The 56,541-nt window shown below is 61.9% G+C and carries 49 protein-coding genes and 7 tRNA genes (1 of these 56 only partly in view); 36 read left to right on the top strand and 20 right to left on the bottom strand.

The features are described from left to right. Window positions 1–13: 13 nt before the first annotated feature. Window positions 14–1,312, bottom strand: a complete 1,299-nt coding sequence (locus GGI48_RS04995) for an MFS transporter (RefSeq protein WP_179597303.1) — start codon at window positions 1,310–1,312, stop codon at window positions 14–16. 362 nt (window positions 1,313–1,674) lie between these two features. Between GGI48_RS04995 and GGI48_RS04990 the strand changes: the two genes are divergently transcribed. Together GGI48_RS04990 and sthA are read left to right on the top strand one after the other, a co-directional pair. After that, the gene (locus GGI48_RS04990) at window positions 1,675–2,619 is read left to right on the top strand and encodes an FAD:protein FMN transferase (RefSeq protein ID WP_179597301.1); all 945 of its coding nucleotides are present in this window, start codon (window positions 1,675–1,677) and stop codon (window positions 2,617–2,619) included. 201 nt (window positions 2,620–2,820) lie between these two features. After that, window positions 2,821–4,215, top strand: coding sequence for a Si-specific NAD(P)(+) transhydrogenase (gene sthA, locus GGI48_RS04985; RefSeq protein WP_016967736.1), 1,395 nt, complete (start codon window positions 2,821–2,823; stop codon window positions 4,213–4,215). Between the two features lie 42 nt (window positions 4,216–4,257). On the opposite strand, the gene GGI48_RS04980 is transcribed toward sthA, so the two are convergent. Further along, the gene (locus GGI48_RS04980; RefSeq protein ID WP_016967735.1) at window positions 4,258–4,980 is read right to left on the bottom strand and encodes a glycerophosphodiester phosphodiesterase; all 723 of its coding nucleotides are present in this window, start codon (window positions 4,978–4,980) and stop codon (window positions 4,258–4,260) included. 50 nt (window positions 4,981–5,030) lie between these two features. Next, window positions 5,031–5,618, bottom strand: coding sequence for a PilZ domain-containing protein (locus GGI48_RS04975; protein WP_016967734.1), 588 nt, complete (start codon window positions 5,616–5,618; stop codon window positions 5,031–5,033). A gap of 94 nt (window positions 5,619–5,712) precedes the next feature. On the opposite strand from GGI48_RS04975, the gene GGI48_RS04970 reads away from it, so the two are divergent. The 3 genes from GGI48_RS04970 to GGI48_RS04960 all read left to right on the top strand — a co-directional run bounded on the left by GGI48_RS04970 (window position 5,713) and on the right by GGI48_RS04960 (window position 8,970). Next, window positions 5,713–6,963, top strand: a complete 1,251-nt coding sequence (locus tag GGI48_RS04970; protein ID WP_047303007.1) for a lipoprotein-releasing ABC transporter permease subunit — start codon at window positions 5,713–5,715, stop codon at window positions 6,961–6,963. 7 nt (window positions 6,964–6,970) lie between these two features. After that, a complete protein-coding gene (gene lolD / locus GGI48_RS04965) occupies window positions 6,971–7,654 on the top strand; it encodes a lipoprotein-releasing ABC transporter ATP-binding protein LolD (protein WP_015634822.1) in 684 nt (227 codons plus the stop codon). A gap of 71 nt (window positions 7,655–7,725) precedes the next feature. Then, window positions 7,726–8,970, top strand: a complete 1,245-nt coding sequence (locus tag GGI48_RS04960; RefSeq protein ID WP_179597299.1) for a lipoprotein-releasing ABC transporter permease subunit — start codon at window positions 7,726–7,728, stop codon at window positions 8,968–8,970. Window positions 8,971–9,040: 70 nt separating this feature from the next. Here the strand turns inward: GGI48_RS04960 and GGI48_RS04955 are convergent, their stop codons facing one another. Beyond that, on the bottom strand, window positions 9,041–10,402 hold the full coding sequence (locus GGI48_RS04955; protein ID WP_179597297.1) for a heavy metal sensor histidine kinase: 1,362 nt from the start codon (window positions 10,400–10,402) through the stop codon (window positions 9,041–9,043). Further along, window positions 10,402–11,082: a heavy metal response regulator transcription factor gene (locus GGI48_RS04950; protein ID WP_103739349.1), complete on the bottom strand. Its 681-nt coding sequence runs from the start codon at window positions 11,080–11,082 to the stop codon at window positions 10,402–10,404. Before GGI48_RS04950 ends, GGI48_RS04955 begins: the two co-directional genes overlap by 1 nt. Before the next feature lie 157 nt (window positions 11,083–11,239). Between GGI48_RS04950 and GGI48_RS04945 the strand changes: the two genes are divergently transcribed. Continuing rightward, the gene (locus GGI48_RS04945) at window positions 11,240–11,791 is read left to right on the top strand and encodes a plastocyanin/azurin family copper-binding protein (protein WP_179597295.1); all 552 of its coding nucleotides are present in this window, start codon (window positions 11,240–11,242) and stop codon (window positions 11,789–11,791) included. Between the two features lie 67 nt (window positions 11,792–11,858). Continuing rightward, a complete protein-coding gene (gene queF / locus GGI48_RS04940) occupies window positions 11,859–12,689 on the top strand; it encodes an NADPH-dependent 7-cyano-7-deazaguanine reductase QueF (RefSeq protein ID WP_179597293.1) in 831 nt (276 codons plus the stop codon). Between the two features lie 60 nt (window positions 12,690–12,749). Here queF and GGI48_RS04935 read toward each other — a convergent pair whose 3' ends face one another. Together GGI48_RS04935 and GGI48_RS04930 are read right to left on the bottom strand one after the other, a co-directional pair. Continuing rightward, entirely contained in the window at window positions 12,750–13,013 is a 264-nt protein-coding gene (locus GGI48_RS04935; RefSeq protein WP_016968042.1) for a DUF4404 family protein, read from the bottom strand. 122 nt (window positions 13,014–13,135) lie between these two features. Beyond that, window positions 13,136–13,756 (bottom strand): phosphatase, encoded by a 621-nt coding sequence (locus tag GGI48_RS04930; RefSeq protein ID WP_103739351.1) that lies wholly within the window; start codon window positions 13,754–13,756, stop codon window positions 13,136–13,138. Window positions 13,757–13,960: 204 nt separating this feature from the next. On the opposite strand from GGI48_RS04930, the gene GGI48_RS04925 reads away from it, so the two are divergent. After that, window positions 13,961–14,647 (top strand): VacJ family lipoprotein, encoded by a 687-nt coding sequence (locus tag GGI48_RS04925; protein WP_179597291.1) that lies wholly within the window; start codon window positions 13,961–13,963, stop codon window positions 14,645–14,647. Window positions 14,648–14,713: 66 nt separating this feature from the next. Here GGI48_RS04925 and GGI48_RS04920 read toward each other — a convergent pair whose 3' ends face one another. After that, entirely contained in the window at window positions 14,714–15,013 is a 300-nt protein-coding gene (locus GGI48_RS04920) for a PilZ domain-containing protein (protein ID WP_016968047.1), read from the bottom strand. A gap of 276 nt (window positions 15,014–15,289) precedes the next feature. On the opposite strand from GGI48_RS04920, the gene rssB reads away from it, so the two are divergent. Together rssB and rssC are read left to right on the top strand one after the other, a co-directional pair. Further along, window positions 15,290–16,471 (top strand): two-component system response regulator RssB, encoded by a 1,182-nt coding sequence (rssB, locus tag GGI48_RS04915; protein WP_042942123.1) that lies wholly within the window; start codon window positions 15,290–15,292, stop codon window positions 16,469–16,471. Beyond that, a complete protein-coding gene (rssC, locus tag GGI48_RS04910; protein ID WP_016968051.1) occupies window positions 16,471–16,953 on the top strand; it encodes an anti-sigma factor antagonist RssC in 483 nt (160 codons plus the stop codon). Before rssB ends, rssC begins: the two co-directional genes overlap by 1 nt. Before the next feature lie 74 nt (window positions 16,954–17,027). Here the strand turns inward: rssC and tal are convergent, their stop codons facing one another. After that, a complete protein-coding gene (gene tal / locus GGI48_RS04905) occupies window positions 17,028–17,954 on the bottom strand; it encodes a transaldolase (protein WP_016968053.1) in 927 nt (308 codons plus the stop codon). A gap of 178 nt (window positions 17,955–18,132) precedes the next feature. Next, the gene (gene dusA, locus GGI48_RS04900) at window positions 18,133–19,143 is read right to left on the bottom strand and encodes a tRNA dihydrouridine(20/20a) synthase DusA (protein ID WP_179597289.1); all 1,011 of its coding nucleotides are present in this window, start codon (window positions 19,141–19,143) and stop codon (window positions 18,133–18,135) included. Window positions 19,144–20,044: 901 nt separating this feature from the next. On the opposite strand from dusA, the gene GGI48_RS04895 reads away from it, so the two are divergent. After that, on the top strand, window positions 20,045–21,616 hold the full coding sequence (locus tag GGI48_RS04895; RefSeq protein ID WP_179597287.1) for a GGDEF domain-containing protein: 1,572 nt from the start codon (window positions 20,045–20,047) through the stop codon (window positions 21,614–21,616). 52 nt (window positions 21,617–21,668) lie between these two features. On the opposite strand, the gene GGI48_RS04890 is transcribed toward GGI48_RS04895, so the two are convergent. After that, the gene (locus GGI48_RS04890) at window positions 21,669–22,142 is read right to left on the bottom strand and encodes a GNAT family N-acetyltransferase (RefSeq protein ID WP_179597286.1); all 474 of its coding nucleotides are present in this window, start codon (window positions 22,140–22,142) and stop codon (window positions 21,669–21,671) included. Window positions 22,143–22,592: 450 nt separating this feature from the next. Between GGI48_RS04890 and GGI48_RS04885 the strand changes: the two genes are divergently transcribed. The 3 genes from GGI48_RS04885 (at window position 22,593) to GGI48_RS04875 (ending at window position 26,207) form a co-directional block, all read left to right on the top strand. Beyond that, window positions 22,593–23,417, top strand: a complete 825-nt coding sequence (locus GGI48_RS04885; protein ID WP_179597284.1) for an arylamine N-acetyltransferase — start codon at window positions 22,593–22,595, stop codon at window positions 23,415–23,417. Window positions 23,418–23,534: 117 nt separating this feature from the next. Beyond that, on the top strand, window positions 23,535–24,356 hold the full coding sequence (locus tag GGI48_RS04880) for a hypothetical protein (protein ID WP_179597282.1): 822 nt from the start codon (window positions 23,535–23,537) through the stop codon (window positions 24,354–24,356). A 309-nt stretch (window positions 24,357–24,665) separates the two neighbouring features. Beyond that, on the top strand, window positions 24,666–26,207 hold the full coding sequence (locus GGI48_RS04875; RefSeq protein WP_179597280.1) for a nucleobase:cation symporter-2 family protein: 1,542 nt from the start codon (window positions 24,666–24,668) through the stop codon (window positions 26,205–26,207). Between the two features lie 62 nt (window positions 26,208–26,269). Here the strand turns inward: GGI48_RS04875 and GGI48_RS04870 are convergent, their stop codons facing one another. From GGI48_RS04870 to GGI48_RS04860, 3 genes are all read right to left on the bottom strand, one after another. Beyond that, entirely contained in the window at window positions 26,270–26,851 is a 582-nt protein-coding gene (locus GGI48_RS04870; RefSeq protein ID WP_179597278.1) for an SH3 domain-containing protein, read from the bottom strand. Between the two features lie 99 nt (window positions 26,852–26,950). Beyond that, window positions 26,951–28,108: an MFS transporter gene (locus GGI48_RS04865; protein WP_179597276.1), complete on the bottom strand. Its 1,158-nt coding sequence runs from the start codon at window positions 28,106–28,108 to the stop codon at window positions 26,951–26,953. 604 nt (window positions 28,109–28,712) lie between these two features. After that, window positions 28,713–28,788: transfer RNA gene (locus tag GGI48_RS04860), tRNA-Asn, on the bottom strand. A 271-nt stretch (window positions 28,789–29,059) separates the two neighbouring features. Here GGI48_RS04860 and GGI48_RS04855 point away from each other — a divergent pair. Then, on the top strand, window positions 29,060–29,293 hold the full coding sequence (locus GGI48_RS04855) for a hypothetical protein (RefSeq protein ID WP_047303100.1): 234 nt from the start codon (window positions 29,060–29,062) through the stop codon (window positions 29,291–29,293). A 6-nt stretch (window positions 29,294–29,299) separates the two neighbouring features. Here GGI48_RS04855 and GGI48_RS04850 read toward each other — a convergent pair whose 3' ends face one another. Continuing rightward, complete coding sequence (locus tag GGI48_RS04850) at window positions 29,300–29,497, bottom strand: hypothetical protein (RefSeq protein WP_016965551.1); 198 nt, start codon at window positions 29,495–29,497, stop codon at window positions 29,300–29,302. Window positions 29,498–29,626: 129 nt separating this feature from the next. Continuing rightward, complete coding sequence (locus tag GGI48_RS04845) at window positions 29,627–30,823, bottom strand: amino acid aminotransferase (protein WP_179597274.1); 1,197 nt, start codon at window positions 30,821–30,823, stop codon at window positions 29,627–29,629. A 337-nt stretch (window positions 30,824–31,160) separates the two neighbouring features. On the opposite strand from GGI48_RS04845, the gene uvrB reads away from it, so the two are divergent. Beyond that, window positions 31,161–33,176: an excinuclease ABC subunit UvrB gene (uvrB, locus tag GGI48_RS04840; RefSeq protein WP_016965550.1), complete on the top strand. Its 2,016-nt coding sequence runs from the start codon at window positions 31,161–31,163 to the stop codon at window positions 33,174–33,176. Between the two features lie 112 nt (window positions 33,177–33,288). Here the strand turns inward: uvrB and GGI48_RS04835 are convergent, their stop codons facing one another. Next, window positions 33,289–34,779: an MDR family MFS transporter gene (locus GGI48_RS04835; RefSeq protein WP_179601926.1), complete on the bottom strand. Its 1,491-nt coding sequence runs from the start codon at window positions 34,777–34,779 to the stop codon at window positions 33,289–33,291. A 49-nt stretch (window positions 34,780–34,828) separates the two neighbouring features. Further along, complete coding sequence (locus tag GGI48_RS04830; RefSeq protein WP_179597272.1) at window positions 34,829–35,875, bottom strand: HlyD family secretion protein; 1,047 nt, start codon at window positions 35,873–35,875, stop codon at window positions 34,829–34,831. A gap of 232 nt (window positions 35,876–36,107) precedes the next feature. Here GGI48_RS04830 and gltX point away from each other — a divergent pair, with 232 nt between their 5' ends. The 12 genes from gltX to GGI48_RS04770 all read left to right on the top strand — a co-directional run bounded on the left by gltX (window position 36,108) and on the right by GGI48_RS04770 (window position 42,405). Next, on the top strand, window positions 36,108–37,589 hold the full coding sequence (gltX, locus tag GGI48_RS04825) for a glutamate--tRNA ligase (RefSeq protein WP_179597270.1): 1,482 nt from the start codon (window positions 36,108–36,110) through the stop codon (window positions 37,587–37,589). A 277-nt stretch (window positions 37,590–37,866) separates the two neighbouring features. Then, a tRNA-Ala gene (locus GGI48_RS04820) sits at window positions 37,867–37,942 on the top strand. 78 nt (window positions 37,943–38,020) lie between these two features. Continuing rightward, window positions 38,021–38,096: transfer RNA gene (locus GGI48_RS04815), tRNA-Glu, on the top strand. A gap of 52 nt (window positions 38,097–38,148) precedes the next feature. After that, window positions 38,149–38,224, top strand: a tRNA-Ala gene (locus tag GGI48_RS04810). A gap of 79 nt (window positions 38,225–38,303) precedes the next feature. Then, window positions 38,304–38,379, top strand: a tRNA-Glu gene (locus tag GGI48_RS04805). A 52-nt stretch (window positions 38,380–38,431) separates the two neighbouring features. Beyond that, a tRNA-Ala gene (locus tag GGI48_RS04800) sits at window positions 38,432–38,507 on the top strand. 77 nt (window positions 38,508–38,584) lie between these two features. Beyond that, window positions 38,585–38,660, top strand: a tRNA-Glu gene (locus GGI48_RS04795). Between the two features lie 183 nt (window positions 38,661–38,843). Continuing rightward, window positions 38,844–39,383, top strand: a complete 540-nt coding sequence (locus GGI48_RS04790) for a TetR/AcrR family transcriptional regulator (RefSeq protein ID WP_179597268.1) — start codon at window positions 38,844–38,846, stop codon at window positions 39,381–39,383. A 29-nt stretch (window positions 39,384–39,412) separates the two neighbouring features. Further along, complete coding sequence (locus tag GGI48_RS04785) at window positions 39,413–40,246, top strand: alpha/beta fold hydrolase (protein ID WP_016967971.1); 834 nt, start codon at window positions 39,413–39,415, stop codon at window positions 40,244–40,246. Window positions 40,247–40,293: 47 nt separating this feature from the next. Next, entirely contained in the window at window positions 40,294–40,728 is a 435-nt protein-coding gene (locus tag GGI48_RS04780) for an acyl-CoA thioesterase (RefSeq protein WP_016967972.1), read from the top strand. 156 nt (window positions 40,729–40,884) lie between these two features. Continuing rightward, on the top strand, window positions 40,885–41,844 hold the full coding sequence (locus GGI48_RS04775) for a tRNA-dihydrouridine synthase (RefSeq protein ID WP_179597266.1): 960 nt from the start codon (window positions 40,885–40,887) through the stop codon (window positions 41,842–41,844). 114 nt (window positions 41,845–41,958) lie between these two features. After that, entirely contained in the window at window positions 41,959–42,405 is a 447-nt protein-coding gene (locus tag GGI48_RS04770; protein WP_179597264.1) for an Hsp20 family protein, read from the top strand. A 48-nt stretch (window positions 42,406–42,453) separates the two neighbouring features. On the opposite strand, the gene GGI48_RS04765 is transcribed toward GGI48_RS04770, so the two are convergent. Both GGI48_RS04765 and GGI48_RS04760 read right to left on the bottom strand, forming a co-directional pair. Next, the gene (locus GGI48_RS04765; protein WP_179597262.1) at window positions 42,454–45,732 is read right to left on the bottom strand and encodes an EAL domain-containing protein; all 3,279 of its coding nucleotides are present in this window, start codon (window positions 45,730–45,732) and stop codon (window positions 42,454–42,456) included. Window positions 45,733–45,816: 84 nt separating this feature from the next. Then, the gene (locus GGI48_RS04760; protein ID WP_016967981.1) at window positions 45,817–46,707 is read right to left on the bottom strand and encodes a LysR family transcriptional regulator; all 891 of its coding nucleotides are present in this window, start codon (window positions 46,705–46,707) and stop codon (window positions 45,817–45,819) included. Window positions 46,708–46,860: 153 nt separating this feature from the next. Here GGI48_RS04760 and leuC point away from each other — a divergent pair, with 153 nt between their 5' ends. From leuC to truA, 8 genes are all read left to right on the top strand, one after another. Continuing rightward, entirely contained in the window at window positions 46,861–48,279 is a 1,419-nt protein-coding gene (gene leuC, locus GGI48_RS04755) for a 3-isopropylmalate dehydratase large subunit (RefSeq protein ID WP_047303110.1), read from the top strand. 10 nt (window positions 48,280–48,289) lie between these two features. Then, window positions 48,290–48,934 (top strand): 3-isopropylmalate dehydratase small subunit, encoded by a 645-nt coding sequence (leuD, locus tag GGI48_RS04750; RefSeq protein WP_179597260.1) that lies wholly within the window; start codon window positions 48,290–48,292, stop codon window positions 48,932–48,934. Window positions 48,935–49,020: 86 nt separating this feature from the next. Continuing rightward, complete coding sequence (locus GGI48_RS04745) at window positions 49,021–49,785, top strand: class I SAM-dependent methyltransferase (protein WP_179597258.1); 765 nt, start codon at window positions 49,021–49,023, stop codon at window positions 49,783–49,785. A 51-nt stretch (window positions 49,786–49,836) separates the two neighbouring features. Next, entirely contained in the window at window positions 49,837–50,919 is a 1,083-nt protein-coding gene (gene leuB / locus GGI48_RS04740; RefSeq protein ID WP_110723107.1) for a 3-isopropylmalate dehydrogenase, read from the top strand. A 54-nt stretch (window positions 50,920–50,973) separates the two neighbouring features. After that, on the top strand, window positions 50,974–52,086 hold the full coding sequence (gene asd / locus GGI48_RS04735; protein WP_047303115.1) for an aspartate-semialdehyde dehydrogenase: 1,113 nt from the start codon (window positions 50,974–50,976) through the stop codon (window positions 52,084–52,086). Window positions 52,087–52,264: 178 nt separating this feature from the next. Beyond that, window positions 52,265–53,275, top strand: coding sequence for an aspartate-semialdehyde dehydrogenase (locus GGI48_RS04730; protein WP_179597256.1), 1,011 nt, complete (start codon window positions 52,265–52,267; stop codon window positions 53,273–53,275). A 202-nt stretch (window positions 53,276–53,477) separates the two neighbouring features. Then, on the top strand, window positions 53,478–56,096 hold the full coding sequence (locus GGI48_RS04725) for a FimV family protein (protein WP_179597254.1): 2,619 nt from the start codon (window positions 53,478–53,480) through the stop codon (window positions 56,094–56,096). A gap of 283 nt (window positions 56,097–56,379) precedes the next feature. Beyond that, window positions 56,380–56,541: the 5' portion of a tRNA pseudouridine(38-40) synthase TruA gene (truA, locus tag GGI48_RS04720; RefSeq protein WP_016967995.1), read on the top strand. 663 nt of this gene lie beyond the right edge of the window; only the first 162 of its 825 coding nucleotides appear in the window; its start codon is at window positions 56,380–56,382; its stop codon lies off the right edge, out of view.

Here is a 56,541-nt window from a genome sequence, read left to right as displayed (position 1 = left end):
CGAAGCTTTGGTCTCAGGCGCCGCGCGCTGTTGCCGCTTGCGCGGTACGCAGTTCATGGCGATTGCCGCGGAACAGCACCAGGGTGGCGATCAGCCCCAACACCGCCGCGCCACTGAGCCAGATGCCCGGGGCCGCCTGGTTGCCCAGGACGTGGATCAGGTAGGTACAGGCCGCCGGGGTAAAGCCACCGAAGGTGGCGGTCGCCAGGCTGTACGCCAGGGAGAAGCCCGTGGTGCGTACTTCCACCGGCATGATTTCGGTCAGGGCCACCACCATGGCGCCGTTATACGAGCCATAGAGGAAGGACAGCCACAATTCGACGATCAGCAGATGGCTGAAGCTGGGGTTGGCCACCAGCCAGGACAGCGCCGGATACGCGGTGAAGATCGCCAGGAGGGTGGCGCCCAGCAGCAGCGGCTTGCGGCCGATCTTGTCCGACAGCGAACCCATCACCGGCAGCCAGAAGAAGTTCGACAGGCCGATGCACACGGTTACCAGCAGGGCGTCGAAGTCCGACAGGTGCAGTTCGGCCTTGCCGAAGGTCGGGGTGTAGGCGGTGATCAGGTAGAAGGACACGGTGGTCATGACCACCAGCGCCATGCCAGCGATGACGATGCCGAAGTTCTGACCGATGGAGCGGACGATTTCCTGCAGCGAAGGGCGATGCTTGCGGGCCTGGAATTCCGGGGTTTCCTCCAGGGAGCGGCGGATCATGAAGATCGCCGGAACAATCATGCAGCCCACCAGGAACGGCACGCGCCAGCCCCAGTCGCCCATTTGCTCGGGGCTCAGCCAGTGGTTCAGGCCCACGCCCAGCAAGCCGGCGAACACCACCGCGGCCTGTTGGCTGGCCGACTGCCAGCTGACGAAGAAGCCCTTGCGGCCCGGCGTGGAGATTTCGGCCAGGTACACCGACACGCCACCCAGCTCGACGCCGGCGGAGAAGCCTTGCAGCAGCCGGCCCAGCAGCACCAGCAGGGGCGCGGCAACGCCGAGGGTGGCGTAGCCTGGTACGCAGGCGATCAGCACCGTGCCCGCAGCCATCAGTGCCAGGGTGATGATCAGCCCCTGGCGACGACCGTGGCGGTCAATGTAGGCGCCGAGGAAGATCGCCCCCAGGGGGCGCATCAGGAAGCCGGCACCGAAGGTCGCCAGGGACAGCATCAGCGAGGCGAAGGCACTGTCGGCAGGGAAGAAGGTCTTGGCGATTGCCGTGGCGTAGAAGCCGTAGACCATGAAGTCGAACATCTCGAGGAAGTTGCCGCTGACAACGCGAAAGATCGCCTTGCCTTTGCCCGTGGTCGTGGACATTTTTTTCACTCACTTTGGCTGTCTTGTTAGCAATCCCTGGTCGTTATGCGTCCCTTACTGCAAAGCCGGGGTTTTGAGGCTGCACGCTGAACAGTTTTGTAACGATATGTGTATGAGCGCTATCAGGCAACTAAATCTCTTGGTTGGGCTGCGTGGGCTCTGGAAAGGGGCTCCGGCCGTGAGTGAGACAAGGTTCCGGGTGCGTGGGCCGGTGCCGTCTGTCACATAATGGCGTTTTGCATAGCGAAGTGGCCTTGCGGGGCACTTGATTGGGAGAGCGGACTGTGTGGGCAAGTCATTTCTGGCCGGGTCCCGTGTTATGGGCGGCGGCACTGCTGCTGGCGGGTTGTGGCGGCGAGCGCATGGAAAGTATTTCCGGGCCGACCATGGGCAGTACCTATTCGGTGCAGTACGTGCGGCACGCTGATGGCCCGGCGGCGTCTCGGGTCAAGAGCGAAGTCGAGGGGATTCTTGCCAAGGTCGATCGGCAGATGTCCACCTATCGCGCTGACTCGGATATCGAGCGCTTCAACGAATTGCCGGCCAATAGCTGTCAGCCGATGCCTGAACCGGTACTGCAGTTGGTGCGTGTGGGGGAGCAGTTGGCTGCTGACAGTGAGGGCGCCTTTGATCTGACGGTGGAGCCGCTGCTCAATCTCTGGGGCTTTGGTCCCCAGGGGCGCGAAGAGAAGGTGCCAAGCGCGGCAGCGCTGGCGCAGGTGCGGCAGCGGGTCGGGCATGGGCACCTGCGTATCGAGGCCGGGCAGCTGTGCAAGGACGCGGCGGTGGAGGTGGATTTCAACAGCATTGCCGCCGGTTATGCGGTGGATCGTATCGCTGCCCGGCTCGGGCAGTTGGGTGTCGACAGTTTCCTGGCCGAGGCCACCGGCGAACTCAAGGCGGTGGGGCGCAAGGCGGACGGCTCACCTTGGCGCATCGCCCTGGAAGAGCCTCGGGATGACCAGCAAGTGGCCCAGCGAGTGATAGCGCTGGATGGCTATGGCGTATCCACGTCCGGCGACTACCGTAACTACTTCGAGCAGGATGGGCGGCGCTACTCCCATACCTTCGATGCACGGACCGGCAGGCCCATAAGCCACAAGCTGGCGTCGGTGACGGTGATTCATCCTTCGGCGCTCATGGCCGATGGCCTGTCGACGTTGTTGCTGATTCTCGGCCCCGAGGCCGGCTGGGAGTACGCGGAAAAACACCGGATCGCCGCATTTTTTGTGATGCGTGCCGATACAGGCTTCGTCACACGCAGCAACCCGGCCTTCGATGCGTTGTCGGCGGGGGCAAAACAATAAATCGGCACGCTGTCACGAACGCTGTAGTGCAGGCAAAAGTAGCCTACGACGCGACCAAGGGTTAATGTGCGCGGCGTTGACGCTTCTATAGACTGTGCCCGGGTTCGTAACCGAGCCAAATTGATCCTTCATGCCGCTGGCCGCGGCATGATTTAGCCGGAGATGCCAGAAGGGCATCTCGGCCTGTTCTGAGGAGTACGCATGGCTGTCTACAACTACGACGTAGTGGTGCTGGGCTCAGGCCCCGCTGGAGAAGGTGCGGCGATGAACGCCGCGAAAGCAGGACGCAAAGTGGCGATGGTCGATAGCCGTCGCCAGGTCGGCGGCAACTGCACCCACCTGGGTACCATTCCGTCCAAGGCCCTGCGTCACTCGGTCCGGCAGATCATGCAGTTCAACACCAACCCGATGTTCCGGGCCATTGGCGAGCCGCGCTGGTTCTCGTTCCCGGACGTGCTCAAGAGCGCCGAGAAGGTCATTTCCAAGCAGGTGGCTTCGCGCACCGGCTACTACGCCCGCAACCGGGTCGACGTGTTCTTCGGCACTGGCAGCTTCGCCGACGAGCAGACCGTGGAAGTGGTCTGCGCCAACGGCGTGGTGGAAAAGCTGGTAGCCAAGCACATCATCATCGCCACCGGCTCGCGCCCGTATCGCCCGGCGGACATCGATTTCAGCCACCCGCGTATCTACGATAGCGACACCATCCTCAGCCTCGGCCACACCCCGCGCAAACTCATCGTTTACGGCGCCGGGGTCATCGGCTGCGAATACGCCTCGATCTTCAGTGGTCTTGGGGTGCTGGTGGAGCTGGTGGACAATCGTGGCCAGTTGCTGAGCTTCCTGGACTCGGAGATTTCCCAGGCCTTGAGCTACCACTTCAGCAACAACAACATCACCGTGCGCCACAACGAGGAATACGACCGCGTTGAGGGTGTCGACAACGGGGTGATCCTGCACCTGAAATCCGGCAAGAAGATCAAGGCCGACGCCTTGCTCTGGTGCAACGGCCGCACCGGCAACACCGACAAGCTGGGCATGGAGAACATCGGGGTCAAGGTCAACAGCCGCGGCCAGATCGAAGTCGACGAGAACTACCGCACCTGCGTGCCGAACATCTACGGCGCCGGTGACGTGATCGGTTGGCCAAGCCTGGCCAGTGCCGCCCATGACCAGGGTCGCTCCGCTGCCGGCAGCATCGTCGACAACGGTAGCTGGCGCTTCGTCAACGATGTACCGACCGGGATCTACACCATTCCCGAGATCAGTTCGATCGGCAAGAACGAGCAGGAGCTGACCCAGGCCAAGGTGCCTTATGAAGTGGGCAAGGCGTTCTTCAAGGGCATGGCCCGCGCGCAGATCGCCGGCGAGCCGCAAGGCATGCTGAAGATCCTGTTCCACCGCGAAACCCTGGAAGTTCTCGGCGTGCACTGCTTCGGCTACCAGGCTTCGGAAATCGTCCACATTGGTCAGGCGATCATGAGCCAGCCGGGCGAGCACAACACCCTGAAGTACTTCGTCAACACCACCTTCAACTACCCGACCATGGCCGAAGCCTATCGGGTAGCGGCATACGATGGCCTCAACCGGCTTTTTTGAGCGGCTCCGGCCGGTGGCCTGAGCCGGCCGGGGAGACCGATTTCAGTAATTCTCGAGGGTGGCGCTGGCCAAACCGGGAAAGTCTGTAATCAGGCTATCTACGCCGAAGTCGGCGAGCCTGCGCATCAGCGCGGGCTCGTTGACCGTCCACACCGACACATGCAAACCCTGACGCTGTGCACGCTGCAGACGCTCCGGGGTGCACAGGGTCCAGTTCAGCGCAAGAATCTCGCAGCCGTAGCTCTGGGCGACCTTCAACGGGTCGAGCCAGGCGTATTCGGCGACCAGTCCGCGAGACAGGTCCGGGGTCAGCTCGACCGCCGCTTTCAGCACTTCCCGCGAGCTTGAGGTCACGGTGACCTTGTCCAGCAGGCCGAAGCGCTGGGCCATTTCCCGGATTGCCAGCACCGTGGTGGCGGCGCGGGTGCGCGAGGCGCTCTTGACTTCCAGCTGCCAGTGCTCGAAGTCGCATTTCTCGAACAGTTCTTCAAGGCGCGGAATAGGGCAGGGGCTGACCCAGCCCGGGCCACCCTTGCGTGCGTCGTAGGTCACCAGTTCGGCGGCGGAATGCTCCACCACCTTGCCGCGTCGATCGGTGGTGCGCTTGAGGGTCGGGTCGTGAATCACCATCAACTCGCCGTCCATGGACAGGTGCAGGTCGAGCTCGCAACGGCGCACGCCGTGCTTGAGACATTCCTGAAAGCTGGTCAGGGTGTTTTCCGGTGCTTCGCCTTTAGCGCCGCGATGGCCATAGATCAGGGTCACAATTGCTCCTTCACGGATGTTGTTGCACAAGAGGTGGGGTGGCGTATTGCTCAGCCGGCGGCGGGGTCGCTCTGCTCCCGGGCCAAGCGGCGTTGTTGCGCCTGTTTCTGCAGGATGTAGCGTGCCAGCAACTGGCGCTGGGCATCGGTCAATGCTTCGAACTCAGTGCCGATTTCGAAGGTGCCGAAGCTTTGTGGCTCGCAGTGAATGACCTTGGCCCGCAGCAGCAGGCCCAGGGCCTGGGGCATCAGCAGCAGTTTCACCGCCAGATGGCTGCCCTTGGCGTAGCTCAGGTGATGGTTGAACTCGATGCCGCCTTCGGAAAGGATCACCCGCTGCGGCTCGCCGAACTTGCCGAATACGGTCTGCGCCACCACTTGGCTGAGCAGGTCGATGCGCTTGTTCATGGCCTTGAGGTAACTGGCCAGGGTGCGATCTCGTTCGCTGACCTGGCGCAGCAGGTGCTGGGATTCGAATTCGCTCAGGTGCAGTTCGCTGAGCAGATTGAACAGCGGAGACTCATCCTGCAACACTTCCTTGCTCGCCGCGTCGTGGGCGGACAAGGGGCTAATTTCCAGTGCGATCGCGTCCTCGATACGGTAGTATTCGCGGCGATCTTCTTCATCTAATGTCGACATGGCGAACCCAAGGTAGAGGCAGTGGTCTGAGTGTAAAGCTGCTTACCAGGCCCCGCCACAAGGACGTCTTCTTTTCCTCTGCACAAGCCCCGACATGTTCAGACCTCTGTTTGCTTTTATCGGCACGCGTTATACCCGTGCAAAGCGTCGCAATCATTTTGTGTCATTCATTTCCCTGACCTCGATGATCGGACTCGCCCTCGGCGTGATCGTGATGATCGTGGTGCTGTCGGTGATGAATGGCTTCGATCATGAGATGCGCACCCGCGTGCTGGGCATGGTGCCTCACGCCACCATCGAATCCGGCGAGCCCATCAGCGACTGGCAAAGCCTGGCCAACAAGGTCAAGCAGAACCCGAAAGTCCTGGCGGTGGCACCGTTCACCCAGATGCAGGGCCTGCTGACCAACAACGGCCAGGTGCAGAAAGTGCTGCTCAATGCCATTGATCCCGCGCAGGAACGGCAGGTGTCGATCATCGACCACTTCATGCAGCAGGGGCAGTTGGACGCGCTGGCGCCCGGCAGTTTCGGCATCGTCATCGGCGACAAGGCGGCCGCCAAGCTGGGTGTTGGCCTCGGCGACAAGCTGACCTTCGTCGCGCCGGAAGTCACGGTGACCCCGGCCGGCATGTTCCCGCGCATGAAGCGCTTTACCGTGGTGGGCATCTTCCATGTCGGCGCCGGCGAGATCGACGGCTACCTGGGCCTGACCAACCTGGAAGACCTGGGCCGCCTGCACCGCTGGAAGCCGGATCAGGTGCAGGGCCTGCGGCTGAAGTTCGACGACCTGTTCCAGGCCCCGCGCACCGCTTGGGAAATTGCCCAGCAGTTGGGCGAGAACCATTTCTACGCCCGCGACTGGACCCGTACCCACGGCAACCTGTACCAGGCCATCCGCATGGAAAAAGCCATGATCGGCCTGTTGTTGCTGCTGATCGTCGCGGTGGCTGCGTTCAACATCATCTCGACCCTGGTGATGGTGGTGAACGACAAGAAGGGCGACATCGCCATCCTCCGTACCCTGGGTGCCACACCGGGCACCATCATGGCGATCTTCATGGTCCAGGGCACGGTGATCGGCGTGGTCGGCACCCTGATCGGCGCGGTGCTGGGGATGCTCGCAGCCTTGAATGTCAGTGCCGCGATCTCCGCCCTCGAAGGCCTGATCGGCCATAAATTCCTGAATGCCGACGTGTATTTCATCGACTACCTGCCGTCGCAACTGATGGCCGAGGACGTGTTGATGGTCTGCGGCGCGGCATTGGTCCTGAGTTTCCTCGCCACCCTGTATCCAGCCTGGCGTGCGGCGCGCACCCAGCCTGCGGAGGCGCTACGTTATGAGTGAGTTGGGCATGAGTGAAAAAGCAATCCTGAGCTGCCGTGACCTGGGCAAGTCCTACGAGGAAGGCCCGGAATCGGTGGTGGTCCTGTCCGGCCTGCAGCTGGAGCTGCACCCGGGGGAACGAGTGGCCATCGTCGGTACCTCCGGCTCCGGCAAAAGTACCTTGCTCAACTTGCTCGGCGGCCTGGATACGCCGTCCAAGGGCAGCGTCTGGCTGGCCGGCGAGGAGCTCTCGGCGCTGGGCGAGAAGGCCCGTGGCCAGTTGCGCAACCGCGCCCTGGGCTTTGTCTACCAGTTCCACCACCTGCTGCCGGAGTTCACCGCGCTGGAGAACGTCTGCATGCCGCTGCTGATCGGCCGCACACCGATTCCCGAAGCCCGTCAGCGTGCCACCGCGCTGCTGGAGCGGGTCGGCCTTGGCCATCGCCTGGAGCATAAGCCGGCCGAGCTGTCCGGCGGCGAGCGCCAGCGGGTGGCCATCGCCCGGGCCCTGGTGAACAAACCGGGGCTGGTGATGCTCGACGAGCCTACCGGCAACCTCGACTCGCACACCGCCCAGGGCATTCAGGACTTGATGCTGGAGCTCAGCACGTCGATGCGCACCGCGTTTCTGGTGGTGACCCACGACATGAACCTGGCCCGGCAGATGGACCGCGTACTGCACCTGCAAGAAGGTCACCTGGTCGCCATCTGATGCGGCCGCACGCGGCGTTGGCGGCTGGTCCGCCGACGCCGGGTCATTAATTTTTCCAGGGTGCCTTGCCCATGTTCAGACCCTTATCGATCTTTATCGGCACGCGCTACACCCGCGCCAAGCGGCGCAATCGCTTTGTCTCGTTCATCTCCATGACCTCGATGATCGGCCTCGCCCTGGGCGTGCTGGCGATGATCGTGGTGCTGTCGGTGATGAACGGCTTCCAGCGGGAAATGAGCTCGCGGATCCTCGGCATGGTGCCCCACGCCACCATCGTCGGGGTCAAGCCCATCGACGACTGGCAGCCGGTGGCCGCTGCGGCCCTGAAGAACCCGGAAGTCACCGCGGCGGTGCCCTTCACCGAGATGGAAGGCATGCTGTCCTACAAGGGCGCGATGCAGCCGATCCAGATCAGCGGCATCGACCCGGCTCAGGAAGGCAAGGTGTCCATCGTTACCCAGCACATTGTCCAGGGCAGCCTGCAGGACCTGAAGCCCGGTGAGTTCGGTGTGGTGATTGGCGAAATCACCGCCCGGCGCTTTCGCTTGAATGTCGGCGACAAACTGACCCTGATCGTGCCCGAGGTGAGCACCGCGCCCGGGGGCATTACCCCGCGCATGCAGCGTCTGAATGTGGTTGGCGTGTTCAAGGTCGGTGCTGAACTGGACGGTTCCATGGGCCTGATTCACGTGGCCGACGCCGCCGAAATGCAGCACTGGCAGCCAAACCAGGTACAGAGCGTGCGCCTGGCGGTCAAGGATCTGTATGCCGCGCCACAGGTTTCGGCGGACATCGCCAAGGGCCTGGGGACGGACTTCCGCGCCGACGACTGGACCCACACCCAGGGCAGCCTGTTCAGCGCGATGAAGATGGAAAAGACCATGATCGGCCTGTTGCTGCTGATGATCGTCGCGGTGGCGGCGTTCAACATCATCGCCACCCTGATCATGGTGGTGAACGACAAGGGCGCGGACATCGCGATCCTGCGTACCATCGGCGCCACACCGCGGCAGGTGATGGCGATCTTCATGGTCCAGGGCACGGTGATCGGGATTGTCGGCACCCTGATCGGCGGGGTGCTGGGGGTTGTTGCGGCGTTGAACGTGAGCGAGCTGGTGGGCTGGCTGGAGCGGATCAGCGGCCAGCAGATCTTCAGCTCCGACGTGTATTTCGTCAGCAACCTGCCTTCCGAGTTGCAGGGCGGCGATGTTGCCTTGATCTGCGGTGCCGGTTTCGTTCTGAGCTTCCTGGCCACTGTGTATCCGGCCTGGCGCGCGTCCAAGGTCGAGCCGGCCCACGCCTTGCGCTACTCCTGATATTCGCTGTCCCCGGTAAGCCGGCTCCTGCCTGGTTAGTGCAGGAGCCGGCTTGCCGGCGAACAGATCTTCAATCTCCTTTCGGCAACTCGATCACAAAGCGGGTCCAGCCCGCCGCCGATTCGCAACGGATCTGCCCGCCATGGGCGCGAATGATCGACTGAGTGATTGCCAGCCCCAACCCCGCATGTTCGCTGCTGCCTTCGCGCCGCGCCGGATCGGCCCGGTAGAAACGATCGAACAGTCGTGGCAGCGCCTCTTGGGCGATGCCTTCGCCGCTGTTCTCGATGCTCAGGCTCACGCGTTGCGCGCTGTCGTTGATCCGCACCTTGATCGAGCCTCCGGCAGGGGTGAAACGCAAGGCGTTGTCCAGCAGGTTGGACAGCGCGCGACGGAGCATGCTGCGGTCCCCGGCAAAGCCGGCATGGCCTTCGCGGATCAGTTCAATCTGCGCGTCTTCGGCCAGCGGCGCATAGAACTCCAGCAGCATGTCGGCCTCCTGGGCCAGCTCCAGCGCTTCGCGCCTGGGGCTGAGCAGGCCATGGTCGGCCTTGGCCAGGTACAGCATGTCGTTGACCAGTTGTGCCATCCACTGCAGTTCTTCGAGGTTGCTGTGCAGGGCTTCGCGGTAGTCCTCCAGCGGTCGCGGGCGGGTCAGGGTGACCTGGGTGTGGGTCAGCAGATTCGACAGTGGCGTGCGCAGTTCGTGGGCGATGTCGGCGGAAAACGCCGAGAGGCGTTGGAACGACTCTTCAAGGCGTCCCAGCATGGCGTTGAAGCTGCTGGCCAGTTCTGCCAGTTCGGCGGGCATGTGCTCCTGGGGCAGGCGCTGGGTCAGGGAGCTGGCGGAGACCCCGGCAGCCACCGCACTCATGCGGCGCAACGGGCGCAAGCCGCTGCGGGCGGCCCAGGCGCCGAGCAGGGCGGTAGCCAGGGCGGACAGGCCCACGGTCAGCCAGATCAGATGCTGCATGCGTTGCAGAAAGTGCTGATGGTGGGTGATGTCCAGCAGCAGGGTCAGCTGCGGCGAGTCGCTGCGGCCGGGGCTGAGCGCTACCTCGTAGATTCGGTAGGCGGCGTCGCCCTGAATCAGGCTGTGCAGGCCCGGGGTGTTGGTCGGGGCGACGGGCAGGCTGGGAGCGCTGTCGAACCAGAGTTGGCCGTCGGCAGCGTGGATCCGTAGTGCCAGGTCCGGCTGCCGGCTCAGTTCGTTGTGCAGTCGGGCCTGCAGCCGGGGGAAATCCCCGGCCTGCTGGGCATCCTGCAGCACGCTGCGCAGGGCGATCAGTTTGCTGTCCAGCAATTGCTGGTCCAGTTCGATGAAGTGGGCCTCGCTGGCCCGGCTGAACAGCACCCCGGCCACCAGTGAAACCGCGGCGGTGCACGCGGCGAACAGCAGCGCCAGGCGCCCGCTCAAGGACAGGCGGCGCATCAGGCCTGGCGCTCTTCGAGCACGTAGCCCATGCCGCGCACGGTATGGATCAGCTTGTTCGGGTAATCGTCATCGATTTTCAGGCGCAGGCGGCGGATCGCCACTTCGATGACGTTGGTGTCGCTGTCGAAATTCATGTCCCAGACCTGGGAGGCGATCAGCGATTTGGGCAGCACTTCGCCCTGGCGCCGCAGCAGCATCTCCAGCAGGGCGAACTCCTTGGCGGTGAGGTCGATGCGTTGGCCGCTGCGCTCCACCCGGCGGCGGATCAGGTCCAGGCGCAGGTCCGCCAGTTGCAGGCTGGTTTCCTGGGCTACCGCGCTGCCCCGGCGCAGCAGGCTGCGCACCCGAGCCAGCAACTCGGAGAAGGCGAAGGGCTTGACCAGGTAGTCGTCGGCGCCCAGTTCCAGGCCGTGGACCCGATCCTCCACGGCATCCCGGGCAGTGAGGAACAATACCGGCATCTCCAGACCGGCGCTGCGCACCGCCTGGAGGATCTGCCAGCCGTCGCGGCCGGGGAGCATCACGTCGAGAATCAGCAGGGCGTATTCGCCGCTCAGGGCCAGTTGCTGACCGGTGTTGCCGTCGGCCACCAGTTCGACATTGAAGCCGGCTTCGCTCAGGCCTTGGCGCAGGTACTGGCCGGTTTTGGCTTGGTCTTCGACGATCAGCAGTTTCATGGTGGGACTCGTGGCGGGCCTGACCCGGGCTTTATACCTTGCAGGAGGCCGGGGCGGTTCAAACTGACAAAGTTGTAATCTGTTTGTCAGCTGGCTGGCAGCGGCAGGGTTCTAGAGTGTGCCACAGGCTGTATCCCGATCTTGTTGGAGTCTGATGATGAGTATGCAGAAGCTGTTGTGGCCAGGCCGATCGATCCTGGTCGGTTGCCTGATGCTATTGAGCGCGCCGCTGTGGGCCTCGCCGACAGCGTCCTACGACTTTGGCCAGCCGGCACCGGCAGCCAAGGCCAGCCGCAGTGTCGAGGTGGTGATGGGGGACATGTCGTTCAATCCCAAGGCCCTGGAGATCAAGGCCGGGGAAACTGTGCGTTTTGTACTGATCAACAAGGGCCAACTGCTGCACGAGTTCAACCTGGGCAATGCGGCCATGCATGCCGAGCATCAGCAGGAAATGCTCAAGATGCAACAGAGCGGGATGCTCACGCCCACCGGCATGCAGGCCATGGATCATGGGGCGATGGGGCACAGTTCGATGGCAGGCATGGACCATGGCATGCGGCATGACGATCCCAACAGCGTACTGGTGGAGCCGGGCAAGCAGGCCGAACTGACCTGGACCTTCAGCAAGAGCGGCAGCCTGGAGTTTGCCTGCAACATTCCCGGGCATTACCAGGCCGGGATGGTGGGTAAGCTGACGGTCACTCCCTGAGTTCAGGGGCTCAAAGGCGGGAGCAAAGGCTGGTAGAATCCGCTGATTCTTCAGTCAGGTTTCCGCCATGCATCCCGCAGCCGAACATTCGCCGCTGGGCAAGTCCAGTGAATACGTCTCTACATACACCCCGTCCCTGCTGTTCCCGATCCCTCGGGCGGCGAAATGGGCCGAGCTGGGCTTGAGCGCCGATACCCTGCCTTATAAAGGTGTGGATTTCTGGAATTGCTTCGAGTTGTCCTGGTTGCTGCCGTCGGGCAAGCCGGTGGTGGCCATTGCTGAGTTCAGCATTCCTGCGGATTCGCCGAACATCATCGAGTCCAAGTCTTTCAAGCTCTATCTCAACTCGTTGAACCAGACGCCATTCGCTGACCGCGCGACGCTTGAGTCCACCTTGCGCGCTGATCTTTCGGCCGCTGCCGGCAAGCCGGTGGGGGTGCGTATCCGCAGCTTGCAGGAAGTAGAGGCCGAGGGCGTGGTGGCGCTTCCCGGTGCGTGCATCGACGAATTGGACATCAATGTCGACAGTTACGAGCACCCGCGTCCGGAACTTCTGCGCTGCGATGCTTCGCGCGTGGTGGAGGAAAGCGTGCACAGCCATCTGCTCAAGTCCAACTGCCCGGTAACCAGCCAGCCGGACTGGGGCAGCGTGGTGGTGGAGTACCGGGGGGCGGCGCTGGATCACGCCAGCTTGCTGGCGTATCTGGTGAGCTTCCGTCAGCACTCGGATTTCCATGAGCAGTGCGTGGAGCGGATCTTCCTTGATCTGCAGCGCTTGCTCAAACCCGAGAAACTGACTGTCTACGCTCGCTATGTGCGTCGTGGCGGGCTGGATATCAATCCGTACCGCAGTACCGAAACCGTGGAGTTCGCCAATCAGCGATTGGTTCGCCAGTAAGCAGAAGCCCCGCAAATGATGCGGGGCTTTGTTTTTATGAGGCGCTGTTGTCGGACGCCATCAAATACCGATGTTGCCCAGGGTCTGGACGATGTTGCGCAGGGTTCCGGCAATGGCCGGGTGTTCCAGTTCGAAGCGTTCCACCGCCAGATTGACGCCGTCAGCGAGGCTGGCGTCATGGGTGCTGGTTTCCAGCTTGAGTTGCAGCTCGATCTGCTGCATCAGGTCATGCAGGTTGGCGCGCTCGGCTTCCGAAAGCGGTGGGTTCTGCTCCAATTGCTCGCGCAGGGTATCGAGTTGTTCTTGCAGTTCGCGGGCAGGCATGGCGTTCTCCCTTCATTGATAGGCACAGGGATGGACCGCGCGATTGAAGCAAAGATCCATGCCCACGGCTTAGAGTAATCCACTACCAGGCACTGTGCATGATCCTGATCAACAGGCTTATGTCAGGGCTTTTCACCCTTGAGTCGACGTTGTTCGATGTCTGCCAGACAGGTGCGCAATTCTCCCAGGTGGTCTATGACCGAGTGCACTCCCAGGCCGAACAGTTGCACGGTGGCCTTGCCCCGTTTGAGCTCGCGCTCCTGTTGGCTCAGCGCCTGCCATTCGCTGGGTGTCATGCCGCACAGCGAACCACAGGAGGCCAGGCCTATGGTCCAGAGGCCGGCGTTGAGCCCCGACTGCAGAAGCTGTGGTTCGCCGCTGACCAGCACGCAGCCGTCGAGGCGCGACACTTTGAGCGACATCAATGCCTGCCAGCAGGCGTCGGGCGCGGGCCATTGAGCGGGGACGGCAGGGGTGGGCTTGATCCATTCCGGCAGTGCTGCGGCTAGCTGGCGGGCGCTGGCGGCTGGTAGTTGTTCCAGCCATGCGCAAGGAATGCCTTGCTGTTGCAAGTGCTGCAGGGTTGCCAATGCGCCCGGTGTGGCTTGAGCCTGTTCCGGGCCGGGGCTTGTGGAGCTGTGCAGGCGCGTACGCGCACCAAAATCCACCAGGCAGCCACTGAGGCCAAAGAGTACGGCGGTCAAGGGCGCGGCAATCTGGGTTGAGGCGTCGGCTTGGGGCATATCAACGTCCTTGAAATACCCATCGAGGCTAGCGGGACAAGATGACACGCAAGTGACAGTCGGGTGACCCTGAGCGGGACTGGCGGTTCGACGCGTTGAGCCTGATTGCAGTGATGCTGCCTAAACCGGCGTATCCGATTTATACTCCCGAGCCTAACCTCAGGGCATAGCCCCAAGAGAGAACAACCCAAGGAGTTTCCTGCTATGCGCTGGAGCCGTTATCTAGTTCCGCTATGTATGAGTGCCGGTGTGACGCTGGCTCCCCTGGTCGTCCAGGCAGCTGAAGAAGATCCGTGGGAGAGCATCAACCGTCCCATCTTCACCTTCAACGATACCCTCGACACTTATGCCCTGAAGCCATTGGCCCAAGGCTACCAGGCGGTCACGCCGCAGTTTCTTGAAGACGGCATCCACAACATGTTCCGCAACCTGGGTGACGTCGGCAACCTGGCCAACGACATCCTTCAGGCCAAGCCGCGTGCTGCCGGTGTGGATACGGCGCGTCTGCTGATGAACACGACCTTGGGACTGGCGGGCTTCTTCGACGTCGGCACCAAGATGGGCCTGCAGCGCAACGATGAAGATTTCGGTCAGACTCTCGGTTACTGGGGAGTGGGTAGTGGTCCTTACGTAATGCTGCCGTTGCTGGGTCCTAGCACTTTGCGTGATGCACCAGCCAAGTATGTCGAAAGCTACACCGAACCCTACCGCTACATGAACGATATTCCTGCGCGCAACACCACCATTGGCGTGGATATCATCGATACCCGTGCCAGCCTGCTGTCTGCGGACAAACTGATACGGGGTGACAAGTACACCTTCATTCGTAATGCCTACCTGCAGAATCGTGAATTCAAGGTCAAGGACGGTAAGGTCGAAGACGATTTCTGATCGAGCGACTGTCCGGTAGTCACTAAAAAGGCGGCCATTGGGCCGCCTTTTTCATGGGGGAGATTTTTACTTCATTTTAAGGATTGTAAGCCCAAGTTTCTGACCGCCTCCCTCCAGCCCATTGATCCAGACCACTTCAGTCTCTGCTTCCAGCCCTTTCAAGGCTGCATGGTCGGAGTCGATGCGCACGCTCAGGCGATCACCGACCTGGAACGAGCGGGGCGCCTGAACCTGCATGCCGCTGCTGGAAAGGTCGATACAGACCGCTTCAATCACCTGTCCCTGGTGGATTAGCGTGACCTCGGCATCCACCCGCATCCGGATGTAATCGCGCTTTTCACTGTAGTCACGCTGGTTTTGATTCATGGGTTCCATCCTGCGATTGAGTTGCGGTTTTAGCGGTTTTTATAACTCCCGGTGATTTGCGATGTAAAGACGTCAGGCGACCATCGGCATGAGCTTGAAACGCCCCGCGGATGGGAGTACCGTCTGCGCCTTAGAAGGGCACCTCTGATAGGCGGGCGTGCAGGGCTGAAGGTCCTGGCTCCACTTCCAGAGTGGCTAGAAAGCGAATCCAGTAGCGTGCGCCAGGCCCCGAGCCAAGCCAGCTACGCCAACCTAATTCTGGCGCCGTTTGCCCACATGCAAAAAACCAGTGCCACGCTGCTGATAATCGATGACGACGAAGTAGTACGCGCAAGTCTCGCGGCCTATTTGGAAGACAGTGGCTTCAGCGTACTGCAGGCTGCTAACGGCCAGCAGGGTCTTCAGGTATTCCAGCACGACCATCCCGATCTGGTGATCTGCGATCTGCGCATGCCGCAGATGGGCGGTCTCGAGCTGATCCGTCAAGTAACCGAGCAGTCGCCGCAAACCCCGGTGATTGTGGTGTCGGGTGCGGGCGTGATGAACGATGCAGTCGAAGCCCTTCGCCTGGGGGCGGCTGACTACCTGATCAAGCCGCTGGAAGATCTGGCCGTGCTCGAGCACTCTGTGCGCCGGGCCCTTGATCGAGCGCGCCTGCTCCTGGAAAACCAGCGTTATCGGGAAAAGCTCGAAGCCGCTAATCGCGAACTTGAAGCAAGCCTCAATTTGCTTCAGGAAGACCAGAATGCCGGTCGCCAAGTGCAGATGAACATGCTGCCCACCAGTCCCTGGTCGATCGACGAATTCAACTTTGCGCACCAGATCATCCCATCGCTGTACCTGTCGGGAGATTTCGTCGACTACTTCCGTGTCGATGAGCGTCGGGTTGCCTTCTACCTGGCGGACGTTTCTGGCCATGGCGCCTCATCAGCCTTTGTCACCGTGCTGTTGAAGTTCATGACCACTCGGCTGTTGTTCGAATCCAAGCGCAATGGCACCTTGCCGGAATTCAAGCCTTCGGAAGTACTGGGCCATATCAACCGTGGCCTGATCAGCTGTAAGCTGGGCAAACACGTCACGATGGTCGGTGGAGTCATCGACGAGGAGACTGGTTTGTTGACCTATAGCATTGGCGGGCATTTGCCGTTGCCGGTGTTGTACACCCCGGACAGTGTGCGTTACCTGGAAGGGCGTGGTTTGCCGGTGGGCCTGTTCAACGAGGCGACCTATGAGGACCATATTCTGGAGTTGCCGCCGGTGTTCAGCCTGACGCTGATGTCCGACGGGATCCTGGACCTTTTGTCCGAGCCTACACTCAAAGAAAAAGAAGCGGCCTTGCCTGAACGGGTGAGAGCAGCGGGCGGCAGCCTGGATGGCCTGCGGCAAGTTTTTGGATTGGCCACGCTAGGGGAGATGCCGGATGATATCGCCCTGTTAGTGTTGAGCAGGAACCTTTAATGAGTACCGGTAGAATCCAGTTCGCCGAGCAGGATGGCACCTTCGTCCTGAAGTTCATCGGTGAAGTGCGCCTGACCTTGTGTTCGGCGCTGGATGCAACTATTGAGCGAATTTTCACTGCGCTGAATTTTTCGGCGATCGTCATCGATCTGACCGAAACCCGTAGCATCGACAGCACCACCCTGGGCCTGTTGGCCAAGTTGTCGATCCTGTCACGGCAAAAAGTCGGTCTGTTGCCCACTGTCGTCACCACCCACGAAGACATCACCCGGCTGTTGCAGTCCATGGGCTTCGATCAGGTGTTCAACATCGTCGATCGTCCGATACCTTGCCCGGAATGCCTGACCGACTTGCCGTCCCAGGATCAATCCGAGGAAGTGGTGCGGATCAAGGTCCTGGAGGCGCACAAGATCCTCATGGGGCTCAATGACTCCAATCGCGAAGCCTTCCATGACCTGGTGAACGCTCTGGAGCGTCATTGATCGACTGAGGCGCTTGCGCATGCAAAAAGGGCGAACCTGTGAGGGTTCGCCCTTTTTGCATTGCCGCGCAGCTATCAGAACTTGGCAGCCAGCAGGGCTTCGAGCTTTTCCTGGTCGCGGGCGAACTGGCGAATGCCCTCGGCCAGCTTTTCGGTGGCCATGGCGTCTTCGTTGGAAGCCCAGCGGAACTGCGCTTCGTTCAGGCTCTGGCGGGCCTCGCCGGTTTTGCCCGGACTCAGCTTGCGCTCCAGCTTGCCGGTGTCGGCGGCCAGTTTTTCGATCAGGTCCGGACTGATGGTCAGGCGATCGCAGCCAGCCAGTTGCTCGATCTGGTTCAGATTGCGGAAGCTGGCGCCCATGACCACGGTCTTGTAGTCATTGGCCTTGTAGTAGTTGTAGATGCGGGTAACCGACTGCACGCCCGGGTCGTCGGCGCCGACGTAATCGTTGCCGGTGGCTTTCTTGTACCAGTCGTAGATTCGTCCCACGAATGGCGAAATCAGGAATACACCGGCTTCGGCGCAAGCAACGGCCTGGGCGAAGGAGAACAGCAAGGTCAGGTTGGTCTGGATGCCTTCGCGCTCCAGTTGTTCGGCGGCACGGATGCCTTCCCAGGTGGAGGCAATCTTGATCAGTACCCGGTCGCGACCCACGCCGGCCTTTTCATAGAGCTCGATCAGGCGATGGGCACGCTTGAGCATGGCCTCGGTATCGAACGACAGACGTGCGTCCACTTCGGTGGAAATGCGGCCGGGAATGACCTTGAGGATCTCTTGACCGACCGCCACGCCAAAGCGATCGCTGGCCAGGCCGACATCGCCTTTGCAATCGCTGACGCAGGCGTTCAGCAGATCGGCATAGCCGGGAATGGCCGCGGCCTTGAGCAGCAGCGAGGGGTTGGTCGTGGCGTCCACCGGTTTGACCCGGGCAATGGCCTCGAAGTCGCCGGTATCGGCCACCACGGTGGTGATTTTCTTCAGTTGTTCCAGCTTGGAAGTCATGAGCGTGCTCTGTCCTATGGGTCTGATGACATTACCCGAGCGCTGGCAGGCGCTCAAGGGCGCGAAAGGCTTACGGCGGCACCGGGGGCGGTGACCTGAAAACAGCTGTCTGAATGCGGGGACAGATTTCAGGTTATTCAGATATCTAAAGCCGCATCAGGTTCAATCCGGTTGACGCTTAGCGTCCTTCAAGCAGTTGCCCAGCCTGATCCAGCAGGCCCAATGGGTCCTGGGTCTTGTGAATATCCACCGACAACAACTGGCGGAACTTGCGTGCTCCGGGGAAGCCGGTCCCCAGTCCCAGTACATGGCGAGTGATGTGATGCATGGCGCCGCCGCTTGCCAGATGCTCGGCGATATAGGGCCGCAATTGCGCCAGCGCCTCGGCACGGGAAATCACCGGCGCGCCACTGCCGAACAATTGCTGGTCCACTTGGGCCAGCAGGTAGGGGTTGTGATAGGCCTCACGCCCCAACATCACCCCGTCAAAGGTCTGGAGATGCTCATGGCAGGCCTCCAGCGTCTTGATGCCACCGTTGAGGATCACCTCCAGGTGCGGGAAGTCGGCTTTCAATTGCGCGGCCACGTCGTAGCGCAGTGGCGGAATATCCCGATTCTCCTTGGGCGACAGCCCCTCAAGAATCGCAATGCGTGCATGCACGGTAAAACTGGTGCAACCGGCCTCATGGACCTGCCCGACGAAATCACACAGCTCGGCATAACTGTCACGGCCGTTGATGCCGATCCGATGTTTGACCGTCACTGGAATCGACACGGCATCGCGCATGGCCTTCACACAATCGGCCACCAGTGCCGGGTGCCCCATCAGGCAGGCGCCGATCATATTGTTCTGCACCCGATCGCTAGGGCAGCCGACATTCAAGTTGACCTCGTCATAGCCATGTTCCTGAGCCATTCGTGCACAGGCCGCCAGATCTGCCGGAGTACTGCCGCCCAATTGCAGCGCCAGCGGATGCTCGCTCTGGTGATAGCGCAGAAAACGCTCGTGATCACCATTGAGCAACGCACCGGTAGTGACCATTTCGGTATAGAGCAGGGTGTGTTTGGATAGCAGGCGCAAGAAGTAGCGGCAGTGGCGGTCAGTCCAATCCATCATGGGGGCAACACTAAACCGCCGGGACAGCGTAGGGCTTGAGTTTACTGGAGTTGTAGCTGAATTCTGGACCATTTTGCTCTACGTGTTTAAGGCGTGTTTTGGGGTAAACCGGCGTTTTCTGAAGGGCGTTGGTTCAAGCGGTACGCTTGTATCACGAGGCGATTGCCATGATCAGGGCGCCAACGCACCGATGGCCGCACCGGCTATTCGGCACAGACATGTGTGATTTTTAATGGGCGCGAGTTTACCAAGAGACTCAGACCTTCGCCCGTAAAACGGCCGTTGAGGTTTTTGTGTCGGGGGCGCACAGGCGGCTCAGCAAGTAGATTGTGGTTGCTTGCTATCTCATCACCAGGCGCCATTTCACCAGACCATCCAAGCCATGGCTGGACTTCAGGTATTTTGAGCATGTATTGGGCTATCACCTTTTCTTCAGCCAGCCTGTAACGACATGGGACGCTTCGTTGACGATGGTTGGTACTAGCTGTTCAGGCATGCGTTCGTTGGTAATGCCATTGAAGAGCAGTTGTGTATTTATCGCCTTGCTTGCGGCCACGCTCTTCTGCAGACATTCGGCGCTGGTGGGTGCTGGGTTGCTATCAGGTTTTGCGGCCCCCCAAAAAAATGGCTGCTGGCCGGGCTCTGTACACTGTTGCCCGAGCACCGTCGCCGCCGTTGCCCGATACCCGGTTTCGCGCGTTCAGGGGGCTTTGGGGCGGATCGGGCGCGGAGGGCGGTCCTGTCTTGGCGGATTGCCGAATGTTGTGGCAGTCGACGGTGCGCGCTTCAGGCATCGCCCTTTGCGGCCGATAACCCCAGCGTGGGGCAGGCCATGTGCACTTGCGTGGGCGCCGTGCCGGTGTTCAAACGTCACGGAAATGATGCTTCGCAGGGTGCTGGCCGTTGCGCCAGTCTCGAAAACAACCAGGGGATGCGCCTTGTTGCCCAGGCCTTTCCCGTCAGGAAGACCCTATTGCCTGTCCCCATCTACGATCCTCAGCATGCCCCCGGCGGCAACCTCAAGCGCCTGCCGCTGCTCAAGGCCGCGGTGGCCTTCATTGCCACGGTATTCCTGTGCCTGTGCGGTTTGCTGTATCTGCAGTTGGAGCAGTCCTGGCGTCATGACCTGGCTCAGGCTGAGGTCAACTCCACCAACCTGACCCGGGCCATTGCCCAGCAGGCCGAGGACACCTTCATGGAGGCCGACCTGGTGTTGATGAGCCTGTCCGAGTGGATCCAGGCTCTGGGGGACGGGCCACGGCAGCGCCCGCGCCTGCAGCAGATCTTTGCCCGGCGGGTGCAGGCCCTGAGCCAGTTGAGCGGGGTGTTTCTCTACGACAAGCAAGGCCAGTGGGTGGTCAGTTCGTTCAACGATTCGCCCCACGGCAAGGATGTTGCCGATCGCGACTACTTCCGCTTTCACCAGCAGAACGCCTCGCTGCAAGCCCATATCAGCCCGGCGATTCGCAGTCGCGCCAACGGTGAATGGATCATCCCCATCTCGCGCCGGATCAATGACCAGGATGGCCATTTCCAGGGCGTGCTGATGGCCGGTATCAAGCTGGCGTATTTCGATCAGTTCTTCAAAAGCTTCAATATCGATGAGCGGGGCGCGATGTTCCTGGCCCTGTCCGATGGCACCCTGATCGCGCGGCGGCCATTCGAGGAGCGGCAGATCGGTGCGTCCCTGGCCCGGGGCGAGATCTTCAGCAAGTACCTGCCCGAGGCCACTGCCGGCAATGCCATGATCACCTCGATCGTGGATGGGGTGACACGCCTGTATGGCTATCGCCAGTTGCAGGCCTACCCGCTGGTGGTGGCCGCGGCAAACTCCAAGGATTCGATTCTCAAGGGCTGGTACGCCTCGGCCTATCAATCCTCGGCCATCGTCGCTCTGGTGCTGTTGGGGGTGGGGCTGTTCGGTTGGGTGTTCGTCAGTCAGGTGCGCAACAACGAACGGATCGAGACGGACCTGCGCAACGCCCAGGAGGCGCTGGAGGTGATCGCCACCCATGACAGCCTCACCGGCCTGGCCAATCGGCGTTTGTTCGAGCGTTCCCTGATGATCGAATTTGGTCGTGGTGCCCGGCAACACAGCCCGTTGAGCCTGATCATGGTCGATATCGATTACTTCAAGCGCTACAACGATACCTATGGCCATGTGGCGGGCGATCACTGCCTGACGGAGGTGGCCCAGGCCCTGAAGGGCTGTTGCCAGCGCAAGGCCGATCTGGCGGTGCGCTATGGCGGCGAAGAGTTCGCGGTGTTGCTGCCTGATACCGATATCCATGGCGCGCTGGCCATGGCCGAACAGATTCGCTGCAGTGTCATGCAGCGCAACATTGCCCACTCCGGGTCCCCGGTGGGATGCGTGACGGTCAGCCTGGGCTGTTATGCCTTCGTGCCCACCGGGCGCGACAGTATCGAGATGTTTATCGAGCGCGCGGACGAGGCGCTCTATCAGGCCAAGGCCATGGGCCGCAACCGTGTCATGGCATTGCCAGGGGCGCGCGCCGGGGAGCCCTTGCAGCGCTCCGATCGTTGAGGTGCTACCAACGCTTGCAGAACACCTGATTGGCGTAGGCGTTGCCGGCAAATTAATACGCGGTGTGGCCGATGCAGGCATATCCCTGGGCTTGATAAAAGGCCTGTGCCCGGTGGTTCTCAGACCACACGGCGAGCCACAGGCACGGGGTATCGCTGTTTTCCACCCGGCTTTCCACCTGTTGCAGAAGCGCCTGGCCAACGCCTTGCCGGTGCGCGTGACGCTGCACGTACAGGCGCACCAGTTCCACGGCATCGGATAACTCCGGGAGCGGCGGGCGGGCCTGGCGGCTGAATTCCGCGAACCCCAGCAGGTGCCCGTTGCGTTCAGCCAGCCAGAGGCTCCTGGCGCGATCTTCGAGGCGCTGGCGGAACTGCTCCGGGGCGTAGACGCTCAGGGCCTCCTGTGCCAGGTCGCTGCGCATGCCATCGGTGGCGTAGGTGTCGAGAAAGACCTGGGTGGCCAGGCCGCTGATGCACAGCGCATCCCCGCGCTCAGCGTGACGTAGGGTGAAATCGACCGGCATGGCTACATCCTTGTAAAGGGGGCTGGTTTGAAGGTTCAGGATCGGCTGACACAGTGTTGCAGGTGCTGGCGGATCGTCGTCGATGATGCAAGAGCGCACGTACTTACGCGGGCGCCCATCGGGCATGATGCCTTGCTGTCGTGCCCGGGACGCAGGATCGCAGCGCGAGATTTCACCGGTGATGCACTGCACCCGCCCCCGGGCCGTATGTGCAAGGGCATGGCCCCGCACCAAGCGCTGGGCCTCGACGTTGCCGAAGCGACGCTGCCACTCGAAGGGGGACTATTACAGAGTCGTCCCTGGCGCTTGGCAAGGGGCAATCCAGGGGCAAGGCAATAAAACATATCAATCGAATTTATTGTCGGGATTCCCTGCTTCTGGCTTATACATAGCGCCGACCCGCCAGGGTCGGTTGCGACCCTGGGCGACCCTCATTTCAAGGATTTGTGCATGAGCCAGCCGCACCTGATGGACTTTGACCTGTACCTGCAGCAACTCGGTTACCCGCGCGCGCCAGCGCCGACCCTGGAAAACCTGCGGGAGTTGCAATGGCGTCATGTCTGTCGTTTTGCCTTCGAAAGCCTGTCGACCCTGTTGCGGGTGCCGGTGCCCATCGACCTGGCATCCGTGGAGCGCAAGATTCTCCACGAGGGGCGCGGCGGCTACTGCTACGAGCTCAACCAGAGTTTCCTGGCCTTGCTGCAACACCTGGGCTACGAGGCCCGGGGCATCACCGGGCGGGTGGTGATGGGAGGGCCGGAGGATGCGCTCACCGCTCGCAGCCATCGGCTGACCCTGGTGCATCTGGATGGGCAACGCTACATCGCCGACGTCGGCTTTGGCGGCATGGTGCCCACCACGCCCTTGCTGCTGGACACCGAAGAAGAGCAGGCCACGCCCCATGAGCACTATCGCATCACCCGGCGCGAGGGCAGCTACACCCTGCGCGCCAAGGTCGCGGAGCAATGGCGGGCTCTCTATGTCTTCGATCTGCAGGTGCAGGGCGATGTGGATTACGAGATGGGCAACTGGTACGTCTCCACCCACCCGGATTCGCCCTTCCTCGGTCAACTGAAAGTCGCGCTGATAGGGCCTGGAGTGCGCCGCACGCTGAACAACGGCAGCTACGCCCTGCATCGCATGGGGCAGCCCAGCGAGCGACGGGAGATCACCGAGGCCGGGGAATTGATGCGCCTGCTGCAGGACGAGTTCGCCTTGCGCCTGCCCAACCCTCCCGAACTGCGGCGGGCGCTCGGACAATTGCTTGGGTCCTGATTTTTCCGGTTTTGCAGTGCTCGCCAGGGCGGGCGCGGAATCGATTCCCGGTTAAATCTGCAGGGGCCTGCTCCTTAGACTGCACCGGCAAGCCGGTCATTTCTCAAGGAGAGAATCATGCACAAAACACCCCGTTCAAGCCTGCTCGACAGCACTGGTGCATCGCTGAGACGTTTCCAGGCAGGGCTGCTCGCAGCCCTGTTGGTCGTGCTCGGCCTGTGGGCCAGCGCCAGCTACGCCGTGCCCAATCCCGACGGCAACTACAACCTGAGCATGGACGCCCGTGCCGGTTCACCCTATCCACCGTCGAACAACTACAACGCCGATCTCACGGCTTCCGGTGCCGGAGCGGCGTACACCGTACCGGTCAGTCGCCATCACATCATTGCCTACAACCAGCTGCGGGATTTCTACATGTCCGTGGTGCAGCGTGGGCATCTCAAGGAGCTGAAAGGGTTCTGGGACGGCTTTGGCGGGCGCTTGCTCAGCTATGGGCGGGACAACCAGGTCAACGTCACCCCGGCGGTACAGGCCGACTACGACCAGGCCACGACCCTGCTTGAAGAGATCGGCCGGGGCGTGGTGCGGGCCAACGCCGGCGTGCCGCCACGGCCGCTGGGCTGGGACACCTTCCATGGCTTCTACACCTGGATGCCGTGGAACCTGTTCCTTGGGCCAAACGGTCGCAATGATGACCCGGGTGAGGCGTTCGAGCGTAACGCCCAATACATCATCAAAAACACGGACACCTGGAACACCATCATCAATCTGCGGGACAACATGCTGAGCTATACCCGTGATGGCAACCTCAAGACCCTGGCCACCATCAACTCGCAATTGCTGCGCTTGTCGGCGCGGACCAAGGTCTATCCGCTGGTCAGTGATCAGTGGGTCCGTGTTGCCCCTAATGTGTACAAGATCCGGGTTCCGGCCCAGTAATTGTTCCGCAGATGCGAGGCCTGAGCCGATCCGGCAAGCGGATCGGCTTTTTTCATCCTGTTTTTCAACCCCTGGAATGGCGTGAAGCAACGCGCGCGAGGGCGCCGCTGGTGCCCGCTGCTCGGCTGAGCGATGGCTCTGGGGCGGCTTTTCAGGCTGGTGAAGGGGAGGCAATCGAAGGTTTTGCCCGGGGTGTCCGTTGATGGGGGTCAAATAAATCCCGAATGGCAAACTGTATACAATCCTATGGACAGTTGTCTTGGATGTTGCATACAGTGTGCGCATAACAAAAACAGGGAACCCCACACCATGAATACGCCCCAGGTTTCACAGCAACGGCCCGAAGATGAAAATTTGGGTATTGGCGCGAATATGGCCTATGGCCTGCAACACGTGCTGACCATGTACGGCGGTATCGTTGCAGTGCCCTTGATCATCGGCCAGGCGGCCGGTCTGTCGCCGGCGGAGATCGGCTTGTTGATTGCGGCCTCGTTGTTCGCGGGAGGGTTGGCGACGTTGCTGCAAACCCTCGGCGTGCCGTTTTTCGGTTGCAAACTGCCGCTGGTGCAAGGGGTGTCCTTTGCGGGTGTTTCAACCATGGTGGCGATTGTCACCAGTACCGGGGAAGGCGGCTTCCAGTCGGTGCTCGGGGCGGTGATCGCCGCCTCGCTGATCGGTCTGCTGATCACCCCGGTGTTCTCGCGGATCACCAAGTTCTTTCCTCCCCTGGTCACCGGCATCGTCATTACCACCATCGGCCTGACGCTGATGCCGGTCGCGGCGCGCTGGGCCATGGGCGGCAACAGTCGTGCGGCGGACTTTGGCAGCATGTCGAACATCGGCCTGGCGGCCCTGACGCTGGCCCTGGTGTTGCTGCTGAGCAAGATCGGCAGTGCGGCGATTTCCCGGCTGTCGATTCTCCTGGCAATGATCATTGGCACCGTGGTTGCGGTGTTCCTGGGCATGGCGGACTTTTCCGGTGTCACCCAGGGGCCGATGTTCGGTCTGCCCACGCCTTTCCATTTCGGTATGCCGACCTTCCATGTCGCGGCGATCCTGTCGATGTGCATCGTGGTCATGGTGACCCTGGTGGAAACCTCGGCGGACATCCTGGCGGTGGGTGAAATCATCCACACCAAAGTCGACTCCAAGCGTTTGGGCGATGGCCTGCGTGCCGACATGCTGTCGAGCATGATCGCGCCGATCTTCGGCTCCTTCACCCAGAGCGCCTTTGCCCAGAACGTCGGGCTGGTGGCGGTCACCGGGATCAAGAGCCGCTTCGTGGTCGCCACCGGTGGGCTGTTCCTGGTGATTCTCGGTCTGCTGCCCTTCATGGGGCGGGTGATTGCCGCGGTGCCGACCTCGGTGCTGGGCGGGGCTGGTATCGTCTTGTTCGGCACCGTGGCCGCCAGTGGCATCCGCACGTTGTCCAAGGTCGACTACCGCAACAACATGAACCTGATCATCGTTGCCACCTCGATCGGCTTCGGCATGATCCCGATTGCCGCGCCGAGCTTCTACGACCATTTCCCCAGCTGGTTCGCGACGATCTTCCATTCGGGCATCAGTTCCTCGGCGATCATGGCGATCGTGCTGAACCTGGCGTTCAACCACTTCACCGCGGGCAACTCCGACCAGCAGTCGGTGTTCGTCGCCGGCACCGAGCGCAGCCTGCGCTTCCAGGACATTGCTGCGTTGCGTGAAGGCGACTATTTCAGCGGTGGCAAGCTGCACGATGCCGAAGGCAATGAGGTTCCGCTGGTGGCTGAGGTTTCGGGTCAGTCCTCGCCGCAGCCTGGTGACGGTTCTGCGCCAAGCCATGCCCGTGGCAGCGCCGAAGTCACGCATTGAGTGCAGGTGTTGCGGCATGAAGAAACGGCGCCCTGATGGCGCCGTTTTTTATTGGGGCGTGATTATTCGAGGTTTTCCAGGGGCTCCAGGGCTTGCAGGACCTCGGGGTTGTCCTGGTACTGGCTGCGCAGGGCGGCGAGCTGGCGATCATGGCCGACACAGACTGCATTGACGGCCTTCTCCAGTTCGGCCCGGCGCTCTTCGTCGTAGGCCTCCTCGCCGGCAAAGTGCAGGCAATCCTCATGACGCTGGATAAAGGCCGTGACCTCGCTGGGAAGTTGTGGGCCGCCGTAATGACCGCCCAGCTGCAGGCGCTGTTCCTCGACCCAGCCGCTGTAGTCCTCGCCATCCTTGGCGATGTACATGACCTGGGCCCAGCCAGTGTCGCTGGAGGCGTACACCGTCAGGCCGTCGCCAGGGATTACATAGAGTTTCTTGTTAACGCAGGCGGTGTCGGGCCCGCTGTGGAAGTGCAGCCGTCCTTCGCCGATGACCTTGGCCTCCAGGGGCGGACGGTATTGGCCGGCCACCAGGGAGGCGTTGTCACTTAGGGTGGCGCAATCCACCGCTGGGCTGGCCAGGGCCGGCAGAGGCAGCAGTGACAGCAGTCCACACAGAGGCAGAAGGCGCAGAGCTCGGTCCATGGCAGGGGTATCCGTTGGGGGGCGTCGAAGGGCGCGATGGTAATGACAAAAACGCGGCCTGTGAATGATCAGAGGCCGCGTGGGCAGACGGCCGCCTGACTATTGCGCCACTTTGTCGAGTTGCTCCTGGCGCACCAGGGACAAGGCAAACCCCACGACCACCGCGGCGGCAGCCGACAGGGTCAGGGGCAGGCCATAGCTGCCGCCGCTCATGGCGGTCCCACTGAGCAGAGGGCCCAGCAGGCTGCCGATGCCCCAGAGCAGGCCGGCACTGGCATTGGCGGTGACCAGGTCCGCTCCGCTGAAGGATTGACCGATCAGCACGATGGCCAGGGTGTAGATACCGCCTGCCGCTGCCCCGAGGATGACCAGGCTCGGCCAGAGCAGGCCGGGGGCGCTCATCAGCAGGGGCAGGCACAGGCCGATCAGCAGGGCGATGCAACCGCAACCCAGGTAGATGCCGGGGCGCCCCAGCTTGTCCGAGAGCCAGCCCAGGGGAAACTGGAACGCCGTATCCCCCAGGAGAATGATGGTCACCATCAGCGCCGCCAGCTTGATGCTGTAGCCGTGGCCGGCGGCGTACACCGGAAACAGCGACAGCACCACGCTGTCGAAAAAGGCGAAGAACAGGATGCCCACGCATAAGGCCGGGGCGATGCGGATAAAGCCCAGAACCGAGAAGCTCCGGCTTTCCTCTTGGATGTTCGCGGCATCTGTCTGCGGCAGGGTCAGCCAGACCACGGCAATCGCGATGGCATATCCGACGCTGACGATCGCCAGCACCGCCGGCCCCTCGGTGCCCAGCCATGACACCAGTCCAGGGCCCAGCAGTTGGAAGAAGGTGAAGCAAGTGGTGTAGACCGCCACCAGGCGTCCACGGCTGGCGTCCTCGGCCATTTCATTGACCCAGGTTTCCCCGAGAATGATGATCAGCCCGGCACCCAGCCCCATGGCGACCCGGGCCAGGCCCAGGCTGTAGAAACTGGCGTCGGGCAGTTCCAGAGCGGCCACGCTCAGCGCACAGAGGCTGAAGCACAGCAGATAGATCTGGCGTCGGGTCAGGCGCTGGCCCAGGGCATTGACCATAAAGGCCGAGAGCATCATTCCCGCTGCCGGCAGTGCCGACATGATGCCGATCTGGTTGTTCGAAGCGCCGGCCTGATACAGGCGCAGGGCGAGGATCGGCACCGTGGAGCCTATGCTCAGGCCGACAATGGAAATGCCCAGGATCAGGGCGGCTAACAAGGCTTTGTTCATGTTCAAGACCCGCGCCCGGCACTTCAGGCGCTGAAAAATAGAGGTGTGCGGACGCGGCGTGACAGCATCCGCCGAGGTACGGGCGAGAGCCGGGCTTGTGCCCTTGGCGTTGGGGCTGGCTTGCTGGCGAAGCGCTGATTGACTGAAGCGTTGCTTTTCAGCGCGTCTTCGCTGGCGAGTCGGCTCCGACAGCTGGCGCCCAAGGTGGCGTGGCGGCGCCGGGCTCAATCGCGGTTAGCGATGGCCCTGGTGCGGGGAGAAGGTGAAGGCGAACAGGACGCTGCGACGACGACGGTTGATCGCGCAATCATGCTGGGCAACGGCCAGGGTTGCCGAAGGGCTCATCGAAGGGGAGAGGCACGGGAACTGTGCTGGCAGGAACATCGTTGTCTGACTGGCCGGAAAAATAGGCGCACAGCCTACGTCAGGCCATTGCGACAAGGCAACCCGACCTTGGCCTGAGTCTTTCGGCTCGACAAAGCATTTCATCCGCATGTCTGGCTGACATGCGGATCAGGAAATTTATTGGGGGGAGGCGCTTTAGCTGATTGGCCGAAAGAGCAGAGCGCTCTTGTAGGGTTTGAGGCAAATCAGTGTAGGAATGTGGCTCCACGACCTGGACTCGAACCAGGGACCCAGTGATTAACAGTCACTTGCTCTACCAACTGAGCTATCGCGGAATGCGCCGTATCTTACTGATTCAAAAAGGGAAGTCAACAAGTCATGAAGATTTTTTTCAGCGCGGCGAGGATCTGAATGATCGGCCGACATGACTTCGAGGGTTTTATTAGCTGGCGGGCCGTTACGTGATCCGATAGGGGCTACCATGGCTGCCCGGAAGTGGTTCCACGCGCTACCGGCCTCAAGCCCGCATAGGTAAGCCTTTATGATCCGCTTCGATGTATCCCAGGTTTCTTCCGTGTTTTTCGCCGCCCGCTGCGGGGTGCTGTCATGAGCATCGAGCAGATCAGCCTGCCCAAAGGGGTGGGGCCTCAGGCCAGCAAGCTGTTGGACGCCATCACCCAGGCCGCTTCGACGCCTGATCTGAATCGTGCCGGCGGCAAGGCCGAGGGTTTTGTCCTTGGACTGGAAAGCGCCAAGGCCATCAAGAGCCAGGTGGCCGAGGCGTTGTACGTGGCGTTCGATGATGCCGCCAGCCACCGCTTGGTTGAACTGACGGGGTGAGGCTGTTCAGCCACCGAAGGTCAGGGTGCCGAGCATCAGTTTGGCCATCAGCGAGCTGGCTGCCAGTTGTACCAGCCACAAGGCCAGTCCGCCGAGAAACACCCCGAGAGCAATTTGCAGGACCAGGCTTTTCTCGCGTTTCTGCGAGCGGGGCCGGTAATGCTCCAGTTCGTCGCGGTCAGCTCGCAGGTCATCGTCTTTCATCGGTTTCTCGATCAGCAGGGGAATACAGGGTCACAGTCTAGAGGCTGTTGGACCAGGCAGGGGAACGGCGCAGCGCCGACAAAAAAGGGGAAGCCTGTCGGCTTCCCCTTTGGGTATCGCTGCGGTGAATCAGATCACTTGCAGGATGGCCTTGGTCACGGCGTCGATGTTGTTCTGGTTCAGCGCGGCCACGCAGATACGGCCGGTGTCCAGCGCATAGATGCCGAACTCGTTGCGCAGGCGGGTCACTTGCTCAACGGTCAGGCCGGAGTAGGAGAACATGCCGCGCTGGCGACCGACAAAGCTGAAGTCGTGCTCAGGGGCGCCTTTGGCCAGCAAGTCGACCATCTGGGTGCGCATGCCGCGAATCCGCAGGCGCATTTCCGCCAGTTCCTGCTCCCACTGGGCGCGCAGTTCCTGGTTGTTCAGCACCGCGGCGACGATGGTTGCGCCATGGGTTGGCGGGTTGGAGTAGTTGGTGCGGATCACGCGCTTGACCTGGGACAGCACGCGCGCGCTTTCTTCCTTGGAGCTGCTGACGATGGACAGGGCGCCAACGCGCTCGCCGTACAGCGAGAACGACTTGGAGAACGAGCTGGACACGAAGAAGGTCAGGCCCGACTCGGCGAACAGGCGCACGGCCGCGGCGTCTTCGTCGATGCCGTCGCCAAAGCCCTGGTAGGCCATGTCGAGGAATGGCACGAGGTTTTTCGCCTTGACCACTTCCAGGACGTTTTTCCAGTCCTGCGGGCTCAGGTCGACACCGGTCGGGTTGTGGCAGCAGGCGTGCAGCACCACGATCGACTGGGCCGGCAGGGCGTTGAGGTCTTCCAGCAGACCGGCGCGGTTCACGTCGTGGGTGGCGGCGTCGTAATAACGGTAGTTCTGTACCGGGAAACCTGCGGTTTCGAACAGCGCGCGGTGGTTTTCCCAGCTTGGGTCACTGATGGCAACCACGGCGTTGGGCAGCAGTTGCTTGAGGAAGTCGGCACCGATTTTCAGGGCGCCCGTACCGCCAACGGCCTGGGTAGTGACCACGCGGCCAGCGGCCAGCAGGGGCGAGTCGTTGCCGAACAGCAGCTTTTGTACTGCCTGGTCGTAGGCGGCAATGCCGTCGATCGGCAGGTAGCCACGGGAAGCGTGTTGAGCGGCGCGAATTGTCTCGGCTTCGACAACGGCGCGCAGGAGTGGAATGCGTCCCTCCTCGTTGCAGTACACGCCCACCCCAAGGTTGACCTTGTTGGTACGGGTGTCGGCGTTGAATGCTTCGTTGAGGCCCAGGATTGGATCGCGTGGTGCCATTTCGACAGCGGAGAACAGGCTCATTTTTACGGCGGCTCTGAATGGAGTGTGGAGGGACGTGTCGCGCTCCAGCCGAATGCACTAGAGCGGTGCACAAACGGGGAGCTAGTATAGAGGCCATCATCGCGGGGGGCGACAGCCGATTGACCTTTTGCGACAAGTTTTTCGCTTTATTTTTCGACCGTTAGTCTTATTGCAACATTCCGGGTGTTAGCGGGTGTAAGACCTTTACCTTGAAAGCCGTGGTATCTGCCTCCACATCCAGCTCATTCCGGTTTTTTCCTCGGCGACATGGGTCGTACGCGGTCTTTCTTGTTCCTGTACGGTATCGCCGCGCACCAATGATCCCAGAGGTAGGTTTATGTCCGAATTCCAGCTAGTCACTCGCTTCCAGCCCGCCGGCGACCAGCCGGAAGCCATCCGCCTGCTGGTCGAAGGCATCGAGGCCGGACTGGCCCACCAGACCCTGCTCGGTGTGACCGGTTCGGGCAAGACCTTCAGCATCGCCAACGTGATCGCCCAGGTGCAGCGCCCGACCCTGGTGCTGGCGCCGAACAAGACCCTGGCCGCCCAGTTGTACGGTGAGTTCAAGGCGTTTTTCCCGAACAACGCGGTGGAGTATTTCGTTTCCTATTACGACTACTACCAACCCGAAGCCTACGTGCCGTCCTCGGATACCTTTATCGAGAAGGATGCCTCGATCAACGACCACATCGAGCAGATGCGTCTCTCCGCGACCAAGGCGCTGCTGGAGCGCAAGGACGCGATCATCGTTACCACGGTGTCCTGCATCTATGGTCTGGGCAGCCCGGAAACCTATCTGAAAATGGTTCTGCACGTGGATCGCGGCGACAAGCTCGACCAGCGTGCCTTGCTGCGCCGCCTGGCGGACCTGCAATACACCCGCAACGACATGGACTTCGCCCGTGCCACCTTCCGCGTGCGCGGTGATGTGATCGATATCTACCCGGCGGAATCGGACCTGGAAGCGATCCGCATCGAGCTGTTCGACGACGAGGTGGAAAGCATCAGCGCCTTCGACCCGCTGACCGGCGAAGTGATCCGCAAGCTGCCGCGCTTCACCTTCTATCCCAAGAGCCACTACGTGACCCCGCGGGAAACCCTGCTGGACGCCATCGAAGGGATCAAGGTGGAACTGCAGGAGCGCCTGGAATACCTGCGCGCCAACAACAAGCTGGTGGAAGCCCAGCGCCTGGAGCAGCGCACCCGTTTCGACCTGGAGATGATCCTCGAGCTGGGCTACTGCAACGGCATCGAAAACTATTCGCGCTACCTCTCGGGCCGTCCTGCCGGGGCCGCGCCGCCCACCTTGTACGACTACCTGCCGGCGGATGCGCTGTTGGTGATCGACGAATCCCACGTTAGCGTGCCCCAGGTCGGGGCCATGTATAAGGGCGACCGTTCGCGCAAGGAAACCCTGGTGGAATACGGCTTCCGCCTGCCGTCGGCGCTGGATAACCGGCCGATGCGTTTTGACGAGTGGGAAGGCGTCAGCCCGCAGACCATCTTCGTCTCCGCCACTCCGGGCAACTATGAGGCGGAACACGCCGGGCGCGTGGTGGAGCAGGTGGTGCGTCCCACGGGGCTGGTGGACCCGCAAGTGGAAGTGCGCCCGGCCCTGACCCAGGTGGACGACCTGCTGTCGGAAATCACCAAGCGCGTGGCGGTGGAGGAGCGGGTCTTGGTCACCACCCTGACCAAGCGCATGGCCGAGGATTTGACCGACTACCTGGCCGACCACGGCGTGCGCGTGCGTTACCTGCACTCGGACATCGACACCGTGGAGCGGGTGGAAATCATCCGCGACCTGCGCCTGGGCACTTTCGACGTGCTGGTGGGGATCAACCTGCTGCGTGAAGGCCTGGACATGCCGGAAGTGTCCCTGGTGGCGATTCTCGACGCCGACAAGGAAGGCTTCCTGCGTTCCGAGCGCTCATTGATCCAGACCATTGGCCGGGCCGCGCGTAACCTCAATGGCCGGGCGATTCTCTATGCCGACCGCATCACCGGCTCCATGGAGCGGGCGATTGGCGAAACCGAACGGCGGCGTGACAAGCAGATCGCCTTCAACCTGGCCAACGGCATCACCCCCAAAGGGGTGTTCAAGGATGTCGCCGACATCATGGAAGGCGCCACCGTGCCGGGCTCGCGCAGCAAGAAGCGCAAGGGCATGGCCAAGGCCGCCGAGGAAAGTGCCCGCTACGAAAACGAACTGCGCTCGCCGAGCGAGATCACCAAGCGCATCCGTCAGCTCGAAGAGAAGATGTACCAGTTGGCCCGGGACCTGGAGTTCGAGGCCGCAGCACAGATGCGCGACGAAATCGCCAAGCTGCGTGAGCGCTTGCTCACCGTCTAACGCCACTCGATCCCTAGTAGGAGCCGGCTTGCCGGCGAAGAGGCCCTCAAATCCTGTGCAAGGGTCGGGGGTCGATTCGCCGGCAAGCCAGCTCCTGCAGGCCATTCGTGGGTCAGTGGGCTTCGCCGGCCTTGAGGCCCTTGGGCAGGGCCTTGGTCAACAGCACCGCCAGCATGCTGATGCCCAGGGCGATGCCGACAAAATGGAAGGCATCGTTGTAGGCCATGATCTGCGCCTGCTGGTGGGTGATCTCGCTGAGCTTGCCCAGGGCCGCGGTTTCACTGCCGAATTTCTCGGTCAGGGTCGCCAGGCGTTCCGCCACCTGCGGGTTGCTCGGCACCAGCGCCTCGCGCAGGTAGTCGAAATAGGTCTTGGTCCGGGCATCCAGCAGGGTCGCCAGCAAGGCGATGCCGATGGCGCCGCCGAGGTTGCGCAGGATGTTGAACAGGCTCGAAGCCGAGCCGGCATCCTGGGGCTGTATATAAGCCGTGGCGATCAGCGAGATGGTGACCATGATCAGCGGCTGGCCCAGGGCGCGGATGATCTGGATCTGGTTGAACTGCGGTCCGGCGAAGTCCGGGTTGAGCACCCCGGAAGAAAAGCTCGCCAGCCCGAACAGGCCGAACCCCAGGGCGCACAGCCATTTGGGCGAGATGAACTGCATCAGCTTGGGCACCAGGGGAATCAGGAACAACTGCGGTATGCCCATCCACATGATGACTTCGCCGATCTGCAGGGCGTTGTAGTTCTGGATCTGGGCCAGATAAAGCGGCAGCAGGTAGATCGAGCCATACAGGCCAACCCCCATGCCCAGGCTGGAAATGCTCGACAGGCCGAAGTTGCGATTGCGCAGGATGCCCAGGTTGATCAATGGATTGGGCTTGGAAACCTGGACGATGACGAAGGTGATCAGGCTGATCAGGGCGATGCTGCCCAGGGTCACGATCAGGCTCGACTCCAGCCAGTCCTTGCGGTGGCCCTCTTCAAGAAACACCTGCAGGCAGCCCAGGCCCAGGCCGAGGGTGAGGATGCCGGTGTAGTCGGTGCTTTTCAGCAGTTCCCAGTGGGCTTCCTTCTTTTCCAGGCCGTACAGCAGGCCGGCGATCATCAGCAGGCCCGGGGGCACGTTGATGTAGAAGATGTATTCCCAGCCCCAGTTTTCCGTGAGCCAGCCGCCCAGGGTCGGGCCAATGGAGGGGGCGAAGGTGGCGGTCATGGCGAACATGGCCATGCCCTTGGCCCGGTGGTGTTCGGGGAGCTTGATCAGGGTCAGGGTGAAGGCCAGGGGAATCAGCGCGCCGCCGGTAAAGCCCTGCAGGGCGCGGAACACGATCATGCTTTCCAGGCTCCAGGCCATGGAGCAGAGCAGGGAGGCGATCAGGAAACCCACCGACACCCAGGTCGCCAGCCGCCGGGCCGAGAGCAACTGCACCAGCCAGGCGGTGAGGGGGATCATGATGATCTCGGCCACCAGGTAGGAGGTGGAGATCCACGAGCCTTCCTCCAGGGTGGCGGACAGCGCGCCCTGGATGTCCTTGAGCGAAGAGTTGGTGATCTGGATATCGAGCACCGCCATGAAGGCGCCGAGCATGGCGCTCATCACCGCAATCCAGTCGCGTCGCGAGGGTTCTCCTGTCGGACGCAGCAGTTGATCACCGGCCATCGACAGGGTCTTTGACGTTCACTTTGACCGTGACCGACATTCCCGGGCGGATCTTGCCTTGTAGGGGATTGTCGGCAGCAAAGGTCAGTTTTACCGGAATGCGCTGTACCACCTTGGTGAAGTTGCCGGTGGCATTGTCCGGTGGCAGCAGGCTGAACTGCGCCCCTGAGGCGGCGAACAGGCTGTCGACCCTGGCCTGGATCGGGGTGTCGCCGTAGGCGTCGAAGGTCAGCTCGGCCTGTTGCCCGGGTTGCATGTGCCCGATCTGAGTCTCCTTGAAGTTGGCCTGAACCCAGATGTCCTGGTCCGGAACGATCGACAACAGGTAGGCGCCGGCCTGCACCACTTGGCCGCTGCGCGCCGCACGCTGGCCGATGATGCCGCTGATGGGGGCGTGGATTTCGCTGCGGGTCAGGTTCAATTGCGCCTGGGCCAGCTCGGCCTGGGCATTGGCAATCTGTGCGTCGAGGCGCTTGATCTCGGCGTTCAGGGCGTTGACCTGCTGGCGCTGGCCTTGCAGGTCGGCTTCGGCCTTGGCCACCTGGGAGCGGGCGATGTGGTTGTCGGCGGAAAGGGTGGTGACCCGTTCTTCGGACACATAACCGGGCTTGCGCAGGGTCTGGGCCCGGGACAGGTCGATCTGCGAGCGGCCGAGGCTGGCCTGGCTCGATGCCACCTGCGCCTGGCTGGCGGCAATCAGGCTGGCTTGTTGGGTCAGTTTGCTCTGGGCCTGCAGGCGTTCGGCCTCGCGAGTGGCCAGGGCCGCCTGGGCGCGGTCCACCGCCAGCTGGAAGTCCTGGCCTTCCAGGCGTACCAGTAATTGGCCTTTCTCTACGTGTTGGTTGTCCTGGACCAGCACTTCGTCGATCCGTGCGCTCAGTTGACTGGAAACCCGGGTGATTTCGCCCTGGACGTAGGCGTTGTCGGTGGTTTCATAAAAACGCCCGTGGAACCACCAATGGGCGAGGAAGCCCAGGGCGACCAGCAGGACCAGGGACAGGAAAACAAACAGGCGACGCTTGAGTTGGGCAGGCATGGGCAGACTGTAGTCGAGAAAAGTGTAAGGAAATCTATCAGCCGGCGAATCTGGCATATAGCCACTGGGTGGTAAATGCCGCTTGTTGATTATTGGTCATTCAGCGGGCTGGCAGCGGCCTGTAGTCGCAACCTTGGCTTAAATGCCCTCCTTACTGGAGCGGTGCTGGTGTCGCCTGTTACCATTCGCCCCCTGTTTTATTCCTCGTTTTTCTATCTGTTCGAGACCAGCCATGACCACCGTTCGCACGCGCATCGCGCCATCGCCTACCGGGGACCCCCACGTAGGTACCGCTTACATCGCTTTGTTCAACTATTGCTTTGCCAAGCAGCATGGCGGTGAGTTCATCCTGCGTATCGAAGACACCGATCAGTTGCGCTCGACCCGCGAGTCCGAGCAGCAGATTTTCGACGCCTTGCGCTGGTTGGGCATCAACTGGAGCGAAGGCCCGGATGTGGGTGGTCCTCATGGCCCGTACCGTCAGAGCGAGCGTGGTGACATCTACCAGAAGTACGCCCAGCAACTGGTGGACCTGGGTCACGCCTTCCCGTGCTTCTGCACCGCCGAAGAGCTGGACCAGATGCGTGCCGAGCAGATGGCTCGTGGCGAAACCCCGCGTTACGACGGCCGTGCCTTGCTGCTGTCCAAGGAAGAAGTGGCCCGGCGCTTGGCGGCCGGCGAACCGCACGTGATTCGCATGAAGGTGCCGACCGAAGGCGTCTGCGTGGTGCCGGACATGCTGCGCGGCGACGTCGAGATCCCGTGGGATCGCATTGACATGCAAGTGCTGATGAAGACCGACGGCCTGCCGACCTACTTCCTGGCCAACGTGGTCGATGACCACTTGATGGGCATCACCCACGTGTTGCGCGGTGAGGAATGGCTGCCGTCGGCGCCGAAACTGATCCTGCTCTACGAATACTTCGGCTGGGAGCAACCGCAGCTGTGCTACATGCCGCTGCTGCGCAATCCGGACAAGAGCAAGCTGTCCAAGCGCAAGAACCCGACTTCGGTGACCTTCTACGAGCGCATGGGCTTCATGCCCGAGGCCATGCTCAACTACCTGGGGCGCATGGGCTGGTCGATGCCGGACGAGCGCGAGAAGTTCTCGTTGCAGGAAATGGTCGATAACTTCGACCTGTCGCGGGTATCCCTGGGTGGGCCGATCTTCGATATCGAGAAGCTGTCCTGGCTCAATGGCCAGTGGCTGCGGGATCTGCCGGTGGAAGAGTTCGCCAGCCGGGTCCAGACCTGGGCGCTGAATCCCGAGTACCTGATGAAGATCGCGCCGCACGTGCAGGGCCGGGTCGAGACTTTCAGCCAGATCGCACCGTTGGCCGGCTTCTTCTTCGCCGGTGGCGTGACCCCGGATGCCAAGTTGTTCGAATCCAAGAAGCTTTCTGGTGATCAGGTGCGGCAATTGATGCAGCTGATCCTGTGGAAGCTCGAAAGCCTGCGCCAGTGGGAGAAAGACAGCATCACCGCGACCATTCAGGCGGTGGTTGAATCCCTGGAATTGAAACTGCGCGATGCCATGCCGTTGATGTTCGCCGCCATCACCGGTCAGGCCAGCTCGGTATCGGTGCTCGATGCCATGGAGATCCTGGGGCCGGATCTGACGCGTTTCCGTCTGCGTCAGGCCATCGACCTGCTCGGTGGTGTGTCGAAGAAAGAGAACAAGGAATGGGAAAAACTGCTGGGCGCCATCGGCTAAGGCGCCTTTGCGGGACGGTTGCGCCTGGGGCGGCGATCTTTTCGGCTACGCTTGAAGTCCAGGCGCAGACGGTTTGATCGTCGCCCTTGGCGTTTTCTGTCGGCGTGTAACGGAGCTTTTGCGGGAGTCGAGGCGGCTCGGCAAGGCCGCAAAAGCCAGGGTTTTCGGGGCGGGGCGGTAAGTGGTTGTTATCCCGGCAAATTTTTTTTCAAAAAGCGGAAAAAAAATTGACAGCCTTCAGATCCCCCCTTAAGATTCGCCCCGTCCTCAGCGATGAGGGGCTATAGCTCAGCTGGGAGAGCGCTTGCATGGCATGCAAGAGGTCGACGGTTCGATCCCGTCTAGCTCCACCAATTTACAGTTCAAGGCCTGGCCACACCGGCCTTGAATCGATCAGTACTCAGCACTGATCAGTTGTATAGAAGGTTTGTGTCCCCTTCGTCTAGTGGCCTAGGACACCGCCCTTTCACGGCGGTAACAGGGGTTCGAGTCCCCTAGGGGACGCCAGTTTCACACAAGCGATGTTGCAAGATGTCGCTGCGCCGCGAGGCGAAAATCCGGGGCTATAGCTCAGCTGGGAGAGCGCTTGCATGGCATGCAAGAGGTCGACGGTTCGATCCCGTCTAGCTCCACCAATTTACAGTTCAAGGCCTGGCCACACCGGCCTTGAATCGATCGGTACTCAGCACCGATCAGTTGTATAGAAGGGTTTGCGTCCCCTTCGTCTAGTGGCCTAGGACACCGCCCTTTCACGGCGGTAACAGGGGTTCGAGTCCCCTAGGGGACGCCAGTTTCACACAAGCGATGTTGCAAGATGTCGCTGCGCCGCGAGGCGAAAATCCGGGGCTATAGCTCAGCTGGGAGAGCGCTTGCATGGCATGCAAGAGGTCGACGGTTCGATCCCGTCTAGCTCCACCAATTTACAGTTCAAGGCCTGGCCACTCCGGCCTTGAATCGACCAGTACTCAGCGCTGGTCAGCTGTCAGAAGGTTTGTGTCCCCTTCGTCTAGTGGCCTAGGACACCGCCCTTTCACGGCGGTAACAGGGGTTCGAGTCCCCTAGGGGACGCCACGATTACCCGCTCTGCGGGATTTTTAAGGGTCATTCAATTATTGAATGGCCCTTTTGTTTTTCTGGCGCTCAGCCAGCTCCAGCTCTCTCCCTGAACCTGTACTTCTGACCGATGGTTACACTGGCGACTTGCGGAAAATTATTATGGGTATAATATTTTTTCCGTAATATTCGGAGGCAACGATGAACGATAAAAAAGCTCAAACCCGCGAACGTATTCTCCAGGCCGCCAGTTCCGCGCTGATTCAGCGGGGCCCGGCAGAGCCCAGTGTGGGGGAGGTGATGGGCGCGGCCGGGCTGACCGTGGGCGGCTTCTATGCGCACTTTGAGAGCAAGGATGCGTTGATGCTTGAAGCCTTTACCCAGTTGCTCTCCCACCGCCGCGGCTTGCTCGACGAGATGGACTCAAGCCTCAGTGGCGAAGAGCGCCGGGCGCTGACGGCGGCTTTCTACCTGTCGCGCAAGCATCGCGACTCCACGGAGCAGGCCTGCCCGATTCCGGCGTCCGTGGGCGAATTTGGGCGGCTGCCCGAGAGTTTTCGCAAAGCCTTGACTGAACACATGGAGTTGATGGTGGCGCAGTTGGCCACTTGCCCGGAGGACATGGACAAGGCCCTGGCGGACATGGCGTTGATGGTGGGCGGGCTATCCCTGGCGCGGGCCCTGGGCCCGGGGGAGTTGTCCGATCGTTTGTTGCGTGCCGCCAAGTCGGCAATTCTATGACCCGAAGTTCGGTTGCGAGGTAGCGAGAGATGAGCGGATTGAGCTGGATTCGTGGCGTCAATGGCACCCTTGGCTGGGTGGCTCCTCAATGGGCGGCGAATCGGATGCGCCAGCTGTTCATGACGCCTCGCGAGCTGCCGCCGCGGGAATGGGAGCTGCCGCTGCTGGAGCGCGCCGAGCGCCTGACCTTGCGCTTTGGGCTTTCCGCCTTGCGTTGGGGGCAGGGACCAACGGTCATGCTGATGCATGGCTGGGAAGGGCGGCCCACGCAGTTCGCCAGCCTGATCGAGGCGCTGGTGGCGGCCGGTTATACCGCTGTGGCGCTGGATGGTCCGGCCCATGGCCGCTCTCCGGGGGAGGAGGCCAATGTGGTGTTGTTTGCCCGAGCGATGCTGGAGGCCGCGGCAGAGCTGCCGCCGTTGCGGGCGGTGATCGGCCATTCCATGGGCGGTGCCAGTGCCATGCTCGCCGTGCAATTGGGCTTGCGTAGCGAAACCCTGGTCAGTATTGCCGCGCCAGCGCGCATCCTTGGGGTGTTGCGCGGTTTTGCCCGTTTCATGGGCTTGCCGCCCAGGGCGCGCTCGGCCTTCATTCGTCAGGTGGAGGAGAAAGTCGGCATGCGCGCCGCCAGCCTGGATGTGGCCCAGTATCAACTGGACATGCCCGGTCTGATCGTTCACGCGGAGGATGATCGCTTCGTGTCGGTCAAGGAGTCGGAATTGATCCATCAAGCCTGGTTCGACAGTCGCCTGTTGCGCTTGAGCGAAGGCGGTCATCAGCGGGTGCTGGCTGATCCGCGAGTGGTCGAAGCGGTGATGGCTCTGGTCACCGGGCGCCATCTGCAAGCGCGCCAATCTGCCTGAGCATCCGCTACACTGCGCCGGTCAAAAAATCTGACCGGGAGTTGGGCATGAGTTGGGATCTGGCAACGCCATTCGTCATTGATCTGCAGGTGGCGGCCGAAGATATCGATGGTCTGGGGCACGCCAACAATGCGGTTTATGTTTCGTGGCTAGAGCGCTGTGCCTGGCGGCACTCCCAGCGCCTGGGGCTGGATCTGGCGGAGTATCGGCGGCTGGATCGGGCGATGGCCGTGGTGCGACACGAGATCGACTACCTGGCTGCCGCTTACGAAGGGGATGAGTTGCAGCTGGCCACCTGGATCGTCGATTGGGATCAGCGGTTGAAGATGACCCGGCGTTTCCAGCTGGTTCGTCCGAGCGATGGCAGCACCTTGCTGCGGGCGCAGACCACCTTTGTCTGCATCGAGCTGTCCAGCGGCAAGCCCAAGCGCATGCCCGCCGAGTTCCTCGAAGGCTACGGCCCGGCCCTGCAAGGCTCCTGACGCCTGCCCATGCCGGTGTCGGCAGCGGCCTGCCAGCGAAGGCGCCCACCAAGGCTGGTTCGCGCCTCGCCAGCCCCGACAAAACTCCTGCTCAAGGGCGAAACCCAGTAAACTGGCGCCCGTTTTTTCGCCCGTTTTTTTCGTTGAGTGTGTTTCATGCAAATTGCCCTGGCGCCCATGGAAGGGTTGGTCGACAACATTCTGCGGGATGTGTTGACTCGTGTTGGCGGGATCGACTGGTGTGTCACCGAGTTCATCCGCGTCAACGACCGTCTGCTGACGCCTGCCTATTTCCACAAGCTCGCTCCCGAGTTGCTGCGCGGTGCGCACACCGCTGCCGGCGTGCCGTTGCGCGTGCAGTTGCTGGGCTCGGACCCGGTGTGTCTGGCCGAGAACGCTGCGCTGGCCTGTGAGCTGGGCAGTGAGGTCATCGATCTGAACTTCGGTTGCCCGGCCAAGACCGTCAACAAATCCCGGGGCGGGGCAGTGCTGCTCAAGGAGCCGGAGCTGCTGAATCAGATCGTCGAGCATGTGCGGCGGGCGGTGCCGGCCCATATCCCGGTCACGGCAAAGATGCGTCTGGGGTTCGACAGCCCGGACGGTTCGCTGGTGTGCGCGACCGCGTTGGCCGAGGGCGGCGCCGAACATATCGTGGTTCACGCCCGGACCAAGGTCGATGGCTACAAGCCGCCGGCTCACTGGGAGTGGATTCCCCGGGTCCAGGAGGTGGTCAAGGTGCCGGTGTTCGCCAACGGCGATATCTGGAGCGTCGAGGATTGGCGGCGCTGCCGGGAGATAAGTGGCGTCGAGGACATCATGCTCGGCCGTGGCTTGGTTTCGCGTCCTGACCTGGCACGGCAGATCGCCGCTGCCCGGGCGGGCGAGGAGGTGGTGGCCATGTCCTGGGCCGATCTGCAGCCCCTGCTCCAGGACTTCTGGGCCCAGGTGGTGGTGCAACTGACGCCGCGTTCGGCGCCGGGGCGGCTCAAGCAGTGGCTGGCCATGCTGACCCGCAACTACCCGGAGGCGGTGGAGTTGTTTACTGCTCTGCGCCGGGAAACCGACCTGGACCAGGTGGGGCGCCTGTTGGGCATGCCGCGCAGCGAAGCGGCGTAAAAAAATCAAAAAACCACTCTTGAAATGCCAGGGACGATCCCTATCTCTTGGGTACGCGACGCCGAATTCGGGTCGCGGAGATAACCACTCGCTGAAATATCAGGAGATAGACCCATGAGTACTGCATTTTCCCTGGCTCCACTGTTCCGTTCCTCTGTTGGCTTCGACCGTTTCAACGATCTGTTCGAATCGGCGTTGCGCAACGAACCGAGCAGCAGCTATCCACCCTACAACGTTGAAAAACACGCCGACGACCAATACCGCATCGTCATCGCGGCTGCCGGCTTCCAGGAAGAAGACCTGGACCTGCAAGTGGAGAAAGGTGTGTTGACCGTGAGCGGTGGCAAGCGCGACGCCAATGAAAGTGTCACCTACCTGCACCAGGGCATTGCCCAGCGTGCATTCAAGCTGTCCTTCCGTCTGGCCGACCATATCGAGGTCAAGGCCGCGGCCCTGAGCAACGGTCTGTTGAACATCGACCTGCTGCGGGTTGTACCGGAAGAGGCCAAGCCAAAGCGCATCCCGATCAACGGTGCGCAGCAGCCGGCTCTGCAACACTAAGACCGCTGCAAAAGAAGGGCGCCCTGGTGGCGCCCTTTTTCGTGCCTGTCATTTCAGCAGCTTCTTGAATTCGCTCAGAGGCAGCGGCCGGCTGTGCAGGTAGCCCTGGTACAGATGGCAATCCAGTCCCTGGAGGAATTCCAGTTGCTGCGGGGTTTCCACGCCTTCGGCGATGACCTTCAGGTTCAGGCTGCGGGCCATGGCGACGATGGCGCGGATGATTTCCGCATCGTTGGGGTCGTGGGTGGCGTCGCGGACGAAGGACTGGTCGATCTTCAGGGTGTCCACCGGCAGGCGCTTGAGGTAGGTCAGGGATGAGTAGCCGGTGCCGAAGTCATCCATGGCGAAGCTGACGCCGAGTTTTTTCAGGCGGCGCATCTTGCTGATGGTGTCGTCCAGGTTCTGGATCACGATGCCCTCGGTGATTTCCAGCTTGAGCAGCGATGAGGGCAAGGCGTACTCCGTCAGGCTGTGTTCTATTTTCTCGACAAAGTCGGTCTGGCGGAACTGGCGTGGGCTGATATTGACGCACAGACTGAAGTGATAAGGATCCACCAGGCCCTCTTCCATCAGTTGGCTGAAGGCCAGGCAGGCTTCATCGAGAATCCAGGTGCCGACTTCAAGGATCAGCCCGCTGTCCTCCAGGACCTTGATGAATTCGGTCGGTGATTGAGCGCCCAGTTCAGGGTGCTGCCAGCGCACCAGGGCCTCGGCGCCGACGATGCGGTTGTCGCGGGCGTCGACCTGGGGCTGGAAGTGCACGCTGAATTCGCCACGGGACAGGGCCAGGCGCAGGTCGGTTTCCATGCGCAGGCGCTCGCTGGCGGCCTTCTGCATGGTGTTGTGGTACATCTGCGTGGTGTTGCGCCCGGAGTCCTTGGCCCGATAGAGGGCAATGTCGGCGCGCTTGAGCAGGTCGGTGGGGGTCGAGCCGTGATCGGGGATCAGCGCCACGCCGATGCTGGGGGTGACCTGCAGGCGCTGACCGTCGAGGAACATCGGTTCCGACAGCAGTTCGCGCAGGGTTCCCGCCAGGTGCCGCACCTGTTCGCTGACCTCGTTGCGCGAGCCTTCCAGGCCGCTGAGCAGTACCACGAATTCATCGCCGCCCAGGCGCGCCACGGTGTCCTCCATGCGCACGCTGGCTTCCAGCCTGGCGGTGATGATCTTCAGCACGGTGTCGCCCACCGGGTGGCCCAGGGAATCGTTGATGTGCTTGAAGTGGTCCAGGTCGAGGAACAGCAGGGCGCCCCGCAGGTTATGGCGCTTGAGCAGGGCGATCTGCTGGCTCAGGCGGTCCATCAGCAGGGCGCGGTTGGGCAGGTTGGTCAAAGGGTCGTGGTAGGCCAGGTGGCGGATCTGCGCTTGGGCATTCTTCAGCAGGCTGACATCCCGGGCCGTGAGCAGCAGGCATGGGGTTTCATTGAGGGTGATCGGCTCCACCGAAACCTCAAGGGTGAGGATCTCCCCGCGCTTGTTTCGCCCGAGCACTTCCAGGTGATGCACCCGGCCCTTGAGTCTGAGCTCAGTCAGCAGCGTGGCGAGCTGGGCCTCTTCGGCCCAGATGCCAACCTGGTACATGGTGTGGCCGAGCACTTCATCGGTGCGGTAGCCGGTCAGGCGGCAGAAACCGTCGTTGACCTCCAGATAGCGGCCGGTTTCGCGCTCGGTGATGCTGATGGCGTCGGGGCTGGAGTGGAAGGCCTTGGCGAATTTTTCCTCACTGGCCTTGAGCGCGGCTTCGGAGCGTTGTTGCTGGGTGATGTCCCGCAGCGTGGTGACGATGCACGGCTGTTTGTCGACGGTAATCAGGCGGCTGGAAATGATGCAGGTCAGCGAATGGCCGTCCTTGTGGTTGACCATCACCGCCACGTTATTCAGCGCCTGTTCGCGAATCACCCGTTCGATCCGCCGCAGTCGTGGGGCGGGGTCTTCCCAGAAGCCGACCTGCTCGGCGCTGCGGTTGATCACGTCGTCCTGGGTCCAGCCAAAGGTCTGGGTGAAGCTCGAATTGATCTCGATGAACTGGCCGGTTTCCAGCAGGGTCAGGCAGATGGGGTCCGGGCTGACCTGGAACAGACTGGCGAATTTCTCCTCGGAGGTGATCAGGCGCTGTTCGCGCTCCACCTGCTCGGTAATGTCCAGCAGCGTTCCGGCCATGCGCAGGGGGTTGCCCGACTCGTCGCGATAGAGGCGGGCGCGGCTTTCGAGGTAGCGCGAGCTGCCGTCCGCCAGTTGCACCCGGTAGGTCAGCTGGTAGTTGCCCGCCGGGCCCTCGCGCAGGCTGCGATAGGCATCGCGCATGCTGTCGCGCTCTTCGGTGGGCACGCCCTCGAAAAATGCCTCGAAGGATTCGTGGAAGGGCGCCGGCGCCAGGCCGTGCAATTGCGCGGCGCGTGCCGAGCCGTACAGCATGCCGCTGGGAATGTGCCAGTCCCAGGTGCCCAGTTGTGCCGAGTCCAGGGCCAGGTCGAGGCGTTCCTGGCTGTCTTTGAGGGCCTGTTCGGCTCTTTTGCGCTCGCTGGTGTCGAGAAAGGTGCTGAGCAGGTAGGGCTTGCCTTCCAGTTCGATCTTCTGTGCGCTGAGGATGCCGTCGTGGATCTGGCCGTTGCTGGCGCGGAACTGCACTTCGAGGCTGGCGGCCTGGCCTTTCTTCTGTACGGCCTTGATCAGTTGGGCACGCTGCTCGGGATTGACCCACAGGCCGATCTCCAGGGTGGTGCGGCCGATCACATGTTCGGCGGGCCAGCCGAACTGGCTTTCGAAGTACTGGTTGGCCTCGCTGATCAGGCCATCTTCCAGGCGGGTCAGCAGCACCGTGTTGGGGCACAGGTGAAACAGGGTGGCGAAGCGTTTTTCCGAGTTGCTGAGGGCTTCTTCGCGTTGGCGCTGGTGGGTGATCTCGCGGATCACCCCGATCATGCGGGGTTTGCCGTGCTTGTCCGGCAGTACGCTGCCGTTGATTTCCAGCCAGTGCAGGCTGCCGTCGGGCCAGCGGATGCGGTGGTGCATGGCCTGTTCCAGTGGGGCGCCCGCCAGCACCGAATGAAAGGCGCGCACGGTCCTGGCCCGGTCTTCGATGGGCAGCAGGTCAAGGTATTCGAGGTTTTCCGGCAGGGGTTGGCGCGGATCGAAGCCAAACAGCGCCTGGGTGCCCCGTGACCAACTGATCTGCCCGCTTTCAATATCCCAATACCAGGCCCCCAGCCGAGCCCCATTGAGGGCGGCAAGCAGCTGTGGCGCGCTTTCCCAGCTCTGCTCCGACTCCTTTGGGTCGATGGCATGGATACGCGGCATGGGTGGAATACGATCAGCGGGTTTTGGCATGGGGGTCAGGCCTTGAGCTGAGTCATTCGTTTCACGCGGGGTATTCATGGCGGTGCGGCGTGGCACGGGGGCTACCCGGAAAAGCTATGCCGGGTTCCCTGGCCAATCGACTTGTGCATCCAGTAGGGCCATGAAAGCCCGCGCAGCATTCGACAGCGTCCGTTCGGTGTGCAGGATATAGCCTAGCTGGCGTCGCAGCTGTATGCCCGGTAAAGGAATGCGCGCCACCTGATCGTCGAGCATGGTACGCGGCAGCACGCTCCAGGCCAGGCCGATGGACACCATCATCTTTATAGTTTCCAGATAGTTAGTGCTCATGGCGATGTTCGGCGTCAGGCCCTGGGCCTCGAACAAGCGTTGGACAATATGGTGGGTGAAGGTGTTGCCGCCGGGAAACACCGCTGGATGCAAGGCAATATCCGCCAGGCTGACCTGGCCGTTGCTGACCAACGGATGCTCCGGGGCGGCGACGAAATCCAGCGGGTCGTCCCAGACGGCGGCCGCCTTGATCAGGCTGTGGGGCTCCGGCGCCAGGGTGATCACCGCCAGCTCGGCCCGGCCGTGGAGGATTTCCTCGTAGGCCACCTCGGAATCGAGGAATTGAATGTCCAGGGCCACTTGCGGGTAGCGTCGGGTAAAGGCTCGCAGCAGCGGCGGCAGGCGATGCAGGCCGATGTGATGGCTGGTGGCCAGGGTCAGGCGCCCGCTGACTTCGCCGTTGAGGTTGGTCAGGGCGCGGCGGGTGTCGTCCAGCACGTTGATGATCTGATAGGCCCGGGGCAGCAGGGCGCGTCCGGCCTCGGTCAGGCCGACCTCCCGGCCCAGGCGGTCGAACAGCCGCACATTGAGCTGCTGCTCCAGGCCGGCGATGCGTTTGCTGATGGCGGGCTGGGTCAGGTGCAGGCGTTCACCGGCGCCGGAAAAACTACCCGTTTCGGCGATGGCTATAAAGGCGTTGAGGTTGGCCAGGTCCATGGTTGTATTCCAGTTGGTTATCCAAAGCATGAAAAATATGAATTTGAGTTATTTAATCTAACGCCATAGCATCAGCCTCACAAGCCAAGGGGTTATTGATCGGCTCACGATCGGGGCCCGGGGCATAGAAACAAGCTGATGAGGAATGGTCCGATGGCCGGTAAGACGCTTTACGACAAGCTCTGGGATTCGCATTTGGTCAAGCAGCGCGACGATGGTTCGGCGCTGATCTATATCGATCGTCACATCATCCATGAAGTGACCTCGCCACAAGCTTTCGAAGGCCTGCGTCTGGCCGGGCGCAAGCCTTGGCGCATCGATGCCAACATCGCCACCCCGGACCACAACGTACCGACCACCCCCGAGCGCAAGGGTGGGATCGAAGCGATTGCCGACCAGGTTTCCCGTCTTCAGGTACAGACCCTCGATGACAACTGTGACGAATACGGCATTGTCGAATTCAAGATGAACGACGTGCGCCAGGGCATCGTCCACGTCATCGGCCCGGAGCAGGGCGCCACCTTGCCGGGCATGACCGTGGTCTGCGGCGACTCCCACACCTCGACCCACGGCGCTTTCGGCGCTCTGGCTCACGGTATCGGCACCTCCGAGGTGGAGCACGTGCTCGCCACCCAGTGCCTGGTGGCCAAGAAGATGAAGAACATGCTGGTGCGCGTGGAAGGCACCTTGCCTTTCGGTGTGACTGCCAAGGACATCGTCCTGGCGGTTATCGGCAAGATCGGCACCGCCGGCGGCAACGGCCACGCCATCGAGTTCGCCGGCAGCGCGATTCGCGACCTGTCCATCGAAGGCCGCATGACCATCTGCAACATGTCCATCGAAGCCGGTGCCCGTGTGGGCCTGGTGGCGGCGGATGAAAAGACCGTGGCCTACGTCAAGGGTCGTCCATTCGCCCCTAAAGGCGCCGAATGGGACTTGGCCGTCGAGGCCTGGAAGGATCTGGTGTCGGATGCCGACGCCACATTCGACACCGTGGTCGAGCTCGACGCTGCGCAGATCAAGCCGCAGGTCAGCTGGGGCACCTCGCCGGAGATGGTCCTGGCCGTGGATCAGCGCGTGCCGGACCCGGCCAAGGAAATGGACCTGGTCAAGCGCGACTCCATCGTCCGCGCCTTGAAATACATGGGCTTGAGCGCCAACCAGGCGATCACCGACATTCAGTTGGATCGCGTGTTCATCGGCTCCTGCACCAACTCGCGGATCGAAGACTTGCGCGCCGCCGCAGTCATTGCCAAGGGCCGCAAAGTGGCTTCCACCATCAAGCAGGCGATCGTGGTCCCGGGTTCGGGCCTGGTGAAGGCTCAGGCCGAGTCGGAAGGCCTGGACAAGATCTTCCTTGAAGCCGGTTTTGAATGGCGCGAGCCGGGTTGCTCGATGTGCCTGGCGATGAACCCTGACCGCCTGGAGTCCGGCGAGCATTGCGCCTCGACCTCGAACCGCAACTTCGAGGGGCGTCAGGGCGCGGGTGGGCGTACCCACCTGGTGAGCCCGGCCATGGCCGCCGCCGCCGCTGTCAGCGGTCGTTTCGTCGACGTCCGTGAATTGATCTAAGGAGCGCAGCATGAAAGCTTTCACCCAGCACAATGGTTTGGTCGCGCCTTTGGATCGTGCCAACGTCGACACCGATCAGATCATCCCCAAGCAGTTTCTCAAGTCGATCAAGCGCACCGGTTTCGGCCCCAACCTGTTCGATGAGTGGCGCTACCTGGATGTGGGGCAGCCGTACCAGGACAACTCCAAGCGCCCGCTGAACAAGGATTTCGTCCTCAACGCCGAGCGTTACCAGGGCGCCAGTGTGTTGCTGGCGCGGGAAAATTTTGGCTGCGGTTCCAGTCGCGAGCACGCGCCGTGGGCCCTGGAAGAGTACGGTTTTCGCAGCATCATCGCGCCGAGCTATGCCGATATCTTCTTCAACAACAGCTTCAAGAACGGCTTGCTGCCGATCATCCTCAGCGACGCTGAAGTCGACGAGCTGTTCCAGCAGGTCGAAGCCACCCCGGGCTATCAGTTGCATATCGACCTTGAAGCGCAAACCGTGACCCGTCCTGACGGCAAGGTGTTGAAGTTCGAGATCGACGCGTTCCGCAAGCACTGCCTGCTCAACGGTCTTGACGATATCGGCTTGACCTTGCAGGACGGCGACGCCATCGCCGCCTTTGAAGTCAAGCACCGGGCCAGCCAGCCCTGGTTGTTTCGCGACGCCTGATCACCGGCAAACCGGCTCCTGCGGATGTTGTCGTAGGAGCTGGCTTGCCAGCGAATGCCGTTCCCTCGGATCAAAAGGACCTCAGCATGACCAGCAACGCCCACAGTCAGGTGGTACAGAAGCAATTCGGTGAACAGGCCGCGGCCTACCTGAGCAGCGCCGTGCACGCTCAAGGCGCCGAATTCGCCCTGCTACAGGCCGAGGTGGCGGGTCAGGAGCAGGCGCGGGTTCTCGATCTGGGGTGCGGTGCCGGTCATGTCAGCTTCCATGTCGCGCCGCTGGTCAGGGAAGTGGTGGCCTACGACCTCTCCCAACAGATGCTGGACGTGGTGTCGGCAGCCGCACAGGAGCGTAATCTGCACAACATCCGCAGCGTGAAAGGGGCCGCCGAGGGCTTGCCCTTCGCCGACGGTGAGTTCGATTTCGTCTTCAGTCGCTATTCGGCCCATCACTGGAGCGACCTGGGTCTGGCCCTGCGCGAAGTGCGTCGAGTCTTGAAGCCCGGTGGCGTGGCGGCGTTCATCGATGTCTTGTCGCCGGGCAGACCGCTGCTGGACACTTACCTGCAAAGTGTCGAAGTGCTGCGTGATACCAGTCATGTGCGCGATTATTCGGCGGGTGAATGGCTGCGCCAGGTCAGCGAGGCGGGGCTGCATACCCGCAGCACCGTTCGGCAACGGTTGCGTCTGGAGTTCCACTCCTGGGTCGAGCGCATGCGTACTCCCGAGCCGCTGCGGGTGGCGATCCGCGAGCTGCAGCAGGCGATGGGCAATGAAGTGCGCGAATATTTTGAGATTGAGGCCGATGGTTCGTTCAGTACTGATGTACTGGTGCTGTGGGCCGAGCGATAGAACTTTTCCGGTTGTGCCCAGAGGCCGGCCGACAGAACCAACGAGGAACGCATGAGCAAGCAGATTCTGATTCTCCCAGGTGACGGTATTGGTCCGGAAATCATGGCCGAGGCGGTCAAGGTGCTGGAGTTGGCCAACGACAAGTACAGCCTGGGCTTCGAGCTGAGCCACGACGTGATTGGTGGCGCCGCCATCGATAAGCACGGTGTGCCCCTGGCTGACGAAACCCTGGACCGTGCCCGTGCCGCCGATGCCGTGTTGCTGGGCGCAGTGGGCGGGCCGAAGTGGGACAAGATCGAGCGCGACATTCGTCCTGAGCGCGGTCTGCTGAAGATCCGCGCGCAACTGGGCTTGTTCGGCAACCTGCGTCCGGCGATTCTCTACCCGCAACTGGCGGATGCTTCGAGCCTGAAGCCGGAAATCGTTTCTGGTCTGGACATCCTCATCGTTCGCGAGCTGACCGGCGGCATTTACTTCGGCGCCCCTCGTGGTACCCGCGAGCTGGAAAACGGCGAGCGCCAGTCCTACGACACCCTGCCTTACAGCGAGAGTGAAATCCGCCGCATCGCCCGGGTGGGGTTCGACATGGCCCGTGTGCGCGGCAAGAAGCTGTGCTCGGTGGACAAGGCCAACGTCCTGGCCTCCAGCCAGCTGTGGCGTGAAGTGGTCGAGCAAGTCGCCCAGGACTACCCGGATGTCGAGCTGAGCCATATGTATGTCGACAACGCCGCCATGCAACTGGTGCGTGCGCCGAAGCAGTTCGACGTGATCGTCACCGACAACATGTTCGGCGACATTCTTTCCGACGAAGCCTCGATGCTCACCGGCTCCATCGGCATGCTGCCGTCGGCGTCCCTGGACGCCAACAACAAGGGCATGTACGAGCCGTGCCACGGTTCGGCGCCGGACATTGCCGGGCAGGGCATTGCCAACCCGCTGGCGACCATCCTCTCGGTGTCGATGATGCTGCGCTACAGCTTCAACCTGACCGACGCGGCGGACGCCATCGAGCAGGCGGTGAGCCGGGTGCTGGATCAGGGTTTGCGCACTGGCGATATCTGGTCGGCCGGTTGCACCAAAGTCGGTACGCAGGAAATGGGCGATGCAGTAGTCGCCGCGCTGCGGAATCTGTAATCTTTCGGGCCCACTGCATAGACAGTGGCCCACTTTTGTAAAGGTGTAGTTGCGATGAAACGTGTAGGTCTGATCGGTTGGCGCGGTATGGTCGGTTCCGTGCTCATGCAGCGGATGCTGGAAGAGCAGGACTTCGATCTTATTGAACCGGTGTTTTTCACCACTTCCAATGTCGGTGGCCAAGGGCCGTCGGTGGGCAAGGATATTGCTCCGCTGAAGGACGCCTACAGCATTGAAGAGTTGAAAACCCTCGACGTGATTCTGACCTGCCAGGGTGGCGACTACACCAGTGAAGTCTTCCCCAAGCTGCGCGAAGCCGGCTGGCAGGGCTACTGGATCGACGCCGCTTCCAGCCTGCGCATGCAGGATGACGCGGTGATCATCCTCGATCCGGTGAACCGCAAGGTCATCGATCAGCAGCTGGATGCCGGGACCAAGAACTACATCGGCGGCAACTGCACCGTCAGCCTGATGCTGATGGGCCTGGGCGGCCTGTTCGAAGCCGGCTTGGTGGAGTGGATGAGCGCCATGACCTATCAGGCGGCTTCCGGTGCCGGCGCGCAGAACATGCGTGAACTGATCAAGCAGATGGGCGCGACCCATGCGGCGGTCGCCGATGACCTGGCCAACCCGGCCAGCGCCATCCTCGACATCGACCGCAAGGTGGCCGAAGCCATGCGCAGCGATGCCTACCCGACCGAGAACTTCGGCGTGCCGCTGGCCGGCAGCCTGATTCCGTGGATCGACAAGGAACTGCCTAACGGCCAGAGCCGCGAAGAGTGGAAAGCCCAGGCCGAAACCAACAAGATCCTCGGTCGCTTCAAGAACCCGATTCCGGTGGACGGCATTTGCGTGCGCATCGGCGCCATGCGCTGCCACAGCCAGGCGCTGACCATCAAGCTCAACAAGGACGTGCCGATCGCCGATATCGAAGGGCTGATCAGCCAGCACAATCCCTGGGTCAAGTTGGTGCCGAACCAGCGTGACATCAGCATGCAGGAGCTGAGCCCGACCAAGGTCACCGGCACCCTGAACATTCCGGTTGGCCGTCTGCGCAAACTGAACATGGGCTCGCAGTTCCTGGGCGCCTTCACCGTGGGCGACCAGTTGCTGTGGGGCGCGGCCGAACCGCTGCGGCGCATGCTGCGGATCCTCCTGGAGCGTTGATCCACTGAGTGGTTGAAAGAACCCGCGCCCGAGCCAGGACGCGGGTTTTTTTATGCCTCCCTCCCCAGGGGCGGACTGGCCCGCGAAGGGGCTCGTCCCTGCCGCTGGCCCCGGCGAATTGCCTCGTTCCCCCGTGCCGGGTAAAGTGCCGCTCCCCCGTTTCACCTGAGGTAGCGCCATGACTCCATCCTTTGATATTGCCGTGATCGGTGCCACCGGTACCGTTGGCGAAACCCTGGTGCAGGTACTCGAAGAACGCAATTTCCCGATTGCCAACCTGCACCTGCTGGCCAGCAGCGAGTCGGCCGGTCATTCGGTGCCGTTTCGCGGCAAGAACGTGCGTGTGCGTGAAGTCGACGAGTTTGATTTCAGCAAGGTGCAGCTGGCATTTTTTGCCGCAGGTCCAGCGGTAACCCTGAGCTTCGCGCCCCGCGCCACCGCGGCCAATTGCGCAGTGATCGACCTTGCTGGCGCCTTGCCGTCGACCCAGGCGCCCAATGTCGTGCCTGAGGCCAATGCCCAGGTGCTGGCCGGCCTGAAGAAGCCTGTGCAATTGAGCAGTCCGAGTGCCGCGGCCACCGCGTTGGCGGTGGCTCTGGCGCCTTTGCAGGGCTTGCTGGACATCCAGCGGGTGAGCCTGACCGCCAGCCTGGCGATCTCCAGCCAGGGGCGTGAGGCTGTCAGTGAGCTGGCTAGGCAAACTGCGGAGTTGTTGAATGTGCGCCCGCTGGAGCCGCGCTTCTTCGACCGCCAAGTGGCCTTTAATCTGCTGGCCCAGGTGGGCACGCCGGATGCCCAGGGCCATACCCTGCTGGAAAAACGTCTGGTCAGGGAATTGCGTGAAGTGCTGGGGCAGCCTTTATTAAAGATTTCTGTCACTTGCATTCAAGCGCCGGTGTTTTTTGGCGATAGCTATAGCGTGACTCTTCAGTCGGGCACCGATGTCGATCTGGCGGCGGTAAACGCCGCGCTGGAGGCCGCTCCTGGCCTGGAACTGGTGGAAGCCGGTGATTATCCCACCGCTGTGGGTGACGCCGTGGGCCAGGACGTAGTCTATGTGGGGCGGGTTCGTTCCGGCATCGATGATGCGGCGCAACTGAATCTGTGGTTGACCTCGGACAACGTCCGCAAAGGCGCGGCCTTGAACGCTGTGCAACTGGCTGAATTGTTGATAAAAGACCTGCTGTAAAAGATACTTGGCAACAATTTACAGAATGAATCTAGCCGGGCGCTATGCTTGGCAAGTTGCTGGAGGTGAGTGGCCGTCAGGTGCTCCCGGGGCATGCAGAAAATAATCCCGCGCGGTGGTCGTGGCCTCCGCGCAGTGCCTTATGGCAGCCGCTACAAAACCTTCTCGCTGGCCGAGGAACGTTCAAACAAAGGATGAGGCTATGGTTCAAGTTCGCAAACTGGTGTTAGCAATAGCGGCCGCCTCGGCGCTGTCCTCCGGTATGGCGCAGGCGCTTGGGCTTGGGGAGCTGACCCTGAAGTCGAGTCTGAACCAGCCTTTGGTAGCTGAAATCGAATTGCTCGATATCAAGGACCTGACTGCCGCTGAAGTGGTGCCCAGCCTGGCCCCGGCAGAAGAGTTCGCCAAGGCCGGCGTCGATCGTCAGGCCTTTCTCAATGACCTGAGTTTTACCCCCGTTCTCAATCCCGGCGGCAAGAGTGTGCTGCGGGTGACTTCGAGTCAGCCGCTGTCTGAGCCGATGGTCAAGTTCCTGGTGCAGGTGATGTGGCCCAACGGCCGCCTGCTGCGCGATTACAGCGTGCTGCTGGATCCTTCGAAGTTTTCCCCGCAAGCCGCCGCTGCCGCCCAGGCTGCTCCGGTTGCAGGCCCGGCGGTGAATGCCCCGGTTACCCGTGGCAATAAAGCCAGCAAGCCCGCGCAATACAAAACGGCGGCCCGTGACACGCTGTGGGAAATCGCCGCGAAGAATCGCAATGGCGCGTCGATCCAGCAAACCATGCTCGCGATCCAGGCGTTGAACCCGGATGCCTTTATCGACGGCAACATCAATCGATTGAAGGCCGGCAAGGTCCTGCGTCTGCCTGACGTAGTGCAGAGCACAGCGTTGGCGCAGCCCAAGGCCATTGCCGAAGTGGCCGCGCAAAACGCAGCCTGGCGTCAGGGGCGTCGTGCCGGTGCCCGCAGTCAGCAGCAGGTGGACGCCACCCGTCGTGCCGGTGCCGACAAGGCGCCCAAGCAGGTCAACACCAAGGACAACTTGAGTCTGGTCTCGGCGGAAAGCGGCAAGGCGCGAGGCAAGGGTGCGGCAGGCGACAGCAAGGCGCTGAACAACAAGCTGGCGGTGACTCAGGAAAGTCTCGACGCGACCCGTCGTGACAACGCCGAGCTCAAGGAGCGCATGGCGGATCTGCAGAGTCAGCTGGACAAGCTGCAGCGTCTGATCGAGCTGAAGAACAACCAGTTGGCCAAGCTGCAGGCCGAGGGCGCGGCGCCGGCTGCTCAGCCCGCACCGGCGATGCCGGCCGAGCTGGTGGCCAAGCCTGAGGCGGCGGCCCCGGTGGTGGCTCCCGTGGTTCCTGCGGCGCCTGTCAGCGAACCGGCTGCCGCTCCGGCAGTGGATGAGGCGGCCAAGAGCGATGAAGACAAATATGGCGACCTGCTGACCAATCCGATCCTGCTGGGACTGGTAGGTGGCGGGGCGGTCGTGGCCGTGCTGTTGCTGTTGCTGTTGCTTGCGCGTCGTCGCAAGGCCCAGCAGGAAGCGGAAAAGCACCTGCGCATGGCCCGGGCCTTGTCCGAGGAAAGCAATGACTTCACCGAGGAGCTGGAATTGCCGGAAGGCAGTTTCGAAGGCCTTGAAGTTCCACCGCCAAGCGTCAAGCTGGCTCCAGCTCCAGCTCCAGCTCCAGCTCCAGCTCCAGCTCCAGCTCCAGCTCCAGCACCGGCTCCGGTGGTGGCGCCCATCCCGGCGGCGCCGGTGGAGCGAGCCACGGACGTGCTGGGGCAGGCACAGAATCATATCGACGCTGGCCGCCTGAACCAGGCAGCAGCGCTGCTCGAAGAGGCGGTCAAGCTGGAGCCGCAGCGCAGTGATCTGCGCCTCAAGTTGATGGAGGTCTACGCGCATCAGGGTGATCGCAGCGCCTTCGTCGCCGAGGAGCGGCAACTGGTGGCCAATGGCGATAACCATGCTCAGGTCGAGCAACTCAAAAGCCGTTTCCCGGCGATGGTTGCAGTGGCTGCAGCTGCCGGTCTGGCGACGGCCGCTGTTGCCGCGGAGCTGGATGCCCAGTACGTCAAGGAGCTGCTGGACGAGCCGCAGGCGCCTGAGCCTGCTGCGCCTGTCGAAGGGCTGGATGCGGATTTCGACCTGAGCCTGGACGATCTTGAGGCGGCTTCGCCTGCGGTCGTGGCGTCCGAGCCGTCCGAGCCGGCGATCGAGCTGGAAGATTTCCCGCTGGATGATGACCTGAGTTTCGGCTCGGTCCTGGAGCAGCAGACCGCCGCTCAGGAAAGCCTGGATGATCTTGGCGACTTCGATCTGGACCTGGGGGCTGATTTGCCCGCAGCGACCCAGAACGATGAGGATTTCCTGCTGAGCCTTGAGGACGACCTCAAGGATGTGCCGGCCGGCGATGTGCCCACCGTTACGGAGGCGGCTCTGGACGATCTGGACTTGTCCGCTGACTTCGATCTGTCCCTGGCCGATGAGATGGATGCGGCCAGCGAACCCAAGGATGCGTTCGCTTCCGAGCTGGATGATGTCAACGCGGAGCTGGATCGTCTGGCTCAGAGTCTGGATCAGCCTGAGCCGGCCGGGCCGAGTTTCACGGCTGAAGATGCAGCGGCGGCGCCTGAGGAGGCCGACTTCGACTTCCTTTCCGGCAGCGATGAAGTGGCCACCAAGCTCGATCTGGCCCAGGCCTACATCGATATGGGTGACAACGACGGCGCGCGGGACATCCTTGGCGAAGTGCTCAGCGAAGGCAGTGAAGGGCAGAAGAGTGAAGCCCAGGAAATGCTGGCGCGACTGGCCTGAAGCCGGATCCCGCTTGACCAGAACGGCAGCCGATGAGGCTGCCGTTTTTGTTGGTGCCGATTTTTCGGGGTGCTCGCATTGGCGCGCTTTGCCCGGGCGGGGCGTTGCTCTCTTCGCGCGGGCCTGAACCAGGCGGGGCAATTAAATGGCGATCGCTGCGCTCAATCTTCAACTAAACCGTGGCCGTGCATGGCGTCTGCACCCGGCAGCCTTATAATGAGCGCCTTTGCGCATATCAGCAGGCTGTAAGTTCTTGGCAAACATAGATAACCCGGCCGCCGAAATGGCAGCCGAAGGCTTTTCCCGCATTGCTCTGGGTGTTGAATACAAGGGGTCGCGCTATCGCGGTTGGCAGCGCCAGGCTTCTGGCGTGCCCAGCGTCCAGGAAACTCTGGAGAAGGCCTTGTCCCGGGTCGCGGACTCTCCGGTGCTGGTGTCCTGTGCG

Source organism: Pseudomonas protegens (assembly GCF_013407925.2).
GTDB lineage: Bacteria > Pseudomonadota > Gammaproteobacteria > Pseudomonadales > Pseudomonadaceae > Aquipseudomonas > Aquipseudomonas fluorescens_AP.
This window is presented reverse-complemented; position numbering and strand designations above follow the sequence as displayed.

Bases quoted from the DNA above. Each gene is read 5' to 3' on its own strand.
- GGI48_RS04935 (WP_016968042.1), bottom strand. From the start codon at position 13,013: ATGCCTGCCCGCGAACTGCAAGAACAACTCGATACCCTGCGCGAGCAA.
- asd (WP_047303115.1), top strand. From the start codon at position 50,974: ATGAAACGTGTAGGTCTGATCGGTTGGCGCGGTATGGTCGGTTCCGTG.
- GGI48_RS04725 (WP_179597254.1), top strand. From the start codon at position 53,478: ATGGTTCAAGTTCGCAAACTGGTGTTAGCAATAGCGGCCGCCTCGGCG.
- leuD (WP_179597260.1), top strand. From the start codon at position 48,290: ATGAAAGCTTTCACCCAGCACAATGGTTTGGTCGCGCCTTTGGATCGT.
- GGI48_RS04785 (WP_016967971.1), top strand. From the start codon at position 39,413: ATGAGCGGATTGAGCTGGATTCGTGGCGTCAATGGCACCCTTGGCTGG.
- rssB (WP_042942123.1), top strand. From the start codon at position 15,290: ATGCAAAAAACCAGTGCCACGCTGCTGATAATCGATGACGACGAAGTA.
- GGI48_RS04855 (WP_047303100.1), top strand. From the start codon at position 29,060: ATGAGCATCGAGCAGATCAGCCTGCCCAAAGGGGTGGGGCCTCAGGCC.
- GGI48_RS04960 (WP_179597299.1), top strand. From the start codon at position 7,726: ATGTTCAGACCCTTATCGATCTTTATCGGCACGCGCTACACCCGCGCC.
- GGI48_RS04790 (WP_179597268.1), top strand. From the start codon at position 38,844: ATGAACGATAAAAAAGCTCAAACCCGCGAACGTATTCTCCAGGCCGCC.
- gltX (WP_179597270.1), top strand. From the start codon at position 36,108: ATGACCACCGTTCGCACGCGCATCGCGCCATCGCCTACCGGGGACCCC.
- GGI48_RS04830 (WP_179597272.1), bottom strand. From the start codon at position 35,875: ATGCCTGCCCAACTCAAGCGTCGCCTGTTTGTTTTCCTGTCCCTGGTC.
- GGI48_RS04775 (WP_179597266.1), top strand. From the start codon at position 40,885: ATGCAAATTGCCCTGGCGCCCATGGAAGGGTTGGTCGACAACATTCTG.
- GGI48_RS04770 (WP_179597264.1), top strand. From the start codon at position 41,959: ATGAGTACTGCATTTTCCCTGGCTCCACTGTTCCGTTCCTCTGTTGGC.
- GGI48_RS04870 (WP_179597278.1), bottom strand. From the start codon at position 26,851: ATGGACCGAGCTCTGCGCCTTCTGCCTCTGTGTGGACTGCTGTCACTG.
- GGI48_RS04955 (WP_179597297.1), bottom strand. From the start codon at position 10,402: ATGCGCCGCCTGTCCTTGAGCGGGCGCCTGGCGCTGCTGTTCGCCGCG.
- queF (WP_179597293.1), top strand. From the start codon at position 11,859: ATGCATCCCGCAGCCGAACATTCGCCGCTGGGCAAGTCCAGTGAATAC.
- GGI48_RS04765 (WP_179597262.1), bottom strand. From the start codon at position 45,732: ATGCCAAAACCCGCTGATCGTATTCCACCCATGCCGCGTATCCATGCC.
- leuC (WP_047303110.1), top strand. From the start codon at position 46,861: ATGGCCGGTAAGACGCTTTACGACAAGCTCTGGGATTCGCATTTGGTC.
- GGI48_RS04890 (WP_179597286.1), bottom strand. From the start codon at position 22,142: ATGCCGGTCGATTTCACCCTACGTCACGCTGAGCGCGGGGATGCGCTG.
- GGI48_RS04865 (WP_179597276.1), bottom strand. From the start codon at position 28,108: ATGAACAAAGCCTTGTTAGCCGCCCTGATCCTGGGCATTTCCATTGTC.
- GGI48_RS04730 (WP_179597256.1), top strand. From the start codon at position 52,265: ATGACTCCATCCTTTGATATTGCCGTGATCGGTGCCACCGGTACCGTT.
- sthA (WP_016967736.1), top strand. From the start codon at position 2,821: ATGGCTGTCTACAACTACGACGTAGTGGTGCTGGGCTCAGGCCCCGCT.
- tal (WP_016968053.1), bottom strand. From the start codon at position 17,954: ATGACTTCCAAGCTGGAACAACTGAAGAAAATCACCACCGTGGTGGCC.
- GGI48_RS04950 (WP_103739349.1), bottom strand. From the start codon at position 11,082: ATGAAACTGCTGATCGTCGAAGACCAAGCCAAAACCGGCCAGTACCTG.
- GGI48_RS04930 (WP_103739351.1), bottom strand. From the start codon at position 13,756: ATGCCCCAAGCCGACGCCTCAACCCAGATTGCCGCGCCCTTGACCGCC.
- GGI48_RS04875 (WP_179597280.1), top strand. From the start codon at position 24,666: ATGAATACGCCCCAGGTTTCACAGCAACGGCCCGAAGATGAAAATTTG.
- GGI48_RS04745 (WP_179597258.1), top strand. From the start codon at position 49,021: ATGACCAGCAACGCCCACAGTCAGGTGGTACAGAAGCAATTCGGTGAA.
- GGI48_RS04995 (WP_179597303.1), bottom strand. From the start codon at position 1,312: ATGTCCACGACCACGGGCAAAGGCAAGGCGATCTTTCGCGTTGTCAGC.
- GGI48_RS04885 (WP_179597284.1), top strand. From the start codon at position 22,593: ATGAGCCAGCCGCACCTGATGGACTTTGACCTGTACCTGCAGCAACTC.
- GGI48_RS04780 (WP_016967972.1), top strand. From the start codon at position 40,294: ATGAGTTGGGATCTGGCAACGCCATTCGTCATTGATCTGCAGGTGGCG.
- rssC (WP_016968051.1), top strand. From the start codon at position 16,471: ATGAGTACCGGTAGAATCCAGTTCGCCGAGCAGGATGGCACCTTCGTC.
- uvrB (WP_016965550.1), top strand. From the start codon at position 31,161: ATGTCCGAATTCCAGCTAGTCACTCGCTTCCAGCCCGCCGGCGACCAG.
- leuB (WP_110723107.1), top strand. From the start codon at position 49,837: ATGAGCAAGCAGATTCTGATTCTCCCAGGTGACGGTATTGGTCCGGAA.
- GGI48_RS04990 (WP_179597301.1), top strand. From the start codon at position 1,675: ATGGAAAGTATTTCCGGGCCGACCATGGGCAGTACCTATTCGGTGCAG.
- GGI48_RS04845 (WP_179597274.1), bottom strand. From the start codon at position 30,823: ATGAGCCTGTTCTCCGCTGTCGAAATGGCACCACGCGATCCAATCCTG.
- GGI48_RS04850 (WP_016965551.1), bottom strand. From the start codon at position 29,497: ATGAAAGACGATGACCTGCGAGCTGACCGCGACGAACTGGAGCATTAC.
- GGI48_RS04760 (WP_016967981.1), bottom strand. From the start codon at position 46,707: ATGGACCTGGCCAACCTCAACGCCTTTATAGCCATCGCCGAAACGGGT.
- GGI48_RS04880 (WP_179597282.1), top strand. From the start codon at position 23,535: ATGCACAAAACACCCCGTTCAAGCCTGCTCGACAGCACTGGTGCATCG.
- GGI48_RS04920 (WP_016968047.1), bottom strand. From the start codon at position 15,013: ATGAATCAAAACCAGCGTGACTACAGTGAAAAGCGCGATTACATCCGG.
- dusA (WP_179597289.1), bottom strand. From the start codon at position 19,143: ATGGTCCAGAATTCAGCTACAACTCCAGTAAACTCAAGCCCTACGCTG.
- lolD (WP_015634822.1), top strand. From the start codon at position 6,971: ATGAGTGAAAAAGCAATCCTGAGCTGCCGTGACCTGGGCAAGTCCTAC.
- GGI48_RS04925 (WP_179597291.1), top strand. From the start codon at position 13,961: ATGCGCTGGAGCCGTTATCTAGTTCCGCTATGTATGAGTGCCGGTGTG.
- GGI48_RS04945 (WP_179597295.1), top strand. From the start codon at position 11,240: ATGAGTATGCAGAAGCTGTTGTGGCCAGGCCGATCGATCCTGGTCGGT.
- GGI48_RS04975 (WP_016967734.1), bottom strand. From the start codon at position 5,618: ATGTCGACATTAGATGAAGAAGATCGCCGCGAATACTACCGTATCGAG.
- GGI48_RS04970 (WP_047303007.1), top strand. From the start codon at position 5,713: ATGTTCAGACCTCTGTTTGCTTTTATCGGCACGCGTTATACCCGTGCA.